The organism is Arthrobacter sp. TmtSoilC48 (assembly GCF_059739425.1).
Genome location: NZ_AP046049.1, coordinates 1,589,021 through 1,646,691, shown reverse-complemented (window position 1 = coordinate 1,646,691; position 57,671 = coordinate 1,589,021). Strand labels below are relative to the sequence as shown.

Annotated in this window: 48 protein-coding genes (2 of these 48 running past the window's edge); 17 read left to right on the top strand and 31 right to left on the bottom strand. The window is 58.9% G+C overall.

Going from position 1 to position 57,671, the window contains the following annotated elements:
* Positions 1 to 85: the start of a hypothetical protein gene (locus AC6I97_RS07825; RefSeq protein ID WP_224167558.1), read on the bottom strand. Its footprint begins 131 nt before the window's first position; the window shows 85 of its 216 coding nt (coding positions 1-85); the start codon lies at positions 83 to 85; its stop codon lies beyond the left edge, outside the window.
* Between the two features lie 245 nt (positions 86 to 330).
* On the opposite strand from AC6I97_RS07825, the gene AC6I97_RS07820 reads away from it, so the two are divergent.
* The 5 genes from AC6I97_RS07820 to AC6I97_RS07800 all read left to right on the top strand — a co-directional run bounded on the left by AC6I97_RS07820 (position 331) and on the right by AC6I97_RS07800 (position 4,199).
* A complete protein-coding gene (locus AC6I97_RS07820) occupies positions 331 to 861 on the top strand; it encodes an alternate-type signal peptide domain-containing protein (RefSeq protein ID WP_497944612.1) in 531 nt (176 codons plus the stop codon).
* 33 nt (positions 862 to 894) lie between these two features.
* Complete coding sequence (locus AC6I97_RS07815; protein ID WP_497944611.1) at positions 895 to 1,515, top strand: hypothetical protein; 621 nt, start codon at positions 895 to 897, stop codon at positions 1,513 to 1,515.
* A gap of 34 nt (positions 1,516 to 1,549) precedes the next feature.
* Positions 1,550 to 2,200, top strand: a complete 651-nt coding sequence (locus AC6I97_RS07810) for a signal peptidase I (RefSeq protein ID WP_497944610.1) — start codon at positions 1,550 to 1,552, stop codon at positions 2,198 to 2,200.
* Positions 2,197 to 2,712, top strand: a complete 516-nt coding sequence (locus tag AC6I97_RS07805) for a hypothetical protein (RefSeq protein WP_497944609.1) — start codon at positions 2,197 to 2,199, stop codon at positions 2,710 to 2,712. The genes AC6I97_RS07810 and AC6I97_RS07805 overlap by 4 nt, the downstream gene beginning before the upstream one ends.
* 119 nt (positions 2,713 to 2,831) lie before the next feature.
* Positions 2,832 to 4,199: an acyltransferase family protein gene (locus tag AC6I97_RS07800; RefSeq protein WP_497944608.1), complete on the top strand. Its 1,368-nt coding sequence runs from the start codon at positions 2,832 to 2,834 to the stop codon at positions 4,197 to 4,199.
* Between the two features lie 39 nt (positions 4,200 to 4,238).
* On the opposite strand, the gene AC6I97_RS07795 is transcribed toward AC6I97_RS07800, so the two are convergent.
* Positions 4,239 to 5,456, bottom strand: a complete 1,218-nt coding sequence (locus AC6I97_RS07795; RefSeq protein ID WP_497944607.1) for an MFS transporter — start codon at positions 5,454 to 5,456, stop codon at positions 4,239 to 4,241.
* 103 nt (positions 5,457 to 5,559) lie between these two features.
* Positions 5,560 to 5,961, bottom strand: coding sequence for a hypothetical protein (locus AC6I97_RS07790; protein WP_497944606.1), 402 nt, complete (start codon positions 5,959 to 5,961; stop codon positions 5,560 to 5,562).
* 181 nt (positions 5,962 to 6,142) lie between these two features.
* Here AC6I97_RS07790 and AC6I97_RS07785 point away from each other — a divergent pair, with 181 nt between their 5' ends.
* Together AC6I97_RS07785 and AC6I97_RS07780 are read left to right on the top strand one after the other, a co-directional pair.
* Entirely contained in the window at positions 6,143 to 6,610 is a 468-nt protein-coding gene (locus AC6I97_RS07785; RefSeq protein WP_497944605.1) for a hypothetical protein, read from the top strand.
* Between the two features lie 12 nt (positions 6,611 to 6,622).
* On the top strand, positions 6,623 to 7,249 hold the full coding sequence (locus tag AC6I97_RS07780; protein WP_497944604.1) for a hypothetical protein: 627 nt from the start codon (positions 6,623 to 6,625) through the stop codon (positions 7,247 to 7,249).
* An 82-nt stretch (positions 7,250 to 7,331) separates the two neighbouring features.
* On the opposite strand, the gene AC6I97_RS07775 is transcribed toward AC6I97_RS07780, so the two are convergent.
* The 4 genes from AC6I97_RS07775 to AC6I97_RS07760 all read right to left on the bottom strand — a co-directional run bounded on the left by AC6I97_RS07775 (position 7,332) and on the right by AC6I97_RS07760 (position 13,062).
* The gene (locus AC6I97_RS07775; protein ID WP_497944603.1) at positions 7,332 to 8,498 is read right to left on the bottom strand and encodes a hypothetical protein; all 1,167 of its coding nucleotides are present in this window, start codon (positions 8,496 to 8,498) and stop codon (positions 7,332 to 7,334) included.
* A gap of 116 nt (positions 8,499 to 8,614) precedes the next feature.
* Complete coding sequence (locus tag AC6I97_RS07770) at positions 8,615 to 9,502, bottom strand: MBL fold metallo-hydrolase (RefSeq protein ID WP_223946688.1); 888 nt, start codon at positions 9,500 to 9,502, stop codon at positions 8,615 to 8,617.
* Between the two features lie 107 nt (positions 9,503 to 9,609).
* Complete coding sequence (locus AC6I97_RS07765; protein WP_497944602.1) at positions 9,610 to 12,021, bottom strand: S8 family serine peptidase; 2,412 nt, start codon at positions 12,019 to 12,021, stop codon at positions 9,610 to 9,612.
* A 204-nt stretch (positions 12,022 to 12,225) separates the two neighbouring features.
* Positions 12,226 to 13,062, bottom strand: coding sequence for a hypothetical protein (locus tag AC6I97_RS07760; RefSeq protein ID WP_497944601.1), 837 nt, complete (start codon positions 13,060 to 13,062; stop codon positions 12,226 to 12,228).
* Positions 13,063 to 13,371: 309 nt separating this feature from the next.
* Between AC6I97_RS07760 and AC6I97_RS07755 the strand changes: the two genes are divergently transcribed.
* Positions 13,372 to 14,088 (top strand): DUF6270 domain-containing protein, encoded by a 717-nt coding sequence (locus AC6I97_RS07755; protein ID WP_497944600.1) that lies wholly within the window; start codon positions 13,372 to 13,374, stop codon positions 14,086 to 14,088.
* A gap of 47 nt (positions 14,089 to 14,135) precedes the next feature.
* Here the strand turns inward: AC6I97_RS07755 and AC6I97_RS07750 are convergent, their stop codons facing one another.
* From AC6I97_RS07750 to pdhA, 3 genes are read right to left on the bottom strand one after another with little or no spacing between them, the layout of a single operon-like run.
* Entirely contained in the window at positions 14,136 to 15,596 is a 1,461-nt protein-coding gene (locus AC6I97_RS07750) for a dihydrolipoamide acetyltransferase family protein (protein ID WP_497944599.1), read from the bottom strand.
* Positions 15,584 to 16,684: an alpha-ketoacid dehydrogenase subunit beta gene (locus AC6I97_RS07745; protein ID WP_497944598.1), complete on the bottom strand. Its 1,101-nt coding sequence runs from the start codon at positions 16,682 to 16,684 to the stop codon at positions 15,584 to 15,586. The genes AC6I97_RS07750 and AC6I97_RS07745 overlap by 13 nt, the downstream gene beginning before the upstream one ends.
* Entirely contained in the window at positions 16,681 to 17,895 is a 1,215-nt protein-coding gene (gene pdhA / locus AC6I97_RS07740) for a pyruvate dehydrogenase (acetyl-transferring) E1 component subunit alpha (RefSeq protein ID WP_309925505.1), read from the bottom strand. Before pdhA ends, AC6I97_RS07745 begins: the two co-directional genes overlap by 4 nt.
* Positions 17,896 to 18,066: 171 nt before the next feature.
* On the opposite strand from pdhA, the gene AC6I97_RS07735 reads away from it, so the two are divergent.
* The 4 genes from AC6I97_RS07735 to AC6I97_RS07720 all read left to right on the top strand — a co-directional run bounded on the left by AC6I97_RS07735 (position 18,067) and on the right by AC6I97_RS07720 (position 22,557).
* The gene (locus AC6I97_RS07735; protein ID WP_224165120.1) at positions 18,067 to 18,531 is read left to right on the top strand and encodes an Lrp/AsnC family transcriptional regulator; all 465 of its coding nucleotides are present in this window, start codon (positions 18,067 to 18,069) and stop codon (positions 18,529 to 18,531) included.
* A 59-nt stretch (positions 18,532 to 18,590) separates the two neighbouring features.
* Positions 18,591 to 19,160: a YdcF family protein gene (locus tag AC6I97_RS07730; protein ID WP_497944597.1), complete on the top strand. Its 570-nt coding sequence runs from the start codon at positions 18,591 to 18,593 to the stop codon at positions 19,158 to 19,160.
* Positions 19,161 to 19,588: 428 nt separating this feature from the next.
* Complete coding sequence (wecB, locus tag AC6I97_RS07725; protein WP_224165123.1) at positions 19,589 to 20,743, top strand: non-hydrolyzing UDP-N-acetylglucosamine 2-epimerase; 1,155 nt, start codon at positions 19,589 to 19,591, stop codon at positions 20,741 to 20,743.
* Between the two features lie 161 nt (positions 20,744 to 20,904).
* Positions 20,905 to 22,557 carry a hypothetical protein gene (locus tag AC6I97_RS07720; protein ID WP_497944596.1) on the top strand — a complete coding sequence of 551 codons (1,653 nt, stop codon included), beginning with the start codon at positions 20,905 to 20,907 and terminating at the stop codon, positions 22,555 to 22,557.
* Between the two features lie 76 nt (positions 22,558 to 22,633).
* Here the strand turns inward: AC6I97_RS07720 and AC6I97_RS07715 are convergent, their stop codons facing one another.
* The 11 genes from AC6I97_RS07715 to AC6I97_RS07665 are packed head-to-tail and all read right to left on the bottom strand — an operon-like array spanning position 22,634 to position 37,496.
* Positions 22,634 to 25,183, bottom strand: coding sequence for a CgeB family protein (locus tag AC6I97_RS07715; protein ID WP_497944595.1), 2,550 nt, complete (start codon positions 25,181 to 25,183; stop codon positions 22,634 to 22,636).
* Positions 25,184 to 25,192: 9 nt separating this feature from the next.
* Positions 25,193 to 26,845 carry a CgeB family protein gene (locus AC6I97_RS07710; protein ID WP_497944594.1) on the bottom strand — a complete coding sequence of 551 codons (1,653 nt, stop codon included), beginning with the start codon at positions 26,843 to 26,845 and terminating at the stop codon, positions 25,193 to 25,195.
* 5 nt (positions 26,846 to 26,850) lie between these two features.
* Positions 26,851 to 27,936 carry a hypothetical protein gene (locus tag AC6I97_RS07705; protein ID WP_224165126.1) on the bottom strand — a complete coding sequence of 362 codons (1,086 nt, stop codon included), beginning with the start codon at positions 27,934 to 27,936 and terminating at the stop codon, positions 26,851 to 26,853.
* Positions 27,937 to 27,964: 28 nt separating this feature from the next.
* Positions 27,965 to 28,873 carry a hypothetical protein gene (locus tag AC6I97_RS07700; RefSeq protein ID WP_497944593.1) on the bottom strand — a complete coding sequence of 303 codons (909 nt, stop codon included), beginning with the start codon at positions 28,871 to 28,873 and terminating at the stop codon, positions 27,965 to 27,967.
* Positions 28,874 to 28,932: 59 nt separating this feature from the next.
* Positions 28,933 to 30,213 (bottom strand): UDP-N-acetyl-D-mannosamine dehydrogenase, encoded by a 1,281-nt coding sequence (gene wecC, locus AC6I97_RS07695; RefSeq protein WP_497944592.1) that lies wholly within the window; start codon positions 30,211 to 30,213, stop codon positions 28,933 to 28,935.
* A 36-nt stretch (positions 30,214 to 30,249) separates the two neighbouring features.
* Positions 30,250 to 32,145 carry a glycosyltransferase family protein gene (locus AC6I97_RS07690; protein ID WP_497944591.1) on the bottom strand — a complete coding sequence of 632 codons (1,896 nt, stop codon included), beginning with the start codon at positions 32,143 to 32,145 and terminating at the stop codon, positions 30,250 to 30,252.
* On the bottom strand, positions 32,145 to 33,035 hold the full coding sequence (locus AC6I97_RS07685; RefSeq protein ID WP_224165130.1) for an ABC transporter ATP-binding protein: 891 nt from the start codon (positions 33,033 to 33,035) through the stop codon (positions 32,145 to 32,147). Before AC6I97_RS07685 ends, AC6I97_RS07690 begins: the two co-directional genes overlap by 1 nt.
* Positions 33,022 to 33,909, bottom strand: a complete 888-nt coding sequence (locus AC6I97_RS07680; RefSeq protein WP_223934247.1) for an ABC transporter permease — start codon at positions 33,907 to 33,909, stop codon at positions 33,022 to 33,024. The genes AC6I97_RS07685 and AC6I97_RS07680 overlap by 14 nt, the downstream gene beginning before the upstream one ends.
* Positions 33,910 to 33,930: 21 nt before the next feature.
* Positions 33,931 to 35,661, bottom strand: a complete 1,731-nt coding sequence (locus AC6I97_RS07675; RefSeq protein ID WP_497944590.1) for a glycosyltransferase family 4 protein — start codon at positions 35,659 to 35,661, stop codon at positions 33,931 to 33,933.
* Positions 35,658 to 36,929 carry a glycosyltransferase family 4 protein gene (locus AC6I97_RS07670; protein WP_497944589.1) on the bottom strand — a complete coding sequence of 424 codons (1,272 nt, stop codon included), beginning with the start codon at positions 36,927 to 36,929 and terminating at the stop codon, positions 35,658 to 35,660. Before AC6I97_RS07670 ends, AC6I97_RS07675 begins: the two co-directional genes overlap by 4 nt.
* Positions 36,930 to 36,932: 3 nt before the next feature.
* Positions 36,933 to 37,496, bottom strand: a complete 564-nt coding sequence (locus tag AC6I97_RS07665; protein WP_224165133.1) for a hypothetical protein — start codon at positions 37,494 to 37,496, stop codon at positions 36,933 to 36,935.
* A gap of 261 nt (positions 37,497 to 37,757) precedes the next feature.
* Here AC6I97_RS07665 and AC6I97_RS07660 point away from each other — a divergent pair, with 261 nt between their 5' ends.
* On the top strand, positions 37,758 to 39,515 hold the full coding sequence (locus AC6I97_RS07660) for a DUF4434 domain-containing protein (protein ID WP_497944588.1): 1,758 nt from the start codon (positions 37,758 to 37,760) through the stop codon (positions 39,513 to 39,515).
* Positions 39,516 to 39,586: 71 nt separating this feature from the next.
* Here the strand turns inward: AC6I97_RS07660 and AC6I97_RS07655 are convergent, their stop codons facing one another.
* The 3 genes from AC6I97_RS07655 to AC6I97_RS07645 form a co-directional block, all read right to left on the bottom strand.
* Positions 39,587 to 40,339, bottom strand: coding sequence for an acyltransferase (locus AC6I97_RS07655; protein ID WP_497944587.1), 753 nt, complete (start codon positions 40,337 to 40,339; stop codon positions 39,587 to 39,589).
* A 91-nt stretch (positions 40,340 to 40,430) separates the two neighbouring features.
* Positions 40,431 to 42,326: a hypothetical protein gene (locus tag AC6I97_RS07650; RefSeq protein WP_497944586.1), complete on the bottom strand. Its 1,896-nt coding sequence runs from the start codon at positions 42,324 to 42,326 to the stop codon at positions 40,431 to 40,433.
* Positions 42,326 to 44,404 carry a CDP-glycerol glycerophosphotransferase family protein gene (locus AC6I97_RS07645; protein WP_497944585.1) on the bottom strand — a complete coding sequence of 693 codons (2,079 nt, stop codon included), beginning with the start codon at positions 44,402 to 44,404 and terminating at the stop codon, positions 42,326 to 42,328. Before AC6I97_RS07645 ends, AC6I97_RS07650 begins: the two co-directional genes overlap by 1 nt.
* 227 nt (positions 44,405 to 44,631) lie before the next feature.
* Here AC6I97_RS07645 and AC6I97_RS07640 point away from each other — a divergent pair, with 227 nt between their 5' ends.
* From AC6I97_RS07640 to AC6I97_RS07625, 4 genes are all read left to right on the top strand, one after another.
* On the top strand, positions 44,632 to 45,711 hold the full coding sequence (locus AC6I97_RS07640; protein WP_497944584.1) for an LCP family protein: 1,080 nt from the start codon (positions 44,632 to 44,634) through the stop codon (positions 45,709 to 45,711).
* A 124-nt stretch (positions 45,712 to 45,835) separates the two neighbouring features.
* The gene (locus AC6I97_RS07635) at positions 45,836 to 46,471 is read left to right on the top strand and encodes an arsenate reductase/protein-tyrosine-phosphatase family protein (protein WP_497946980.1); all 636 of its coding nucleotides are present in this window, start codon (positions 45,836 to 45,838) and stop codon (positions 46,469 to 46,471) included.
* Between the two features lie 83 nt (positions 46,472 to 46,554).
* Positions 46,555 to 48,549 (top strand): acyltransferase family protein, encoded by a 1,995-nt coding sequence (locus tag AC6I97_RS07630; protein ID WP_497944583.1) that lies wholly within the window; start codon positions 46,555 to 46,557, stop codon positions 48,547 to 48,549.
* Between the two features lie 498 nt (positions 48,550 to 49,047).
* Positions 49,048 to 49,908 carry an NAD-dependent epimerase/dehydratase family protein gene (locus AC6I97_RS07625; protein ID WP_497944582.1) on the top strand — a complete coding sequence of 287 codons (861 nt, stop codon included), beginning with the start codon at positions 49,048 to 49,050 and terminating at the stop codon, positions 49,906 to 49,908.
* Here AC6I97_RS07625 and AC6I97_RS07620 read toward each other — a convergent pair.
* The 7 genes from AC6I97_RS07620 to AC6I97_RS07590 form a co-directional block, all read right to left on the bottom strand.
* Positions 49,905 to 50,870: an NAD-dependent epimerase/dehydratase family protein gene (locus AC6I97_RS07620; protein WP_497944581.1), complete on the bottom strand. Its 966-nt coding sequence runs from the start codon at positions 50,868 to 50,870 to the stop codon at positions 49,905 to 49,907. The genes AC6I97_RS07625 and AC6I97_RS07620 overlap by 4 nt on opposite strands.
* Before the next feature lie 70 nt (positions 50,871 to 50,940).
* Positions 50,941 to 52,206, bottom strand: coding sequence for a nucleotide sugar dehydrogenase (locus AC6I97_RS07615; RefSeq protein ID WP_497944580.1), 1,266 nt, complete (start codon positions 52,204 to 52,206; stop codon positions 50,941 to 50,943).
* 10 nt (positions 52,207 to 52,216) lie between these two features.
* Complete coding sequence (locus tag AC6I97_RS07610) at positions 52,217 to 53,524, bottom strand: lipopolysaccharide biosynthesis protein (protein ID WP_497944579.1); 1,308 nt, start codon at positions 53,522 to 53,524, stop codon at positions 52,217 to 52,219.
* A gap of 65 nt (positions 53,525 to 53,589) precedes the next feature.
* Positions 53,590 to 55,026: an O-antigen polysaccharide polymerase Wzy gene (wzy, locus tag AC6I97_RS07605; protein WP_497944578.1), complete on the bottom strand. Its 1,437-nt coding sequence runs from the start codon at positions 55,024 to 55,026 to the stop codon at positions 53,590 to 53,592.
* The gene (locus AC6I97_RS07600; protein WP_497944577.1) at positions 55,023 to 56,180 is read right to left on the bottom strand and encodes a glycosyltransferase; all 1,158 of its coding nucleotides are present in this window, start codon (positions 56,178 to 56,180) and stop codon (positions 55,023 to 55,025) included. The genes wzy and AC6I97_RS07600 overlap by 4 nt, the downstream gene beginning before the upstream one ends.
* Entirely contained in the window at positions 56,177 to 57,379 is a 1,203-nt protein-coding gene (locus AC6I97_RS07595) for a glycosyltransferase family 4 protein (protein WP_497944576.1), read from the bottom strand. The genes AC6I97_RS07600 and AC6I97_RS07595 overlap by 4 nt, the downstream gene beginning before the upstream one ends.
* A 50-nt stretch (positions 57,380 to 57,429) precedes the next feature.
* Positions 57,430 to 57,671: the 3' end of a glycosyltransferase gene (locus AC6I97_RS07590; protein ID WP_497944575.1), read on the bottom strand. It continues 943 nt past the right edge of the window; only the last 242 of its 1,185 coding nucleotides appear in the window; its start codon lies beyond the right edge, outside the window; its stop codon occupies positions 57,430 to 57,432.

The following is a 57,671-nucleotide window of genomic DNA, read 5'->3' as shown; positions in this document are numbered from 1 at the left end:
GCGGGATGATGATGCTTCCCGGATTATCGATAAGCCATTGCTGCGTTTCCGGTGAAAGTTGATCCCAGAACTCTTTGATGTGCATAGTAATCAGCGCCGCCCCTTCGATGTTTGACTACATTCCCACACTGGCAGATTCCCTCACTGCGTCAAGCATATTTTTACGAGATTACAAACACCTTTACGGAATATTTCCGGGCTGCAACATCTTCGGTTTCAAACCCGGAAAACTTGATCCAACCTTGAGCCACCGCCGTATGGAGCCTTGATCTGGGACCGCGAAAGTAATCGCTAGGCACAAGCCATAACAACGCGAAAGAAGGTCTCACGGTGAAAAACATAACAATGCTTAAAGGCGCGGCGGCACTTGCACTTGGTGGAACACTGCTCCTGGGTGGCGGAGGAACACTGGCTTGGTGGAATGCTTCGGATTCCGCAGCAGCAGGCACCATTGTGGCCGGCGACTTGAATGTTCAGGCGGCAACGGGCGTTTGGACCGACCGCGCAGGAAACCCTGTCAACCTCGCCACATACCTGGTGGTCCCCGGCGATCTCCTGACCTACACGCAGGATCTGGACATCACCCTCAAGGGCGACAAGATGGCAGCCAACCTCGTCGCCACGAACACCGGTGCGGGCGCAGGGTTCGATCCCGCCAACGTCACGGTCACGTCACCCAAGCTGACCGACTCTGATGGGGACGTCATCGCCAACCCCCTCACCACCTCGCAGCACGTCACGGCCAGCATCACCTTCGAGTTCAAGTCCAGCACCTCAACCCGCACGGACGTCAACGCCAGCAGGAACCTGGGCAACGTATCGTTCACCCTGACACAGGTCCAGCAGTCCGGCCTGCAGTAGTCCTTACCCCGCAACAATTCAACAGGAGTGTCAATGGGAATCCCCAGGAGCATCAAGACGGCTGGCCTTATGGTCGCTGCCGTGCTCCTGGGGCTTATGGCCGTTCAGGGTACGTACGCACTCTGGTCTGCTACTGCCATCGCCCAGCCGGGCACGATCAAAGCATCCAGTTTTACGGTCAACCTGACAGGAACCCCTTCCGGTTCCTCGGTGCCCATGACCGTCAATGACCAAGCGACCACCCTGGCACTGACCACGGCACAGGCGCCTCTGGGGGACCTGGCCCGCGGCAGCTCCGTGTACTCGTCCATAGGAATCGGAAACGCCAGCGACGCCGGAGGGGTCTTTGACATTACCGTCACCGCTACGGCACCTACAGTCAGCAACGTATCCGGCGGCACCTTGGCCGGATATCTCAGTGTGAGTGCCACCAGTGCGGCGTCAAGCACCGCATGCTCATCGGCCAGCGGCTATCAGCCTTTGACCGGGGCAGGATTTACGACGCCGGCAATCGCCAAAGGTGCCACCGCCACACTCTGCTTCAAGGTAACCCTGGACGCTGCCGCACCTTCCAGCGTCGACGGGAACTCCGTCTCAATCACTCTTCCGCTGCACGCTCGTCAGAAATGTGGGGTTCCCAATGGTTGCGCCTAGTAGCCTGAAAGATCGCAATAGCCTTGATGAGCTAGTGCTGGAAAGAACGATTGACGCCGCATTTGATGAAGCTGGCGCCGACGCGTCCATCGCCGTCGAAACCCATGGGGAACTGCAGGAAGCCGGGCAGCATCCCTCGGAAAGTTCTTCCGGCGCTCGGCTACTTGCCCGCGTTGGCCGGGGACTCGGCGTCGTGCTTCTTTCGCTTGCACTCCTGGCGGTCGGGGTGCTGGTCATGCTGCCCAAGGTGACGGGCTCGCAAACGTATTCGGTGCTGACCAACTCCATGGCGCCGAAGTACGCACCGGGAACGTTCATGGTTTCGCAGGCAGCGGACTTTGACGAACTGAAGCTTGGCGACGTCATTACGTACCAAATCGAATCCGGCAAGCCTGGTGTCATTACGCACAGGATCGTTGGTTTCGGGTTCCTCCAAACAGGCGAGAAGACGCTCACCACCAAGGGCGACAACAACGACGTCCCGGATCCCCAGCCCGTTCGCGAGATCCAGGTGCGCGGTAAGTTGCTCTACGCCGTGCCGTTCGTGGGATTCGTCGCGAACGCGTTGGGCAACAGCGACCGCTCACTGTGGCTGGCCGTGGGTGCCGTGGGTTTGATCGGCTACGGTGGGTTCACCATGTTCCGGGAAGTACGGAGCTCGCGAAAGGAAAGGCAGTCTGCGTGAAGCAGGGAACTGGCCCCTCAGCCAAAGCCTGGGCAGTCGGCCTTTTCTGCCTGACTGTATTGGTGGGCATCGGCGGAACGTCCGCATTCGGATTGTGGGAGCAGAGCTCCACCGCAACCATGACTGTTCGAGCCGCAGTTTCAACGCCAACCCCCACGCCTACTCCGACGCCAACGCCCACCACGCCTGTCGGATTAACGTTGACGTGCACGCAGATCTCCACGAGCACTGTCCGGATAAGCGTCGCAGGTTTGAGCTCCCCCACGGCGATGACCGTCGGCGGCAAGATGAGCACCAGCAGCGCCTACGTTTCCATCCCGGTGCTGCCTCCGTCAGCAACTTTGGATTTGACGCCCAGCAGTCCCATCTTCCTCACCGGCGTCCTCGACGGCCACAACCCTGAAGTTGACGTTCAAGTGACGGCGCTGCAAAACACCGGGACCACGGCCACGGGCGAACTGCGTCGTTTGAAGCTCTCCGGCAACGGAAAATTCCTGACCTGTCCGGTGTAGTCCAGGTGGACCCCGGACCAGCGAGAACCATCTGGTAGAAGTACCCATGGCCTTCACGGGACGCTTGACCTACGATTAATCTAATCGATGGAATAAGACCCAAGCTTCCCAGGAGTCCCATGTCTTCCACCCTCAGGTCCGGCCAGCGCCGCGGCACTCCCCCTTCCCTCGCTGGGGTTCCGGCTTCCCGCGACCTCGTGGTCGATCTGATCCGGGTGTCCTGCATGTTTGCTGTGGTGGCCGTCCATTTGCTCATGATGGGCATCAGCGTTGATGGCTCCGGCATCGGCGTCGGCAATCCGCTGACATCACTGGGCTGGTTCGCCCAAGGCACGTGGTTCGGCCAGGTCATGCCACTGTTCTTCATCGTGGGTGGATTCGCTTCGCTGACCTCGTGGCGCAGCCTCCGGCGTAAGGGCGGGGATGCGGGCGACTACCTGCGCAACCGCGTCCTGCGACTGGTCCGCCCCACAGTTGCGCTGTATGCGTTCCTCACTATCGCTTTGTGGACCGCGACGGCGGCAGGTGTCCCCAGCGGCCTGCTCACAGTAATCGCTGCGGGCGCGGGAGTGCAGTTGTGGTTCCTTGCCGCTTACCTGATCTGTCAGGCAATGGTGCCCACGATGGCGAAATTTCACGAAGCAGCTCCCTACAAGACCGTCGCAACGCTGGCCGTGGGCACCGTCGTCGTTGATTTCCTGCGACTCGGGCTGGAACGCAACCCGTGGGGTTTCGATTCGAACCCCGTTGGCCTGGTGAACATGGTGTTCGTCTGGGGTTTGCTGCAGCAGCTCGGGTTCTTCTACGCGGATGGCTTCTTTGACCGGTTTGCCCGCTCGAAGCTCGTCGCGGCGGCAGTCGGCTGCTACGCCATCATGGTGCCGCTCACCCATGGTGGCCCCTACCCGGTTGATATGCTGACCAGCCAGAACCCGCCGATGTTCCCGCTGATCCTTGTAGGTCTGGCGCACATCCTGCTCGTCAAGGCCTCCTATCCCATGCTGCAGCGGGCCGTTCAGTTGGCGTGGATTCAGAAAGTGATGTTCGTGGTGGGTAGCCGGGCAATGATCATCTACCTTTGGCACCTGCCGCTGATCATCGCCATGTTCGGGATCGCCTTGGTGCTTCGGCTTCCCTTCCCCGAGCCTGCCAGTACGGAGTGGTGGCTGAGCCGGCCACTGTTTTACGCGGCAGCCTGGGTGCTCGTTCTGCTGGTGTCCACGCCCTTGCTCCGCCTGGAACTCGCGAGCACTGCGCTGGCGCCCGGTGCTGCGAGGCCGGCAATGTGGCGCATCGCAGTTGCCACGGCGCTGGCAATCGTTCCGCCGTTCGTCGTGATGCGGACAGCGTTGGATACCGCCAACGCAACATGGGGATTGGTGCTGCTGGTGGTTGCAGTGGCACTCGTGACGCGGCGTCGCCCGGACAGGAAGTGGAAGACCCCAGTTGCCCTTGAGCACGCGGCTCAGGAACGCGCGGCTTCCTGACCTACGTTCGCTTTCCGCCGGCCAGCCAGGAATTGGAGCCTAGTAGTTCCGCCGATGCTTCAGCCTGGGGATTGCGACGGCGAACACGGCTGCCGCTGCGAAGCCCAGGACTCCCGTGGCCCAGACGCCAGCGGCGAGCGAAATGGCGGCCGTCAGGGCAGACAAGAGCACCGGCCCACCCGTTGCACCCGAATCGGCAATGAACCGCCAAATGCCAAGGAAGTGGCTCCTTCCGTTGTCGGGCGAGAAGTCGGCACCCAGTGTCATGATGAGCCCGGAACTGATGCCGTTGCCAAAGCCAATCAGCAGGGCAACCAGCAACAGTGGAACGAACCCGCCAGTAAACGGAATGAGGATCAAGGCCACACCCATGATGAGTGTGGAAGGAACCGCCACCCATTGCCGTCCCTTGCGATCCATCAGCTTCCCGGCCGGATAGAACACCAACATGTCGATCGCGCCGGAGAGTCCGTAGATCAGGGATGCTTGCGTGGCATCCATGCCCAAATGGTCGGCCCACAGCGGGATGACAACCTGGCGCGAAGCACGCAGCGCGCTGAGGAGAAGAATTCCGAAGCCCACGGACAGGAACACACCGGCATGCGAAGCCGCTACGTTTCGGAGGGTGGAGGCGCGAGGAATCGGACCGCCGTCGGACGTAGCGGGAGCCACCAAGTCCGGAATGGTGAGCGACAAAGCAGCGGCTGCCATCATCCCCACAAAGCCAACCCAGTACGCCCCGCTGATTCCGGCGAACTGCATCACCCCCGCGCCGATGAACGGACCTATAAAGATACCGATCCTCGTGACGCCGCCCAAGGTGGACAGCGCCCGGGCGCGGAACATCACGGGAACAGCCTCGGTGAGGTACTTCTGGCGGGCCAGGTTGAAAACGCTCGCAGACATACCCACCAACGTCATAGCCGCGGCCAGCAACCAGATCCCGTGCTCCATTTGTGGAGCGAACGCTGCCGCCCCGAGGGCGAGGGCGCCTGCAGCACCTGCCCCAACAATTGCCCAGCGTTCGCCGAACCTCATGGTGATCAGCGAAGCCGGAATATTGAAGAGCCAGGACCCCAAGCCGATCAGCGTCACGATCAACGCCGAAACTGCCACCGATGCTCCAAGATCACGCGCGGAAAGCGCGATCACCGGAAGAACCGCCCCCTCGCCAATACAGAACAACAACGCAGGCCCGAAGGCCGGTAGCGCGATGCTGCGGAGAGTGAAGTTTTGGTCTTCCTGGGTGGTTGTCATCCCTTTCATCCTAGGACTCCAGCCCAGCCGCCTGGCAGTTGTCGCAGTTCCGGCAATCCGGAACCGCAACAACTGCTCGCGAGACCAGGCCTAGCCCAGGCGATTAGCTGCGGTTAGCGGCTGCCTTCCGATGCCCACCTGCCGAGAGTGCCATGCCCGTGAGGAGAAGGCCGACTGCCCAGAGAGTGAAGCTGCCGTCCAATCCCGTAGTGGCCAGGGAGTTGGAACTCCCGACGCCGGTCGCAACGCCCGCGGTCAGCACACCCAGGGTGCCACCCAGTTGGGCGCCACTGGTTCCTGCAGTGTTGATCCCGGAAGTGTTGATGCCCGCGACGCCATACGCGGCGCCCCCAATCTCGGTACCCGGGTTGTTAGTGCCAACGTCAGCGCCCAACCCAAGTCCACCACTACCAGCAGGCTCGTTTACTTCCGGCGGATTGACCACTGGAGGGTTCACCACCGGCGGATTCCCTACCGGTGGGGTGACCACCGGAGGATTCACCACTGGAGGATTCTCAGCCGGAGGATTCTCTGCCGGAGGGGTGACCAGGGGAGGATTCACAGCTGGCGGGGTGATGGCGCCAACTGAAGCGCCACCGATGCCAAGCGATGTGGACCCTACCGTGACGGGGGCGGTGAGTGGGGCAACCAACTGAGTGCCGGAGAGGATCCCGTCACTTCCAGTCGTGGTGCCACTTGGTGCGGTTCCCGCAGGAGCACTCCCACCGGAGGTACCAGCTGTGCTGGCCGAAGAATCACCCAGCACACCAACCGAGGTCGAACCAACGGTCACCGGAGCGGCAACCGGAGCAACCACCTGGGTCCCGGAAGCAACGCCATCGGAACCGCTCGTGCTGGACCCTGACGTCGAACCCGGGCCGGAAGTACCGGACGAGGTGCCAGCGCCAGTGGCCGACGAATCACCCAGCACACCAACCGACGTCGAACCAACCGTCACCGGAGCAGTAACCGGAGCAACCACCTGGGTCCCGGAAGCAACGCCGTCGGAACCGCTCGTCGTAGCAGCGGGAGTAGCGGCAGCAGGTGCGCTGCCTGTATTCGAGGGTGCGCCGGACGTGGCTGATGAATCTCCACCCACACCCGCGGCAGTGGCTCCGATGTTAACAGGGACCAATATCGGAGCCACTACCTGAGCGCCGGATGCGATGCTATCTCCCCCCGACGTTGTTGCCTGCGCTGGCGCTTGGACCGGTGCAGAACCTGTTGTTGCTGCTGGTGTTGTCGTGGCCGATGAGTCCCCCAGGACACCCGTCGACGTCGATCCCACCGTTACGGGGACCGTCACCGGTGCAACTACTTGGGTACCGGAGGCTGTGCCGCCAGTACCGTTGGTGCCAGCCGCCGGCGTCGAACTGCTTGGTGCAGTTGCCGCGGCAGGTTGGGCTGGGCCCGTCGCAGTGGAGCCCCCCAGCAGACCCACTGAAGACGAGCCCAGGTTTATGGGCGCTGTTACAGGCGCGACTACTTGTGTCCCGGAAGCAGCGCCGTTGGAACCGGTGGTGCTGGCAGCTGGCGCCGTCCCTGTGGTCGAAGCGGCAGCTGGCGCCTTTGTGGTTGCGGAAGAATCTCCCACGAGGGCCAATGACGTTGCGCCTGTGCTGACTGGCGCCGTCACCGGTGCCACCACCTGTGTACCGGAAAGGGTTCCGTCCTTTCCGCTGGTCGTATCTTCCGCGTTGGCCGCGGTCCCGCCGAGGGCAATCAAGCCTCCGGCAAAGCATGTGCCGATCAGGCACCTGCGAATTGTCGAGTTCATTGTGATCTTCTCCTGAAGGTCGTGTTCCCAAGGACGTCCGATGACGGATCGTCCTGCTAACCATCGGCCGCTTGTAGAGGCGCGGCTGGGTTGGGGAACTAGTCAGGAGATGAGCCGGGATCGAAAGAAACCGGCTTTGGATGGTGTTCATTGCTGGCCGTTGCTTGACCAGAAAGTGTGTCTGCAGGAACGATCAGCGCACCATGCAGGAAGGCTGCGGCAGGGCTTGGCGGCCCGTTTTGTGAGGTACCCGAGCCCGCGCCGATGACACCAAGGGGTGCCACATCCGGGTCTGCAGGCAGTTCGGCTGGAGCCTCGGGTTCGACCATGACAGAGGCGCCGGCTACGGCACTGGATGAAGCAGGAGCAAAACCTCGCGCCAAAACAAGAGCCACTGAAACGTCGGCAGTGAGCGTGGGCGGGGTCCCGAGCGGCAGGTCAGTGGATTCCGTGGCCAAACCTTCGTCCGACGGAGTCGCTGATGAGGTCCCGACGGCGGGAGGCGGCACAGCTCCAGCGCCCGGCGTCGCGGGGAGCATAGCCCCGTCGCCGCCCAGGAGCGGGGGAAGCAGGCTTCCGGGTCCGGAAATCGGAGGCAAGACGTTGCCGACAACCGGCAGGATCGTGTCGATGACCTCAACGATGGGGACTGCAACCGGGTTGGTCACGTCCGTCACGGGGTCCAGGCCAACTGGTTCCAGGACATTGTTTACCGGCGGAACAACCGCCGCGACGGCGTCGTCAATGGCTCCGGTAGCTGGTTTGAGTGCCGTATCTACAACGTTGCCGACCGCGCCCTTGGGTACTACCCGGTTGACCACTGGAACTGTGGCGATGACCTTGTCCGTGGAGTCCGCCACCCGGTTAACCACGGGAGTTACAGCAGGAACGTGCACGGTTATCGGGTGCGCCGGGACAACGGCTTTGGCGGGGGCCGGCGCGGGTACGTTCGGCACGGGGATGGTGACGGCTGGTGCGGACGGCTTGGGCCCAACGGAAGTAGCAGCGGACGCGGCCGCCTTCTTGACCGCACCCGCTGCAGCATCGAGAGTCTTGTTGGTTTGCTTGCTGACGATGTCGGCTGACGAAACAGTTGAGGACACCGAAGACGTCACTCCGCCTACCAGCGAATGGTTATCGGTGATGCCGGAATCGGCGTTGGCGGCCGTCGCGGACAATGCCATCCAAACTGCGGTGCCGACGCCAGCGATCATGACGGAGCGGAGAATCTGAGTAGCGCGCGGAATAGCGCGAATGGCCTTCATCTCGACACCCCCCAGGTAGCCGCAAACCGATGGTCGACTTCATCCTAGGACTGGTCTTACCCAATAGTCCATGGGGAGACGGTAATCAAGATGACAAATTTATAAGGAACCTTCATTTATGAAGAAGGATAGAAGCCAGTCTTCCCGGGGCCAACGTCGGGCGTGGCCAGGGACCCGCCAGCAGCCCTACCGTGCTGGGCATTGGTCTCTTGGAGCCGCTTGATGAACCAGCGCGACTGCTCCGGTCCATACGGAAGCACCGGGATGGCCTTGGTGGCATCGTTGGGCATATCGCGGATGGACTGGGTTGCCTGCCGCACTGCAGTGCTCATGGTGTCGGCCATGGTCTTGACGAATTCGTCGCTCGCAGGCTTGCCATGGCCCGGGACCAGGAATTCGTAGCGGTGACGCAAAGCCGAGATGTGCCGGAGGACGTCCGCCCATTCCTCGGGATACGAGTCCTCAAAGGAAGGATGTGCGCCCTGCTCAACGAGGTCGCCGACGAACAGTGTCGAGTTGGTCCCCACCAGGAGGTCACCGTCCGTGTGGGCGCGGCCCAGGTAGAACAGTGTTGCGGTAATTCCGCCAAGGTCCACCAGAACAGGCTGGTCGCCAACGATCGCGTTCGGAACAACGATGTCGACGGCGTCGCCCTCCCCCGCGGCCATCTCGGGTTCGTTTGTGGCGACGAAGCGACGCTGGTTGTCGGCGTCCCTCTCGATGGTTGCCGCACAGTTGGCGTGCGCCCAGAACTCTGTCACGCCGTCGTCGGCAAAAACAGCGTTACCGAAGAAGTGGTCGTAGTGGGCGTGGGTGTTGACTACCACCAGCGGAAGCTGGGTCTTTTCGCGGACAGCAGCGAGGATCTCCCGGCCTTGGCGTGGGCCACATCCGGTGTCGATGACCATGGCGAGCTCACTGCCCACCACGAGCCCGGTGTTGAGTAAGGATCCCTCGGTTTCCAAGACGTAGTTGTCCGTGCCAAGTTCGTGCCAAGCTGACAATGAGTTCTCCGTATCCAGTGCAATCCGGCGATGTTCAGGCCTCGATTCTACCCATGCGCAGCTGGGAGAAGCCGGAATGACCCGGTGGCAGGTGAACTCGGACTGGACTAGACGATGGCTGTCATGACATTCCAGCCGGAACCAATCTGGCGGGCAGCAAGCCAACCACCGGAACCGTCACCGGGGTACAGCCACAAAACACCGGACCCGTCGCGGGCAACGACGTCAATCTTGCCGTCCCCATTGAAATCACCAGGGCCCTCAATGGCGGACATGACATTCCAGCCGGAACCAACCTGGCGGGCAGCAAGCCAACCACCGGAACCGTCACCGGGGTAGAGCCACAAAACACCCGACCCGTTGCGGGCAAGAACATCAGCTTTGCCGTCCCCGTTGAAATCGCCGGGGCCCTCAATGGCGGTCATGACATTCCAGCCGGAACCAATCTGGCGGGCAGCAAGCCACGCACCTGAACCGTTGCCCGGATAAAGCCACAAAACACCATTGGCATCACGGGCGATCACGTCGGCTTTGCCGTCCCCATTGAAGTCACCAGGCGCCTCGATCGCGGCCATCCCATTCCAGCCGGAGCCAATCTGACGGGCAGCAAGCCAACCACCTGAACCATTGCCCGGGTACAACCACAAAACACCACTCGTATCCCGCGCAATCACGTCCATCTTGCCGTCCCCGTTAAAATCACCGGGTGACTCAATGGACGTCATGCCATTCCAGCCCGCACCAACCTTGCGGGCGGCAAGCCAGCCACCGGAACCGTTGCCCGGGTACAACCACAAAACACCGCCGCTGTCCCTGGCAAGGACATCGCTCTTGCCGTCGCCGTCGAAATCAGTGATTTTCTGAGAGGACGTCTTGAAGGTGAACTTCCACTCAGCCACTGATAATGGGACCAACGAATAATCTGCAAGAGCACGGGCACTAACGGTCACTGCCCCGCTGCCCGAGTAGGTGCCAGGGGCCAGAACCTTTCCGCCCACCACGTATTCAACGCCAGCCGTGGCGGGAATCGTGTACGTATCGTTCGAGGTGCCGTCCCGGTCTGTGAATACGACTGGCGCAGGCGTTACCGGAAGATGCCCACCAAACGTTCTGAGGGCGGCTGTGGCATCAACCAAACCGGCCCCGCATCCGGCCGGGCAACCAGCAGGAAGTGGTCGGGACGAGTCCTTCAGCTGCTGTTCCAAAAGCGCTGGAGTGAGCGCACTGCCCTCTGTCGAGTAAAGGAGAGCCGCAAGGCCTGCCACGTGCGGCGCGGCCATGGACGTTCCCTGCATGAACGCGTAGCCCGGCGTGCCCTGCGTAGTTGTCCCTGAGTTGTAGGTGGACAGGATGCCGTTCAACCCCGAGGAACTCATGTTGCCCCCGGGAGCAGTCACATCCACAACGTCCCCGTAGTTGGAGTACGGCGCCTTTGCTCCTGCCCTGTCGCTGGCGGCAACGGTGATGACATTCTGGCAGTTTGCAGGGCTGGAATCGGCCGCCTGAACATTGGAGTTTCCAGCAGCGACAATGACCGCCGCGCCAGCGTTATGCGCGAAATTGATGGCGTTTTGGTAGGTGGCAGAGCAGGGCCTGATGCCGCCAAGGCTGAGGTTGATAACGCGCGCAGGGTTGGGATTGATTGGTGCCCCGGTAACAACGCCGCCTGCCGCCCAAATGATGCCATCTGCAATATCCGATGAATACCCACCGCAGGCACCCAACGCCCGCACCGGCAGGATTTTTGCCTTCGGGGCCACGCCCGTTACGCCGATGGTGTTGTTTCCGATAGCTGCAATCGTGCCCGCCACATGGGTTCCGTGCCACGAAGAATTAATCTGCGCGCTGCCCACCTCGCATTGATTTGCCGTGGACCAATCGCCAGGGTCTGTAGGGTCCGCATCCCTGCCGTTCCCGTCCCGGGCATCGGCGGCATCGGACATCATGTCGTAGCCGGGCAACACATTGGCGTTGAGATCCGGATGGCTCGTGATGCCGGAGTCGACCACTGCGACGACTACGCCTTCACCATGGTTGTATTGCCACGCCCCGGAAGGCCGAATGCCGGCCAAATCCTCCGAGAGATCCCACTGCGTCGAATAGTAGGCATCGTTCGGATCAGCCGCGACCTGCATGATGTCGTCAGCTTCGGCGTAGGCAACGTTGGGATCCGCACGAAGGGTCTTCAGGAATTGGTCAGCAGCTGTCCCCGAAATTGCCTTGGCAAGTTTGATGACCTGCCCGCCCGCTGCGTTTTGGTGCGCGCTTTCGGCAGCCACTCCGAGCTTGGTGGCCGCGCGATCTGCAGCCTGCTCCGCAGTAGCCGCAGCTGCGGCTGCTTTGACGTTGTCCCGCAGCCCGACAATGAACTGATCCGTGGCCACTTCAGGTGCCGGACGAAGTGATTGCGGTGGGCTCGGCAGGACGTCATTGTCATCCGCTACAGCTGGCTGAACGGCCAGTCCCGCCGTGATGATGAGCGTGGCCAGTGCGAAGCCTACGGTCCTCAGAGAGCGCATGCGGGGATTTTTTACCATGTTTTGGGCATTCTACGACGGCGACAGCGCACGATGTACGGCTGCTCGCGGGCAACTGGAGACCACCAGCTGACCCCCACAGAAAATTGTACGCAGGGTCGGCAGCACTTTTGGCCAAGTCTTTGCGAGGATTTGTCCAAGATTTGCCCCACAAAAGGCAGGACCCCGCGGCAGGCTTGCGGCTACTTAATCCTTGGTCGCTGGCTGGGCACGCTCGAACCCCATGGCTGCGAGTCCGGATTGCCAGTCGGGGCTTGCTGCGACCGTAAGCGCCTCGACGTGGATGGGCTTGGGCGGTGCGACATGTCCGTTTCCCCACTCCCCCAAAAGGACATGGATTTCATTGTCCGGGTGCGATGCCGACAGAAAAGGATTCATGTGATCCTCAACGTGAGAGAAATCCGTGCTGTTCTGCATGTAGGCAACAACGTTGCCTCGTGGCTCCCGATAGAGCTCAACAAGGTTGGTGGTGACGTCGTCGGGGAGCCGGGACATAGGGTCCTCACCCTTGACGCCGTAGCAAACTTCCGCAAAGCGCTCAACGGCGGGCAACTCGTATTTGGCAACGTTTGTTTGAGGGTTCGAAACTATGGCCAGCGAGCCGGGGAAATGTGCAGAGAAGAACAGTGATGCAAACCCACCGCCTGATGCGCCGTAAAAGACGAGTCGCTGTTGTCCCCACGTGCCCACGATGTGATTGATGATTTGGAGGAGGTTCTTCTGGATGTTCATACGTGAATTGCCAACAAACCATCCAAGGTTCAACCGGTTGGTCAGGACCAGGCTTGGGTCAGAGATGAAGATTCGATTCACGTGGGCATCGGACGAGACGCCCATGCCGCCGAAAGCGGGAAGCGTCCAGGATGGGTCGATGGCGCCTTGAAAGAAAACCACGGTGGTATCAAAACCCCGGTTTTGGCAATTGACATCGATGGGAAGACCGTTTTCAACAATGATCTGATACCCGGGTGGGATCTTGGACGCGTTGAGGAACGCCTGTACACCCTTGTAGTTTGTGACCATGTGCTTTGAGGGGTCAATGACACGGGGCCTGGAAGGACAGGGGTGATCGGGCCCGTCATTTTGACCGTTCAGAAAGAACGCTTCGGCACATAGCTCGCAGAACCCAAAGCCCATATCGAACGCATAAGTACGGCGTTCAGCGAAGCCTTCTATTTTCCCCACTAAGACAAGATACCCGAACGGATCCGCCCCGGACGAACCGGCCGGGACGCTTCCGGACCCTGCGTCAAACAGCTGTGGGCGTGTCAGAAGCCCCCACCTGTCTTGCTAGGCTGGGGGAATTCTCTTCCGACAATGTGGGAGTTCATCTTGCCTGGCTTGTTCATTTACGGCAGCTGTGTGTCCCGTGACACGTATCCTTTCCTCGACAAAGACTGGTCCATAGTCGAATACGTCGCCCGCCAAGGGATGATAAGTGCAGCCTCCCCTCGCGGCGTTCTTCGTGGTGAGAGTTCACTCACCTCCAAGTTCCAGAAGCAATGCGCGCGAAACGACATCCGCTCATCTCTGTTCGACACCATAGATCGGTCGGCAGGCGCCACTGACCTATTCCTGCTGGATCTGGTGGACGAGCGGCTGGGAACTTATGAGCTAGGGCAGGGTTCATACGTCACCAATAGCTGGGAGCTGGGCGAAAGCAAGCTTCTGCAGCAGCAGGCGAGCGAACCCCGGCTCATTGCATTCGGCTCGGAAGAACACTTCGCGCTCTGGTCAAAGTCTGCAACTACCGTTGTGCGGAAGATCAAACAAACAGGACGCCCTATGCTCGTCCTGGCTCCAGAATGGGCTGAAGCATCCGATAGCGGGCTTTCCGGCCTCGTCTACAGAGGCCTCTATGCTGCAACGTACAACAAGGTGTACCAGCGCTACTTCGACCACCTCCGCGAAGAAGGTTGCAACGTGCTGTCGATTGGCCAGGATGTCGTAAAGGCGGCTGCGGGGCATCAGTGGGGCCTCGCCCCGTATCACTATGTGGACGCGGTCTACCACCAGATGCGGGACGCAATCACGGCAGCCGCGAACTAACTTCGCACACAGTGGGGTCGGCGCCAATCGGCACCGACCCCGTCTGCCTACATATCCGCGAGCGCCCCACCAGGGTTCTCGATGGCGTCAGCTACATATCGGAGGAAGCCGGCTGCGGTCTCGCCGTCGCACACACGGTGATCGAAGGCGAGGGTCAACTCGGTAACCTTGCGGACGGCAAGTTCACCGTTGACCACCCACGGCCTGTCGATGATGCGGCCCACGCCGAGCATCGCAACCTCTGGGTAGTTGATGATCGCGGCCGAGCCGTCTACTCCGAACACGCCGTAGTTGTTCAGCGTGAAGGTGCCAGAGCCAAGCTCAGTTGGTGTGGCCTTGCCTTCCCTCGCCACCGTGGTGAGGCGCCGGATCTCGGCGTCCAACTCGCGGGCGCTCAACTGGTGTGCGTTCCGGACAGACGGGACCACAAGACCGCGATCCGTCTGTGCTGCGAAACCGAGGTTGATCCCGTCGAAACCGACAATCTCTTGGGAGCCGTCCTCGCGGACTTCAAAGCGCGTGTTCAGGGCCGGGTACTTTTTTAACCCAGCTGTGACAAATCGAGCGATGAAAGCCAGCAGGCCTGGTGTGTCATGCGGAGCGCGCTTCTTCAGTTCAGCCCGCATCTCAAGCAAAGCGGTTGCATCCACGTCCACCCAGACCGTCGCCTCCGGGATCTCCGTGCGGCTCTTGGCCATGTTCGCGGCAACTGCCTTGCGGACTCCACGGACCGGGGTCCTGGCCGACACAGCCAGGCCGGTACGGGAGTCCAGATCACCTTCAGCAACCGGCACTGATACAGGACCAGCAGGAGCCTCAGGAGCTTCCGGTGTAGAAATCGCAGCTTCCACATCCCGACGCATGATCAGCCCACTGGCACCCGAGCCCTGGATAGTTTCAAGGGAAACACCGTGGTCCCGGGCCATCTTCCTGACAAGCGGCGAAATGACGGCACTGAGCTTGCCCGGGATGCGTGTTCCGGCGACAGCCGGCTCGGAAGCAATCGCCGCTTCGGCCCGGGCCTCCGTTTCGCGATCGACGACGGCGAGGCTCGTCTTCCGCGGACGGGTCCGGCCTCCAGTCACGCCACCAGGAGTGCCGTATCCGATAAGTACGTTGCCGGAACCGGCTTTCTCCTCGGTGCGATACGTCTCGGCGGCCGTATCAACCTCGGGCGAGGCCACGATCCCGGTGGAGACCGCATCTTCGGCAGAGGATGGAGTCTCCGGCGCAGCAGGAGCAGCGCCGGAACGAGCGATGGAGATCAACGGCTTGCCGACGTCGAGCGTTTGGCCGGCCTCACCGTGAAGCTCCGCCACGGTGCCCGCATAAGGCGAGGGCACTTCCACCATGGACTTGGCCGTCTCGACTTCGGCGATCGGCTGATCCACCTTGATTTCGTCCCCGACTGCGACCAGCCAGTTCACGAGTTCGGCCTCGGTGAGGCCCTCCCCCAGGTCCGGCAGGCGAAATACCTGCATATCTGAGCTCACGGTCAGTCCTCCCATTGAAGGTCGTCGACGGCGTCGAGGATGCGGTCGACGCTTGGCAGGTAGTAGTGCTCCAACTTGGGAGACGGGAACGGAACATCGAATCCCGTCACACGGCGGATCGGTGCAGCGAGGTAGTGGAACGCCCGTTCCTGGACGCGGGCCACGATCTCGGAGGACACGGAGGCGAAGCCGTGCGCCTCGGCGATCACGACGGCGCGTCCCGTCTTACGCACGGACGCACAGACGGTTTCGTCGTCGAAGGGAACGAGAGTCCGGACGTCAATGACCTCGAGCGAACGGCCCTCTTCGGCGGCAGCAGCCGCCGCTGCGAGCGCCGTGGGAACGGAGGGACCGTAAGCAATCAAGGTCGCGTCAGTGCCCGGACGAGCGACAGCCGCGCGGCCCTCGGTGGAGGTGCCGGCGTCGTGCTCTGCGCGCAAGGCGTCCAGGTCCACCTGGTCCTTGGACCAGTAGAGCTTCTTGGGCTCCATGAACATCACGGGATCATCCGAGTCGATGGCTTCACGGAGCATGCGGTAACCGTCCGCAACGGTGGCTGGTGTGTAGACCTTCAGGCCAGCGGTGTGGGCGTAGTAGGACTCGGAGGAGTCGCAGTGGTGTTCCACTCCCCCAATGCCGCCGGCATACGGAACGCGGATGACCAGGGGCATCTTGAGCTTGCCCTTGGTGCGATTGTGCATCTTGGCGACGTGGCTGACGATCTGTTCGAACGCCGGGTAGGCGAACGCATCAAACTGCATCTCGATGACGGGCCGCATGCCGTTGATGGCCATTCCAACAGCCATGCCGACGATGCCGGATTCTGCCAGCGGGGTGTCGAAGCAGCGCTGCTCGCCGAACTCGGCCATGAGGCCGTCGGTGATGCGGAAGACACCGCCCAGCATGCCGACATCCTCGCCGAAGACCAGCACGGAGGAGTCGGCACGCATGGCATCGGCCATCGCTGTGTTGAGCGCCTTGGCCATGGTGATGGACTGAGGGCCGCTCGCTTCAGCGGTAGCTGCAGCGGACGCGGCGGCGCTTGCGGTGGCGGCGCTGACGTTGGCGTTGGTTGTGCCGGTGGCATTGGTGGTGATGGTCATTTTGCGCTCTCCGTTCCGTGTTCGGCGCTTTCAGCGCGGGCGAGTTCGTCAGCCAGCAATTCAGACTGTTCTTTCAGCTGTGGGGTGGGCTTGGAGAACACGTACTTAAAGAGGTCCAGCGGCTGTACGGGGACGTCTTCACCGAGGCCCTCGCGCAACTGGGTTGCCACGGCTTCTGCATGTTCGGCAATGCGCTCATTGGCGGCGTCGTCCAGAAGTCCCTTGTGGGTGAGATAGGACTTCATTCGGCTCAGCGGATCCTTCGCCTGCCATTCAGCCACCTCGCTGTCGGGGCGGTAGCGCGTGGCATCGTCGGCGTTGGTGTGCGCCTGCATGCGGTATGTGTGCGCCTCGATCAGGAGAGGTCCGGAGCCTTCGCGGGCCAGCTTCACTGCCCGGTCCATTACGGCGAGGAGCGCGACGAGGTCGTTGCCGTCCACCCGCTCACCGGCCATTCCGTAGCCGACGGCCTTGTGGGCCAGCGACGGTGCCACCGACTGGTGGCTGAGCGGAACGGAAATCGCGTATTTATTGTTCTGCACGAAGAAGATGACCGGCAGGTGGAAGACTGCCGCAAAGTTCAGGGCCTCGTGGAAGTCGCCCTCACTCGTGGCACCATCGCCGCACATGGCCATCACCACGGTGTCCTCACCGCGGAGTTTGGCGGCATGCGCGACGCCGACGGCATGCAGCAGCTGTGTGGTCAGCGGTGTGCACTGGATCCCGACGTGGTGCTTCTTGGGGTCGTAACCACCATGCCAGTCACCGCGGAAGATCGTCATCGCTTCGACAGGATCCACGCCACGGGTCATCACTGCGACGGCGTCGCGATACGTCGGGAAGAGCCAGTCACCTTCGCTGAGGCACATGGCAGCCGCCACCTGGCAGGCTTCCTGTCCGTGGCTCGACGGATAGACGGCCATGCGGCCCTGCCGGACGAGCGCAGAGTTCTGATCGTTGACGCGACGTCCGACGACGAGCTGCTCGTAGGCAGCCATGAGTTCAGCATCGCTTGGCGTGGGGTACTCGTGGCCGGGTTCGGTGCCCTGCTCTTCGTGGGAGCGGAGGGTTCCATCCGGATTCACCATTTGGATCTGGTGCCGGGCGGGCAGCATGTAGTCCTCTACGCTGATGCCGAATTTTCTCTGGACGTCAGCAGCTGTGTCCTCTACTGCCGTTTCCGGCGCAGTGTGGTCTGCGTGGATCGTCATTGGTCCGTCCTTCTCTAGCCACTATGTGCTTCCAGTATGTTCCGGACGGAGGTTTCGTATCCAGCTTTCATTCAAATCATGGAAGAGCATGCCGGAAGTGGCTATTCTGAAAGACGAATTGCAAATGTGAGCTGGGTAACGAGCCAGTCCTGTAGACGAATTGGAGACCACGTGAGCGAGACCGAGGCGGAGCAGACTGCCGTGCCCCTGGACGATGTTGACCGGGACATCATCCGTGAGCTCACAACAGACGGCCGGATGTCCATTACGCAAGTGGCCGAGAACGTGCACATCAGCCGGGCGCATGCGTACTCACGCATTGCCCGGCTTACCGGCGAGGGCGTCTTGACCAAGTTCACGGCATTGGTGGACCCGATCAAAGCGGGCCTGCGATCTTCGGCCTACGTCACCCTCAAGGTCCAGCAGCATTCCTGGCGTGAACTCAAGGAGCTCTTGCGGGCGATCCCCGAGGTTCACCACATTGCGCTGGTGGGCGGCGACTTTGACGTCATCCTGCTTGTCCGCGCCACAGACAACATCCACCTCCGCCGTGTGATCTTCGACCAATTGCAGTCCATGGAGGGAGTGCTGGATACCCAGACTTTCCTGGTGTTCGAGGACGTTGATACGCGGTAACTGCCCGGGTGGTAGGTGCCACGTACGGAACGCACATTTGAGGACCATAGACTGTCCCCGTGCCCCTCAAAACCGCCTCCGTCACGCGCGTCGCCCTGCGGGCTGCAGTGTCGGTCGTGGCAATCGCGCTGCTATGGCTGATTACCGCTTTTCAGTTCTTTTACAGCCCTCCGAGAGCAGTGCCTCATCGGACCGACGCCATCGTCGTTTTGGGCGGATTAAGTAAGGAACGACTTCCCGTGGCCCAGGAACTCCAGGAAAGCCTGGACATCCCCATTTTGGTGGTCTCCACGACCGGCCTGTCCGGCAACGTGGAGGGCGACGCTTTGTGCCATGAAGACGACGCACCTGACCTGATTTGTTTCCGGCCCTCACCGCTGAATACGCGAGGCGAAGCCAAGGGCCTTGCGGAGCTGATCGCCCAGAACGGATGGAAGTCCGTCACCGTGGTTACGTCCGACTACCACCTCATGCGGGCAGGTACTTTAATGCGGCAATGCACGTCTGCTGAGATCCAAATGGTCGGCTCCCAACCCGACCTTTCAGCCGGCGCATGGCTGGACCGATTCGTCGTCGAAACAGGTGGGCTCATCGACGTGTGGATGCAGCCGGAGTGTTCTCCTCACTAAGGTAGAGGGAAGAACTGTCAGAAAACACGTCGCCGAGCGACCGTCCATGGAAGGTGCACAAGGTGAATCCAACACCCGTCGGCCCGCTTCCAGCGGGCCGTCACTACAGGCGCCGCCGCTTGCGCCACAGTCTCCCCTCAGTCCCCGCACGGACGTCACCTGCGCCCATAACCGACCACCCGCGGCCTTCGTCAGCCCCAATTCCCATAGTCCCTACCAAGAGCTCCGAGCAGCAGCAGTTCAAGCGTCGCGTGGCGCTGGTTCTTGTCGTTCTGGTTGTTGTGGCCGTGCCGACTCTTCTGGCAGTCCTGCTGTTGGCGGGCTAGCCCATCACGGGGCCGCGCAAGCCCCGATTCTGGCTCAGCGGTCAGCTCCGATAGGATGTTGAGGTCTCTGTCTGTCGCAAGATCGCTCTCTTGGGGGAAAACGTGCCCAGCATTATGCCCATTTTCGGTACTCGTCCGGAAGCCATAAAAATGGCGCCCATTGTTCACGCTTTGCACGAATCCGAAGAGTTCGACTGCATCGTAACCGTCACGGGTCAGCACCGGGAAATGCTCGACCAGGTCAACGACCTTTTCGGTATTACTCCTGACCACGATCTCGATATCCTCCAGCCCGGCCAGTCGCTCACCGACATCATGACGCGCACGATGACCGGGCTCGACAAGCTTTTCTCGACAAACAAGCCAGACGCCGTCATCGTTCAAGGCGACACCACCACGTCGACGGCCGGAGCGATCGCCGCTTTTTACCACGGCATCCCCGTAGTGCATGTTGAGGCAGGCCTCCGTAGCGGCAATCTCCTGTCGCCGTTCCCCGAAGAAGCCAACCGCAAGATCACCAGCCAAATCACGACGCTGCATCTTGCGCCCACTACAACCAGCCGGGCCAACCTCCTTGCCGAAGGCGTATCTGCCGAGGACATCGTCGTCACCGGCAATTCCGTGATCGACGCACTCTTCACCACAGTAGACAAGCAGATTCCCTTCACGGATCCGCAGCTCGAGGAACTCGCAGCAAGTGGTCGCAAGATTCTCCTTGTCACCACACACCGCCGCGAAAACCAGGGTGACGCTATGCGCGGCGTGGGCCGCGCGCTGGCCCGCATCGCGGACGCCGAGCCGGACCTCGTCATCGTCCTGCCCGCCCACAAGAACCCGGTTGTCAGGGAAGCGGTGCTGCCCGCTCTCGAGGGAAAGCCGAACGTGGTAGTCACGGAGCCGTTGGCCTACGGGGAGTTCACCCGAATGCTATCCCTGGCACACATCGTCCTTACCGACTCCGGTGGAGTCCAAGAGGAAGCCCCCAGCCTCGGCAAGCCCGTTCTGGTGATGCGGGAAAACACGGAACGTCCTGAAGCCGTTGAAGCCGGCACAGTAACTCTCATCGGGACCGATGAGGAACGGATCGTCTCCCAGGTTGATCGCCTCTTGAACGACGCCGATCATTTCGATGCCATGGCCAACGCCGTCAACCCGTACGGTGACGGTCGCGCCTCGGAACGTACAGTGGCCGCCATTGCCGAGCTCCTCGGCGTCGGCCAGCGGATCGACGAATTCGGTGTGACTGTTTCTGTTTAGTAAAGACGGTACTTGCAACAGGTCTGTCATGAACCGTTAGCACAAATTACAGTGCTTTTGGCTGCTTGAAAGTTGATGTCAAGTCATTGAGTTTGGCGTGCCCGCACGCCATTCTTTTGGCATAGGTCCAAGGTCTCACCCTACGAGCCCAAGGATCCACCGTGGCAAAGTTCAGGTCCGAGACGTCCCTCCCACCTACTGTCAACGCCAGACATATTGTGGCCAGCCTCCTGGCCGTATTTGTCCTGGTAGTAGGTTTCCTGCACACATCGCCGGCCCAAGCGGCTGCATCACCCGTCTATCCCATAAGTGGCTACTTCATTTTTGGGAGTAGCAGCGACACCGTGAACTTGGAGAAACTCTCCGCCATCAAAGCAGTCGGTGGGGACACCGTCGTAACCTTTGGGTCGCGGATAAAGCCCGCCACCCTGACGGATATCCCTGCCGACTGCAAAGTCAACGGGACAAACTGTGCCCAGGCAGCAGCAGCCGGTGTAAACGTCAACCGATACTTCACATACTCAGATAACGCCCTGTGGGGTACGCCTTCGCATGTCTGCCCCCGCGATATTTCCCTTACCGGAAATGGTAAACCTTTCACAGTTTTCGTACTGCCCAACCAAGGCAGCAGTTGCACTTCATCGAATGGCCTGTATGACGTCGTAGTCGTTAGCGGCGCAACAGCCTCGGGGACGGCAGGTGTTAACGTCTCAGTTGCCAAGACGGCTACTTCATTGGGAATGAAGTACTATGCCGGGCTCCCAATACCGGTTGCCCGCACAGACTACGGGTATCTCCCGGATGTCACGTATCTTCCTGCCTTTACGCAGTTCACCGATCGATTCCTTCGCTACCAAAGGAATGTCATAAACGTAGCCGGTCTCGGTGGTTTCTACCTTTCTTATGAGATGCCTGTAACCAGCGGCACGACGTTCGACCCCATCTTGAACCTATACCGCATTCAGAATCAGGCTATAGCCCGCATACATCCGGAGCGCGGCGGACTCGTGAGTCCCTATTTGGACGGCAGGAAGACTGGTGGCCTCACGACTACACAAGTCCGCGACGGTGCCGAGAAGATCGGCATGACGGCAGGCAACAACAGCCTTGTGATAGCCATTCAGGATGGTATGGGAACGGGCAAGTCCGGCGCATTCTTTGGTAACGAAGCCTCAAGCCCCGTCGATCCATACAATGCCTCCATCGTGGGAAGCGGCACCTGGGGTAGTAAATACCAGGCACCGGTACGTGACTATTTCGCGGCCGCAGCTGAAGGAATCGATGGCACCGGAGCGCAGCTGTGGGCCAACCTCGAAGGCATGGCGCCGGCGACAAGCCAGAACCCATGTGACAGCAATTTGCGGGGCCAAACCACTAAATCACGGGTTGACAGGCAGCTCCAGCAGTTGGGTAACGCCCCCATGAAGGTCATCTCCTTCATGTGGGACGGCTACTACACGTGCACCGGCACCTGGTCTCCACTCGCTGAGCGGATAAAAGCCGGCAATATGACGCCCGTAATTACGGATTCCATCTTCTACGGCAACGGAGATGTTCTGGTTACAGGACATAACTTGAGTGGCGGAACCGTGACTATAAAGTGGACGGACGTCTATGGCCGGACCTATGAAAAGACAGTGACAGCTGCAAACTACAACCCGGATTATGGCGAGCAGCGTGGCATCAATCCACGGCTTGAGTCAGTCACGGCCAAACTGGGCAGCACCTCGCTCGGGATTGGCAAGTACTACATGATCGACGTCGTGAATGGTGCGGGCGCAAAGAACGACGCATTTTACTCAGACCGCGGCTAAGAGTTCCACAGATAACAAACGAGGAGGCCTTCTGCCCGGGTTGGGCAGAAGGCCTCCTTCTGTCGTCAAGTGACCACTAGTGGGCGGAGCTACCGCTCCCAGCGCCCCAGGGGGACGTTGAAACGGCCGCCAAGGAATTGACGTTTTCCAGGGAACCAACCCACTCCAGGTGGCTGATCTCGGCAGAGGGGAACGAAGCGGGGCGGACCTTCAGAGACTTGGAAGCCGGAAGGATAGCGAACGACACCTCCGGGGTTTTCTGGTTCTTGGGAACGTGGACCCGCAGGTTGCGTGTAACCGGCGAGGTCCTCAAGACCTCTGTGTAGGCGACAGATCCGCCTACACTGACCGTCAGCTTGTACAACCCGGCCGACTCTTCACTAACGCTGTGGGCCACCGTTGCTATCAGATCCGTGCCCTTGCCCTTGATCCGTTCGTGGGTTACCAACACGGACCTCCGGTCATGATCCAGCATCCAACTGACCGCAGGCTCGACAATATCGATGTCGCTAACAATTTGCTGAACGGTGGAATTTTTCGCTTCGCTGGCAAAGACTCGCTCCAGCATTCCTTCAAATCGCATTTCAGCATTGAGCGGCCCCAGAACCGCTGTACGGGCCGCAGCCAGAATTCTCGTTGTACTTGCATTCGAGGATGCCAGCCTGGCGAGTTTCATAGCCAGTTCGCCCTTCTCCCGGACGGACACTGAGGCGATCCCGGCAGGACAGATGTTCATCGTGCCGACTCCGCGGGGCACTACCACCAGAGAACCTGAAGCCATGGCAAACGGCAAGGCTTCAGACGGCAGCGGACCTGGAATGCTGGCATCAAACGGTGCTACAACAACTGTGGACTTCAAGGCAGCCGCAAGGAGCCCAAGGTCGTTGAATTCCGCCGGTGATTCCTCAATGAACAGCTCCAGCGAAGGCCAGTCGGCCACGTCCCGGAAGGCTGCGGCTTGTTTGTTGAAATGAAGTCTCCGCTTTCCGGCAACCACAACGCGCTGCTCACGTTCGCGAACCCGTTCCGTAGCCATCCGGAACGAATGATCTACCAGATGCGGCAGGTGCTCCACGGATTCAAAGCCGTCGCTGACAAGTCCAGCGGCCACAGTTTCGTTCAAGACGCCAAAATAGTCCACCCTGGAAGCCAAGCGCTTAACCTTCTCGCCACCCTTGGCATGTTCAGCACCAATTACCGCAAGTCGCACGCCGGCCGCGAGCAACTCATCCCTACCAGCCTGGGTGATGCCGCAATCAAGCCCCGAAATAACAAGCAGTTCAGGAAGGTCCTCGACGGACTGAATGAACTTCGCGGCGTTCACAGCAAACTTAAACTCATTGTTGGGATCGGGTACAAGGACACTCTTATATTGGGCAAGGTCAAGGGCTACTACGTTATGTCCCAACGTTTGCAGCGCTCTCATGGCCACCGATGACGTGGAAGTGACTCTTCGGAATCCCACGCCGAGTACGGCAATTGAGCGGGGGTTCGTCGTGGCCTTCACTTCAATGCGCTCCTGCGGAACGTCAACTTCGGCGGAACGAATTGGTTCGGCGTGCTCGCGGCCGGCATCCACAGCATCAAATTGAGTGAACCAGAGACTGCGTTCAGTGGCATCCAGATCCTGCCAGGAATCATCGGAAAGTACCGATTCCAAAGCCATGACGCGAGCCGCAGCGGAGTAGTTCCTGAGGAAGCGATCGTGCGTTGAACGGCTCATTTCTTCCAGCGAAGAGGAAGCAAGCAAAGACTGAATGGTGCTGTCCAGTTGCGTGATCGAATCGACGCAGACGATCTCAGGGAAGGAGGCCAGGTCGTCCGCGTCCGGGACAACGGAGACGATCGGAATTCCCATTGCGGCGTACTGGATTACGCGACTCGGATACTGGAAGAAACCCAATTTGTCCAAACCGTCAAACCAGGTTTCGAGACCTTGATGGTCGCGGAAGTACTGCGGAATGTTGATCGCGAGTCCAGTTCTGGCACCGGCTTCGACCACTTCCTCGTCACTGTCCAGGAACCCACCGCCGATTCGGTAGTAGTCGCGTCCGACGCTGCCATGAATCCGGATACTCGAGGTAAGCGAACCTAGGTCGAAGTACCTGGTCCGGCGAACTTCATCGTGGACGTTGCCCAGGAACATTGCATCTGATTCCCGTGGCTGCGAGCCAAACACATATGGGAAGGCAGTTTGGTCTGTCCAGAACGGGAAGTTTATCCCAGTGGGACGCCCAAACATGGACTCGTAGAAATCCAGGACCCTGGCAGTACCACAGTGGAGCACCACATCGTAGCTTTCCACAACTGGCCCATAGGAGAGATCCCAAAGCACCGGGTCATCAGAAAGCCAAGCCACCAGACGTGCCCCCGTACGCTTGGCCCGCTCAAGCAGTGGCGCCGGAAGGCTGGCCGGCCTGAACACGAAAATCACGTCAGGACGAAAATCGATGACCTTATCCAACGTTGAGTTGAGGACGTGCAATTGGGCAGGACCGGTCGCAAACTTGTACCCGTGGCCGACCTTCCCTGTGTTAAGAACCGTATGGCCCGCGGCTACAAGGGCGCGCTCGAGGGAGCTGGCTACGTGCGTTTCGACTATGCCATCAAACAAAGCAATTTTCATGGTGTTCCCCTAAACCGTCCAGGACGGATCTGAACTGGCGGATGCCTCGCGTACATTGAACCGATCAGAAATCGTCACCAGCTCTGGAGATTCAAAGACAGAACCAGGAGTCAAAGATTCGTGCACGAGGAGGGGCTTCCAATCAGCTGAGATCGGGGAAATCCATGCGCCCGAGAGAATGCGGAAGCCTTCGGTATCTTCCGGCCAGCTATCACCGATATAGGCACTGTCCGGCTTCTTGGCACTGGCCGTGACTGCCTTGCCCGTAACACGGGCTTCAGCGTCGTGAAGTGTATAGAGCCGTAGATCGCTTACATAGTTCGGCGCGTAATCAAAGGCCTCGGAGAACACGGCCACAAATGGAGATTCCAGCTGGAAACTCTCGATGTCCTGAAGCGTTCGGAGGATGGTGGTGGTTTCGGACATGCCTCTGCGCTTCAATGCCGCTCGAATTTCACTGTCGTCAGGTCCTACACGGCAAACAACCACAACGTTTTCCAACTCGATCGTCTGTTCATTGGCCTGGGCGATGAGCCGGTCCAGGGACGACAACGAGGACGCGACGAGCACGGCAGTAACGCCGTCGCGAGGAACCTTCCACTCAAGCCCGGCCATGGAATAGATCTGCTGCATCCGCTGGGCATAGGTGTGCCGCTGCAGGGTCCGGCGCCAGGCCTTATGCGTGGCGCGTTCCCGGAAGTCATGATCGCCCACCAGGCGCCCAAGAATTTCCTTTGCCTCGGACTGCGTCCGGACCGTGAAAACTTCATCAGCCGCGTATGCACCTGCAATAGCCTCTGATTCAACGCTGACAACAGCCGTCTTGCTGCTGCTCAGCTCAAAAATCCGCCTCGCACACATGCTCTTCGACTGCGGCACAGAATTTACGTTGAGGAAGACCTTGTGGTGGCCATATGCCCTCACCATTGCCGCGTACGGCAGGGATCCGACGACGAACTGTGCGTAAGGTTCAGGAAACGCGTAGTTTGCGTCCCCGCCGAGCGCTCGTGAGTAGATCGACAAGCCAAGCTCTGCCGACGGTGGGAACAACAGATTCATTTGGTCACGGCGTTCCGGGAACTTGTGCGCAAAATACTGCCCCGCGAAGGCCACGTTACCGACATCGGACTGTGAGTCACGTAGCGGCTTGTGGATTCGAGGTTGTGCGGCAAAGGGAAGGGTTGCCACATTCTCATGTCCAGCCGCTGCCGCATAGTCCTTAATCAAGGACTCTTCCGACGTAAGGATCACATCGAATTCCTTGGCTGCAGGGAGGAATTCTTCGAAGTGGGGCGGATCTTCCTTGTTCCAGAAGACTGTAGGTATTCCTTGTTGTCTACAGGCTTGGATCAGTGAATAGAATGCGGCCTTGGGGCCGCCGGGGCCCGTAATCTGATAGGCCCAATCTCCATCATTTCCACTCCAGGCAGACTCAACAAAGAGGACATCCGGACGAAGTCGCTCCAGCGCCTCTGCATAGTCCCTTGTGGAGATCGGCCACAGCCGCGCTTCAGGGGCGAAGCATTGGGTGGAGAATTCGTCCAGGACCACTCCAACGGAAGGAAGGTCCCGGGTGGCTTCAGGCAGGGCATAGGAAATCTCCAGCCCAAATGAATTATTCACCAGGTTGAACAAGCCAAGGTGGACATCGCTCGAGTTCATCACTTTCACGTTCCAATCAATTCTGCGCGGTTGTACGACTTCGACATGTTCTTTACGTAGAGTCCAGGATGAGCCTCCAGGAACGCCTGGACCGCGGGCCGAACATCGATAGCGGACGAGTCGACGATAACCACAGGTGTTTTAGGCCTGAGCCAGCTGAAATACAGCGCCGGGATGTTGTCCGTTAACACCGTGCCTGAGGCAAGTGCCCCGAAGTCGATAACCACCATGTCAGCCGAGTGCGCCGTCACTCCGGAGAGGGAAGCAGCCGGAACGGGGCTTGCGGGCAAAAGATTACAACTTGCGCTCACGTCTTCCTGGGCTGTACCCAAAACGGTGCGGAAGGCGTCGATCTCCTGTTCTGACCCAACTAATCCTGCTGTCAGGGAAGGCCGTGGTTGGAGGTGCGCGAGGCAGTTCGCGACCCATGCCGTCGAGATGCCGGAACCGATATGTACCACCGTTGCCGGCAAGTGATGACTGATTGACTCAAATATTCCACTTGCCGCTGCAACCGAAATGTTCCGGCTCTGTACGTGACGGGTCATTCCCACCCAGTCCCGAATCTTCTCCAAATGGGGGAACAACTCGGCGTTGGCAACGTGTTTAGTGTGGTTTCCAACAGATACGAGCTTGGCCACATCCGTTTCATTTAAGCGAACACTCTTGTCGATCGAATCAGCCGATTTGGCAATATTCGGAATAGCACGGGTTTGCTCTGTGGTCTTTTGCGTATTCTGTCGCACGGTCGCCAGCGAACGGCGAAGGGTGTAAGTGCCCTCGAAGAGAACCGGGACGGCCGCTGCCAATCCGATGACAACGAGGAATATTCCCAAGTTCCGGGATTCCAAATAGGAGATGAAGCCCCCAGCGAAGATTAGGGCGCCGATGGCCAATCCAAGAATACCTCTGGGTGTTCGAAGGAATCTGGACAGCGGTGAGTCATTTTTGAGTCTTAACATTCTGCAATGCTCCGTGAAGTCGTTTCGTGCATCGAAGTTCTCTGGGAAGTATTTAGTTTTCTTTGCATCGTGCTCCGTCCGGCTGGGGCTGTCCCGTTCGAATACCGCAGAGGTATTCGAACGGGACACCGGACGTCATAGGCATAGTTCGGAGGGGCTACTCGCGAACCCGACGTCCTCGCCGCATTGCTGCATCCATGCCATCGAAACTCGGCGGGGCAAAGCCAAGTCCCTTCAGCCCTGCCGCCCAGTCATCACTCGCGGCCACGTTCAGAACTTCTGTTATGAGTGCCTTAGGCGGAGCAGCGTGTCCTTCGCCCCAGTCATCACCCATGAGTTCAAAAACAGCATTGCTGTAGTGCAAATTCTCTACAAACGGGTTCCTGTGCCGTTCGATATGGAATTTATCGGTGCTGTTCTGCATGTAGGCAACGGTGTTCTCCAGGGGTTTGCTGTAAACCTTCACGAGATCCGTCGTGACGCTGTGCGGAAGTCTTTCCATTGCGTCACTACCGCTGACCTCAAAACAGGTCTCGGCGTAGTTGGCAACCGGGATAGGCTCATATTTGGCAATGTCAGTTTGCGGATTTGCGACGATCGCGAGTGAGCCCGGGAATTGCGCCGAATAGTAAAGAGAAGCAAACCCTCCGCCCGATGTACCGAAAAAGACCAGTTTTTCGCTACCAAAGGACCAAACGATCTTGGCAATGATGTCTTCGAGAATCTGCTGAAGTCGTTGCTTTGAGTTACCCGCATACCAGCCAAGGTTCATAGTAGGGCTGATGATCAAGCTGGGATCAGAAATAAAAATCCGGTTGACATCCACTTCCCGGGAAACGCCAAGACCGGCAATCATGGGTAGCCGGTACTCGGGACGTACGGCGCCATGCAGAAAAACGGCCGTCGTCTTGTGCCCGCGATTTTGGACCAGGACGTCAATAGGAAGCCCCCCATGATCAATCACATGGTAACCCCCCTTGATTTCGCGGGCACTCAGGAATGCGCCAATCGAGGGATAGCCTGTGATCGCATGAACCTTGGGATCAATATTTCTTGCGCGGGTCATTCTCAACTCTCATGTCTTTGCTCGCTCAGCTGTACGAGCACTCGAACCGGTCTGGAAACCTAGACAGCGATCGCCGCTGGCTGGGTTTCAAGGTTCAGCGCGCCGCGCGTGTCAATGACAATCTTGCCGGACAGCAGCTCGGGGGCGACGGCCTTGACGTCGTCGTGATCAACCAGAACGACGACTACATCCGAGCGCTGGATGGAATCTTCGATCGAAACGAGCTCAACGTTGCTGCGGTTAACCAGTTGCTTCGGGAGTTCTTCCACGTGCGGTTCAGCAACGTTGATACGGCGGTCCTGCAGTGCCTCGGCAAGGTGTGCTGCGATCTCAATGGCGGGTGATTCGCGGAGGTCGTCGATGTTGGCCTTGAATGCGAGTCCGAGGACTGAGACCTCTGCCGTGGTGGGCAGGTTCTCCAAAGCGGAGACGACCTTCTGGAAAACCCACTCCGGCTTTGCATCGTTGACTTCACGTGCAGTACGGATCAGGCGGGATTCCTCAGGGGCTGCTGCCACGATGAACCACGGGTCCACAGCGATGCAGTGGCCACCCACGCCGGGGCCCGGCTGCAGGATGTTAACGCGGGGGTGGTGGTTGGCCAGGCGGATCAGTTCCCAGACGTCAATTCCCAGCTTGTCACTGATGACGGAAAGCTCGTTGGCGAAAGCAATGTTGACGTCGCGGTAGGAGTTCTCCACCAGCTTGGCCATCTCCGCCGTAACGGCGTCTGTAGTCAGGATTTCACCCTGGCAGAACACTGCGTAGAGGTCCTTCGCCTTCTCGGCGGCCTCGGCAGTCATACCGCCAACAATCCGGTCGTTGGTGACAAGTTCGATCATGACGCGTCCCGGGAGGACACGCTCAGGGCAGTGGGCCACGAGGATGGCGGGCTTCGAGTCGGAACCATCAAGGCTCAGGTCCGGCCGGAGGTTCAGGATGTACTGGGCCATGTGCTCGGTGGCGCCGGGAGGGGACGTGGACTCAAGGATCAGGAGTTCGCCGCCCTGCAGCTGCGGTGCGATGGCCCGGGCCGCAGCTTCGATGTAGCTCAAGTCGGCGGAGCGGTCTTCCCTGAACGGCGTGGGGACGGCAACGATGTAGGCGTCAGCCTGCGGAGTGGCAGTACTCGCGCTCAGGTGGCCCTGGCTCACGGCACCGGAGACGTGGACTCCGAGGTCTGGTTCGACGAACGGTACCTGGCCTGCGTTCACGGCATCCACCGTGCGCTGGTTGACGTCCACGCCGATAACCTCGATGCCATTCGTTGCAAGGATGGCTGCGGTTGGGAGGCCTATGTATCCAAGGCCGATGACTGCTACTCGTTTAATGGTGTTCAAAATGTTCCCCTTTTATTTTCAAATCTTGAGTCTGGGCTAAAGCGTGACGTGCTCGGTGGGATTGCCCCAGAACCGGACTTCTCCTGAGGCGAGGAGCTCGTCGTCGGAGGCGTTCCAGGTGTGTCCCGATCCGCTTCTGAGTTGGTAGTAGTTGTATCGGTCAGAGGAATAGATCTTTCCACCGGCTTGGGTCACTGCGTTCAGGAAGGCAGTGTCTTCGCCGCGGCTTCTGTCCTCGAATGGATGCTCTTCAAAGACGGAGCGTTTCGCCATGATGGTTGGTCCCATGACCAGGTGGCTGAACCCGTGCTCCATGTGTCCAAATCGGTACAGGGCAGCATTCCTGCTTGAAATGAACATAAAGTGAGCGAGCTTGCCCACGACGTCCGCCCCCGAGTACTGAAGTGCGTTGACCTGGTCCCGTAAGTAGTCAGGACCGTAATAGTCGTCGTCATCCATCTTGGTGAGCACCGCACCACTGGACTCGGCAACACACCTGTTCAGGCAGGCTCCCAGGCTCAGCGATTCAGGTTCTTCAAGCAACGTCAATCGAGTCACGTTGTACTGCTTGCTAAGCCTGCTGATGGTGGCAGCACTTGGTTTGAATCCGTGCGTCAGCAACACGAGTTCAACGTCCACTCCCCTCTGGGAGCCAATTGTCTTGAAGATGTGCTCCAGTTGGTGTGGGCGAATGGTGGAAACGAGGGCACTGATGGTTTCCGGCTGAACGGGCGTTTGACGGGTGGGCAGCACCAGCCGAACAACTTCCTCAGCCCTGTGCGCATATGTGTGCTCAGCCCAGATACGTCGCTGGGCCAAATGCACGGCGCGATCATTGAGTTCGGGGCTGCGTATCAGTGCTTTGATGACGTCCGCAGCCTGTTCCGCACTGGCAACACTGTGGATTTCATTGTCAGGGAAAAAACGTGGCAGTGCAGGGCTGGGCGTCGTTACTACGGGTGTTCCGGAGGCTGTGATCTCAAAGATCCGGCGCGCACACATGCTCGGCGAATCCACCACGGAGTTGACGTTCAGAAAGACTTTGTACGCCTTGTACGCAGTGAGCATCTGGTCATAGCTGAGCGAACCTACTACATGCGCGTCATAGGGTGCCGGGAACTGATATTCGGGATCTCCACCCAACTGGCGGGAGAAGATCTCAAGACCATTCTTGGACGTGGCGGAACCAGTGATTGCGCCGTCCAAAAGAACCTGAAGTTGTTCCCTGCGTTCTGGATACTTGTGCGCAAAGTACATCCCCGCAAAGGCAACATCCCGGGAATGCCTGCCGTTCGCGGGCCTTACCGGATTATGGATTGCAGGCTGGGCTGCAAACGGAAGGACCCCGATCCGATCGTGGCCGAGGGCCGCACGATAATCCGGAAGCTTGTTCTCATCCGACGTGAAGACGGCGTCGAATTCGCGAGCCGCAGGAAGAAAATCCTCAAAATGCGGAGGGTCTTCCTTGTTCCAGAAGACGGTAGGGACACCGTGCTCGCGGCACCACCGCACCAGATCCAAAAACTCTTGTCGCGGCCCGTTGCTGCCGGTGAGCTGGTACTGCCAGGAGCCGGAGTTGCCGTTCCAGGCGGACTCGACAAACAAGAAGTCAACGCTCTGCTCTTGCAGCTGTTGAAGCCAATTGTCCTTCTCGAGGAAAAGCACGTTCCACTCATAAGAAAACGAACGAGCAGAAAAATCATCGAGGATGACAGCGACAGTCAGATCGCTGCGGCGAGGAGGGACAGCCGGATATTCAAACGCTCCGAAGGCTAAAGAGCGTCCGTCCTTGGTTCGGAGCATGGTGCCCTGGGCGCTGCGAACAGGGCTCGCTCCAGCGGTCCTGTGCCGCCGATACCACTTTTTCAGCTGGGAAAGCCCGCCTTGGCGAAAATGCCAGGCTGCCGTCCGCACATCGGATACGTAGCGCATTAGACCCGGCTCCTGCGCATCTTGCTGCGTGCAAGGACTTCAGTCATCTGCAGATTGGCACGGGCTTCGTCCCGGATTCGTGCAGCGCTGAGGTTGTTTCCCTTGGCCAAATTGCCGGTGAAGTCCTGGTAGGCACGAACAGTTTCTTCGGGGTCGCCATCCATGATCAGGTGTCCCTTGTCCAGCCACAAGACCCGGCTGCACATCTTGGTGATGGTATCCAGGGAGTGGCTGACCAGGAAGACACAGCCAGCCTGTTCGCGGAGTTGGTCCATGCGGCGCTTGCTTCGATCACCGAACTGGGCGTCACCAGTGTTCAGTGCTTCGTCCACCAGGAGAATCTCGGGGTCGATGCTTGCGGCGATGGCGAAACGGAGCCTGGAGGCCATGCCTGACGAATAAGACTTCATGGGCAGGTAAATGGAATCCTCCAGCCCACAGAGTTCAACGATGCTGTGGAACTTGGCCTCGACTTCCTGCCGGCTCATGCCCATGGCAAGGCAACCCAGGACGACGTTCTGATGGCCGGACAAGTCAGGCATCAGGGCAGCATTTACACCGAGCATGATCGGGGTACTGGAAGCGAAAATCGCTCCGGAGGTGGGGCGCATCTGGCCGCTGATGAGTTTCATCAGCGTGCTCTTGCCGGAGCCGTTGCGGCCGATGATTCCCACCGACTCGCCACGTTCCACCACCAGGGACAGTTCGTAAAGTGCACGTACCGTCACGGTGTTCGGCCGGCGGCCCAGGCGGCTCAGGAAACTCGTATCCCGGCGTTCTTGCGCGACGGCTTCAGAGTCGGTTGTGACCACACGGTATTCCATCGCTGCACGATCGACCACCACGCAAGGGTGGCCTTCAACATCCAGGACCTGCTCAGCCGCGACCATAGGACTCCTCCCCTTGCCAGAAGAAGACCATGCCCACAAGAAGGGCACCCAAGGCCCAAACGGCCAGGGTGGCCCAGGACTGCCAGGTGGGTGATTCTGCGTAAAGGATGCAATCGCGAAGGATGTCGATGACGTTGAACAGCGGGTTCATCTTCAGAACGGCAAGCAGGTCCGGGTGTGTCACAAACTTCTCGTAGGAGTAGAAGATTGCGGAGCCATACATCCAGGCGCGCATGAAGAACGGCAGCAGGTGGGTGGCATCGTGGACGCGCGAAATGATGCGGGCCAGAATCAGTCCAACGCCAAGATTGAAGACTGACTGAAGCAAAAGTGCCGGGATGATGAGCAGCCACAGCCAGGTGATCTTCTCGACCGGTGGGATCAGGGTGATGATCAAGAGCATCGCGAGGATCAGCGGCACGTTGGACATCATTTCCCGGATGTTCATGCCGATCGGCAAGGTCGCCCGCGGGAAGTTGAACGCCTGGACCACTGACTTATTGCTGTGGATGGACCTGGCGCCGCTCGTAATGGCGCCGGATGTGCCCTGGAAGATGAAGATTCCAATCACCAGGTAACCAACGTAATTCTCAATTCCACCGCTGGTCTGAAGCAGAATGCCGAAAATAACGTAGTACGTCAGGCCATTGAAGATCGGGTTGAGCAGCAACCATGCACTACCCAGGCGGTCCCGTCGGGTGCCACTCTGCACCCTGGCGCGGGCGTCATAAAAAATGAACTCACGGAAGTCCCAGAGCTGAACCAGATAGTCCAGAAAGCCCGGGCGCGCACCAACGCGCGTCAGGCGGCGCATGTCCACAGCCAGTGGTTGTACCAGTGCTGGCTCGGGCAGTAGTGCTTTCTTCGCCGACATCAGCTGACCCTCCTTACGTTGTTAGACGCCCAAATTTTCATAAGCCCGGATGTATGCCTGGGCATTTGCCTGCCACGTCCTCGTAGCCAATACTTCCTGCCTGCCAGCGGCGCCGAGCCGCTTCCGTAAACCTTCATCATCAAGCAATTCGTACAACACCTCAGCCAGTCCCCCGGGATCTTCAGCGTTCGCCACCCTGCCGTTTACGCCGTCGTGCACTATCTCCCGTAAGGCGTCCAGGTTGCTGGCCACCACAGGCCGGCCGGAGGCCAGGGCCTCCACAGGTTTGAGCGGCGTCACGGCCCGGGTAACAGCCAGGTCCTTGCGTGGAACCACAAAGATGTCCAACGCCAAGTGGTAGAGGCGAGCCTGCTCCGCAGGGACGCGCCCAGTGAAGATGGTCCGTTCCGAAAGTCCCAGGCGCCGGACTTGGTCCTGAAGAGCGGGTGCGGCAGTGCCGTCTCCGACCAAAACCAGCTTCAACTGTGGCAGTCGTGGCGCAAGCAGCGCAAATGCTGTGACCAGATCGTCAAGGCCTTCATAGTCGACAAGGCTGCTTACTGTCCCGATATAAAGCCGCTTCGGGTCCAGTCCCAAAGCCAACTGCGCCTCGCCCTGGTCGAGCGGTTCAGACAAGTACGCGCCGCCCACGGCGTTGGGGCAGATCAGGATTTTGCTTTCGGGGACGCCCATGGCCACGATGTTGTCTTTCATGGACTCGCCGAGCGTCACCACAAGGTCCGCGCTCTGCATGACGTCGGCTTCCCGTTCGGCAAAGAGCTTGTACCGTTCGCTCCGGCGGGCTTCCTCGCCACGCGTTGATGCCCACGTGTCAGCCAGTTGTCCTCGAACTTCATATGCCCACGGGACGTCCAAGGCGTTTGCGACTTCCCGGGCTACCAGGCCGTTGACGAAGTGGGTGGTGGTATGGAGCACCGACGGCCGGAAGTCACGGGCGAGGGACAAAATGCCTTCGGCCTGCTGCTGTAAGCGACCATCCATGGACGGCTTCATGCGCGCCGGCAGGAGACGTTCGTAGCGAACGCCGTCAACAACGTCATGCTGCCGCGCCGTCAACGCGCCGATCTGCACGGGGTAGCCCAGGCGCGTTACGGCCAGCGCTTCCCAACCAGCGTCCTGCTGGGCGGTCAGGATCGAGTGGCTGCGCCGGGCGTAGCCGCTGCCGGTATGCGGCGCGGAGTTCGTCAGCAGGTGCAGGACCCTGCGCGGTTGTGGTTGCACTGCAGATGGCGTCAGCGTTGGACGCCACCCTTGGAAGACGCGGACTTCGGACTCAAGCCGCTGCCGCTGTTTCGCCATGCCGCCCCGCTCGCCAGCGAGGACGACGACGGCGCCGCTCATGTCGCCGTCGTACCACTTGCGTCTGGCGAGGGTCGCCGGAGTCCGGGTCGCCCCTGCGGCGAGGGGCAGGAACACGTCCGCCCATGCTGGCTGTCCGGCAGCAAGGGCAACTTCCGCGGCCTTGCGGGCGCGGTCGCCATCAAGACCGGCACGGACGGCATGTTCAAAGCGACGGGTGAGCCCGGCGGTGTCCCCCGCCGCGTGGCTGGCCAGCAGGAAGACGGGACGGGCTGAATTGGGCGCAAGCCTGGCCGCGAAACGAGCAAGCGGCCTGACGATCCTGGACGGCAGCCGGCGAAGGACCTGGAGGAACAAGACAAAGGGCGACTCAGTGAGGTGCTCCGATACGGTTCCTGCAGTCAGGGCAACGTTCTTGAAGAGTTGGATCACGCAGTCCCCCGAGCGTCCGCGGGCCCCGGATTCACCAACGAGGATATTGAGTCCATGTATCGCAGGGCCAACCGCGCATAGTCGGCGTTGTCCCTGACCCAGTCGCGGCCGCTGGTGCCTGAGGCAAGCCGGCTTCGGTCCTCGGAAAGCTCCCGCCACAGCTGCGCCACTGCTTCTGCGTTGGCCGCGACGACGTCGCCTCCCCCGGCTTCAATGATGATGCGTTCGGCTTCACCCCGCACCACTGCCGTGACGTGCCTGCCAATGGCCAGAACCTCGTAGGTCTTGGACGGAACAGTGGTCTCGAACGATTTCCAGTCATCCCGGAGGGAGACAATGCACGTATCCGCCTCACGGTATTTGTCCATGACGGCCTGACCCTGCAATGACGGGAAGAAGGTCACCGGCGCATTGAGCTCGCGGGCCAATCTCACCAGTTGCGGGCGGCTGGTGCCGTGACCCACCAATGTCAGGTGGAATCCTTCGCCCAGCAGCGCACTTGCCCTGATGAGGATGTCCAGGCGCTGGCTTTTGCCATGATTTCCGAGGTACACGGCGTGGAAGACGTCCCGTTCCAGGGCAGGTGGATCAAGGAAAGGCATGGAGTCCAAATCAAGGCCGTTGCTGACGGTAATGACGTTCTTGATGCCGCGGTCCCGCAGCGTCTCGGCAAAACCGTCGGTAACGGTGACCACCAGGTCCGCTCGTTGCTGGACGAACTCGACCACACGCTCCACAAGGCTTTTAACGCTGCCCTGTACGATTCGTGCGTCGCGGGCCAGGTCCGGCCAGGCGTCCCGCATCTCGACGATGAAAGGCACCCTGCGAAGCCGGGAAAGTACGTATCCGGTAGCCAGCGTTGGGAGGCTCGGAGCAGTGGCGAGAATCGCGTGGGGTTTCTTGCCGCCCAAACCTATCGGTACGGACATCACAGCGGAGAAGAGTTGGTCAACGAAACGTGCCAGTGGCGAGGTGCCAAGATGCCGAAGGTACGGCACGCGCCTGATGGTTTCTCCGTGCGGGCCTTCCTGGTGGGCGAAAGCGAATCCGGCCTTTCGCCGGGGCAGGTCCCGCTTGCCGTTGGGATAGTGCGCAACGGGAGCGACGACGTCGACGTCCCAGCCCGCCTTCCGGAATTCCCGGGTCAGGGACAGCCAACGGCGCTGCGGCGGGCTGTGCTCCGGCCAATATGAGTGGGTGAGCAGCATTAGACGCAACGGGAATGCAGGATTTTCGGCAGCCGCGTCCCTGGGCAGGGAGGTATCCATGGACTACTTGCCGTTGAGGCGGGGTCCGCGGATCCCCTTTGAGCGCAAGGCACGGAAGTACGCAAGGCCCAGCAGCAGCAACACCAGGACCGTCAGGCCTTGGACAAGGGGGTTGTTCTCCGCGACGGGAGCCAGGGCCACCTTCAGGGGGCCGGTGATGTCTGCGCTGACAACTGGCGGGGCGGCGGTTTTGGTAGGAGTCGGTGTGGGCGTGGGCGTTGCTTCAGCCGTGGCCGTTTCGGTCTCTGCCGGGACTTCAGGCTCCACAAAGAAGTTCTCAACTGCCACTTCGGTGGGGACAGCAGGAGCGGGCGACGTAGCAGGAGGAGTCACAGTGGGCACTTCCGCGGGCGGAGCGACGGGCACGACGACGGGGGGCACCACGGGCGCGGGAGCTGGCTCTTCGGATGGCTGGGCAGGGGCCGTAGGAACTGGTTCCAGTGTGGCCGGAGGCGAGGTCGGCTCAATCACCGGCGGGATGATGACAGGAAAAGTGGGTTCGGGTGTCGGCGATGGGTCCGCCGGCTGTTCCGCGTCCGTGCCGGGGTTGGTTACCGTGGTGGCCATGGCCGGCTGGGTACCAAAAAACCCGAGAATAGCCAGCAAGATGACCACTAGTGCGGCTTGAACACGTCTGATTCCGGTGCCCAACTTTCCCCCCGTTGATATGTCGTACAGAACGCCAGCAGCGTCCGTTCCAGCGCGTCCACCTGAATGAGGGTAGGCGCGGCCACCAACAGCAGGAGGGCAGCCCGGTTTAGTCTAGCGTATGGATAACAGTCATTTGATTCCGTAGGATCGTCTGCTGATGCCGACCCCAAGGAATTCATGACGCTCATTCGCGGAAGCCGTCCACGCATCAAAGTCCTCCTCGCGGCACTTGTGCTCACTGCCGGAGTTGGAGGAACCGCGTTGGTTGCGCCCAGCCCCAGCACGGTGGCGGAGCGGCCGGTCCAGGATCAACAGCCGACCCAGGATCAACAGCCCTCAGCAGCCCCGAAGCAATCTCCGGCTGCCCGAGCGCCGAAAGCGGCAAGCTACCCAATTGGTGGTTACTTCGTTTTCGCGTCCCCCAGCAGTTCCAGGAACACCCAGAAGCTCAGTGAAATCAAAACAGCAGGCGCTGACACTGTCATCACGTTTGGAACGACCCTCGCGCCAGCTACCTTGGCAACGCTTCCCAAGGAGTGCGTCATCGATGGAGTGAATTGCGCCAAGGCTGCTGCAGGAACTCTGGAGGTCAACCGCTATTTCACCTACTCCGACGGAAGCGTATGGAGCAGCCAAGCCGTGAAGTGCCCCCAGGACCGCAGGATCACCAGCCAAGGCAAGGCATTCCTTGTCCTGGTCCTTCCTGCCCAAGGCACCGGCTGCACGTCCACGAACGGGAAGTACGACGTCGTGGTTGCAGGGGGTGGCGCCGCCGGCGGCATGGATCCAGCAGCTTCCCTGGCCCTGGCGGCCACGAAACTTGGCATGAAGTTCTATGCCGGCTTGCCCCTGCCGGTGAAGAGAACGGATACGGCGTACCTCCCCGACGTTTCCTATCAGGGAACTTTGACGCTCTTCACGGAGCGCTTCCTTCAATATCAAGCTGCGACGAATAACGTAAAGGGCCTGGCTGGCTTCTATCACAGCACAGAAATGCCCGTCACCGATGGCCACACCTTCGATCCCATCCTGGATCTGTACCGGATGCAGAATCAGGCCATCCATCGGATCCTTCCCACTCGTGGGGCAATCGTAAGTCCCTACCTTGACGCGCGGGTCAGCGCTTTCAGCATCAGCCTTACCGAGGCTCGCAAGGGGATCCGAAGAATTGCCCAGACGGCCAGTGGACTGGTTCTGAACATCGCCATCCAAGATGGCATGGGCACCGGCAAGGGTGGAGCGTTTCAGTCGAACGAGGCGAACTCGGCGGTGGACCGCTATGCGGAGAGCATCGTGGGCAAGGGCTCGTGGAGCAGCAAGTACGTGGCACCCATTCGGGACTATTTCCTGGCAGCTGCTGCGGGCATTTCAGGAACGGGCGCGGTCCTCTGGGCGAATTTGGAGGGCATGGCTCCGGCCACAGCTTCGAATCCTTGCGGTGACAGTCTCCGCGGCCAGAGTTCCAAAGCGAGGATAGACCGCCAGCTGCAGCAGCTTTCCAACGCGCAGAAGATCATTTCCTTCATGTGGGATTCGTATTACACCTGCGTTGGTACGGGCGTCCCCCTCAAGGCCCAGGTGGAGTCTGGAATTGCAACGCCGATTATCACCGACGCGACTTTTGACGCATCCACCGGGCAAGTGCGGATAACAGGCTTCAATCTTTCAGGTGGCAACGCCCAAGTGAAGTGGACCACAAAAGCGGGGCAACGCCTCGAGAAAACCGTGAAGCCGACGAGCACAAATACTGCGTACGGGGTCCAGAGCGGCATGAACCCGGAACTGGAAATGATCCTCGTAAATGTGGGCAAAACAACCCTTGCTGCGGGCCGCTACTACACCGTCAATGTCACCAACCAATGGGGTGCGGAAAACGACGCTTTCTATTCGCAACGGGTCTACACAGCACAGTCTTCCCGGGACGCCAAACGCTAGCCCCGGACCTTGGGTGTTTGTCCATTTGTTAGTGTGAACAAGCACTTTGATGTGGTCGCGTTGTTGTGCGGTCAGATGAAGAACCTGTTTTTCGACGTTATTTGATCCAACCTCTGGCACCACGCGGCCCGGTCGTGACCAGAGGACGCTAAGTCCAATTGAACCTCCAGTTCTCCGATATCCAAAACATTCTGGTCACTCACGTATATGAAATCGTCCTGTGTAGAAACCGAGCTTCGCTCGGTCTGGGCAAGCGTGTAAGCATGCACCGAAGGACGCGTCCAGAAGATCCCTTTGCCGACGATGCGGGCCGGGACACCGGCCGCCGTTGAATTGGACGGGATGCTTTTGGTGACCAACGCCCGGGCAGCAAGGATACTGCCCGAACCTACCGTTGCGCCTTTGAGCAGCAAGGTGTCCTCGCCCAGCCACACGTGATCCCCCACCCAGACGGATGCGCTGGGATTGATTCGCTGTTGAGTATTTGCCGAATAGATCAGATGCGGATCCGCCGTGCGGAATACCACGCGCGAAGAAAACATTGCATCGCTGCCGATGATGACGTGTTTGCGTTCTGTCGGCAGGAAGCGTGCTTCGGAAGTAAACGATGCGCCAGGACCCAGGTAGAACACTGACTCATGGAATGTGGTGGCCACCAATCTCAGGAACCTGGGCGATTTGCGCAAATGGATGACCGAATCATTTCCTATGAATCGAAGCCGTGAATTTCGCAACTTGACGCCGTCCTCCACGAACAGCACGTTTCCCTTACCGGCAAACTCCACTGAGGAACTGACAAATTCCGATTCGGATGTCTGATTCAAGTGAACAACGTTGTCCGTAATGGTGGAGACATCCGCGTAGGAACGAATGATCTGGGTTTGCCCCGGTCTTCCGGAGCCAGCCACGGAGACGCTATCTGACATTTACCGGCACCTCATGCGTAGAGGGCGCCTCATCCACTATGGCAATAACACTTGAGGCCTTCCAGTCCACTGCTCCAAAGGTATCCACCGCCTCGTCAGCCGAATCCGCAGCGTGAACCACGATCAACAGACGTTCGGCCTTAGCGGCGATGACGAATCTCAAGGCGAGCAGGTCCGCCATCGCCCAGCCGTCCAGAGGCTCGACCACGGCAACATGTGAAGCCCTATGCTCGCCACGGTCAAGGGAATCGCTGGACACATCGCTTTCGGCATCGCCCACGAAGTGGACCTCCATCGTGTCGCCCCCGATGTCTGCGCCGTAGCTGCGGAACCGAAAACGGGCGAACTGGTCACCGTCCAAGACCACATACGTCTCTGGATGCTTTGCATGGAGGCTTAGAGCAGATGCACTCATGGAGTGCTGCACTTCTTGGTTCGAATCCTGCACCAATGAACCGGGCAGAGTGCCAGTCCACTGGGTTGCGCTGGCTTCGATCGCGACAACCGCTGAAAGATGCTGGATCGGATCGTAAGCCGGATGGAGCTGTTGCTTTTCCGAAGTGAACTTCAGGAAGTCGTAGGAATGTTCGGACATCGACTGCAGGAATCTGGTCTGACCTAGCCAACCTTCAATGAACCAGTTGGCGCGGGCAATCTTGGCGCCGACAGAATCGAGCCGAACCTGCACTTGAATGCCGTTCTCTTGGGGGAAAGAACGTACTTCCTCGACACCCATCTCCCGGTGCTGCGGACCGCTCAGAAACCCACGGATAATGCCTAACATGGCTGGCAACGCGGCCCGTGCCACGTCGGAGTGGACACCATCGACGCGGTATTTCGTGAGGTTCGGAACGTCTCCAACAAGCTCGATGAGTGAATGGTTGCTGAGTTCATCGGAGTTCGTGTAAAAGTAGTCGATTCTTCGACCCTCAGCGAAGTATTCGCGCAGGCTGTCCTCGGGCTGTTCCACGTCGTGGAGTGCACGGTTCCGGAAGAGGTTGTCTCGAAAGAACGGTTTGTTGAAGTAATAGGGCAAATTCATTTGCGGCACAGCTAGCAGGAGCTGGGCGGCCGGGAAGTCCTTTGCATAGTGGATGGCTATGCTGCCGCCTTTGGAAGCTCCGAAGAACAGCATCTGCGCAGGGTCGATACCAAAGCGGGTCCGCAGATCCTCGATGGCCTGCCACACCCGGCCGTACAGAGGCCTGCCGGCGTTGTCCACCATCATGTAGGAGCCTGCGGCAAGGTAGCGGTCCTGAAAGCACACCATGAGGGTGTCCTTCAGGTCTGCATTGGTAATGGCTTTGAGGTAACTGACGGCATAGGAGATACGCGAAGTTGATGGCCCGAACCCCGGAAAAGTGATGAAGAGCTTCTTGGGATTGGTGGTGTTGCCCCGGAGCGAATAGTAGGTGTCCCCGTGCTGCTCCACGCCATACTGGTGATCGTATTTCAACTGCTGCGGAGTAGTGAAAGCACCGCGGCCGATCTTCAGCTCATAAGGTGCGTCGATGTCCAGGGTAAACCGCTTGGGATCCCTCGACGTGACGATGATGTTGCGATATTCAAGCGGGAAGCCGCGAGCTGGGGGTTCTATCTTGTTCCCATAGACCACCTCGCCGTCCTGGAGCAGCTTGAAGCCCCGGCCCTTATGCCCTTGCCACTTTGCAATAGTCAGTTTGGCAAAGTACGTTCCTTGTGGCAGGTTTTCGGACGCCAACCTGCGAATGCTGCCCTCCAAGCCGTTTGCCTTGATAAATCGCCGTGCTGGTGCGTTGACTGGGGATGCCATCAGTTTGCGGGCGAAACCCGTGCCGGCCTGGGAGTAGGCAGCATCTACGGCCATGCCAGTGATGGTGCGTTTTATGGCTCGGATCTTTCTCATTAGAGACTCAGCATCCTCTCAACGATTTTGGCGTTGATTCTTTGGGGGTCCACTCCCTGAAAAAAGCGTTCGCGACGGGCGCTGAATAGTTCGTGGGGGCGGAGGTAGTGCTCATGGACGATGTGGTTGATCAGCTCTGCATGCTCCTCAAAGACCGGGCCCAAGCCATCATCGCGGTAGTCCACTCGGCCTTCGTAGGGTTGCTCATGGAAGAAGTCCGCTGCGTCCCAGTGGTAATAGGCGATAGGCGTACCAATAAAGGCAGCGTCAAGCACGGCCGAGCTGTAGTCCGTGAAGACCATCTCAGCCGAGGCGATAGCTTCTCGATAGCTCAAATCAGTCCTGACAACGTACTTGGAGAACCTGAATTGGCTGGCTCTCTTTTCCACGTTGGGATGGAGTTTTACGTGGAGAGTCCGACCAGTTTCTTCGAGGAATGCCAGTAGCTTCGGATCCGCCAGGACGGCGTCGATTGCGCGGAAGTACTCCGATTGGGCGAATTGTTCGGTGGACACTTGGTGCAGGTTGAAACGCCACGTTGGCATGAAGAGCAGGTGCTGTGGCTCATGTGGCGTTCTGGTCAGGGCCTCGAAACGGGGCAGACCTGAGTTCAAGGTTTCGACGGGAGCAAGCTTGCGCAGATAGTCGGCTTCGAGTTGGCCGGTGGCAACGAACACGTCGAAGTATTTGGAAAGGATCCAATCGGTCATATCGTTCAACTGGATGCCGTGTTGCAGATAGACAAAGCGGGAGTTCGCGAAGGACTTGCCCCGGTATCTGATGTTGTAGATCTGGGACGAAACCACCAGGTCCGAGATGAGGAACTTCTCGTAGAACTCGGTAGTGAAGATCGGGATCAGTTTGAAGCCCTTTGCTTGCAGCCTTTCCCAGTCCGGCGATTTTGGGTTCAACGCAAAGTACGCCTCTGTGTAGTCCCCATGGTTCGCCGTGAAATATTCGTACAGGTGCTCAGCATTGTCGTCTGCCTGTAGGGGCCTATCAAAGAAGATCAAGGTTGAGCCGGGAGTGATGGGCCGGCTGTAGAAGTCGTAACTGGCAGCCCGTGAATAGCCAGGCCGTAATTCTCGCGGGCGATACGATTTCTCGATGACTACAGTGTCCCCGCCGAACTGCAATTCGTAGAGGGGCGGCTGCGTCCCTTCCGTGGGCTGGCCTTCCCTGAAAGACAAATATGAGTCACTGGCGCTCAGCTGCTTGTAGAGGTGGGTGTCGGATTCCGGGTCAGATAGCCAACGAATCCAGGACGCCTCCACCGGCTGCAGCGGTTCAACGAATCGGAGCAGCTCCACGAGATGATACGAACGAACAACGTCACGGAGATTGGCCATGGCCACCTGTGTCACCTTCCCAGCACGCATGCCGCGAAGGAACAGCGCAACATATCGCAGCAGGTGGAGACGGATCTCCTTCGAAGCCGTTGGAATCAGTGGGACCAACCGCGTGACATCCTCACGTACTTGCAGGCCAATGGCGGATTTGGTGTCAGATGCGACTGAGAAGCCCGTAGCGAGAGGCTTTACCGTTCCGATGGACCAGTACAGACGGTAACTGAGATACAGTGCCGAGCGGTCGACGTCGCCAACTGCTTCCAACGCTTCCCTTAGCCGACGGGTGTTGAAAACAACACCGAACACGTCAGTGTCCCGGGCGTAGAGATACGTGTCGTCGATCTTGGCGGCGACCACGTTGTTTGGAATTCCGCCTGTGTACGTGACGGGCTCAGCAAGATATACGGTTCGTGTTCGCAAGTAGTCCAGCATTGTAGTCATGTACGACGCCGAAAGCTGATGGGACGTCCTTATGAACACCACGTATTTGGTTTCGATGGACCCGCTGAGCCTGGTGATCCTGTCCGTTGTTAACATTTCGTCAACCTGGAGGATGGAGAACTGGGTTTCGTACCTGAGCCTCGCAGCGATGAGTCTCCTATACATCACCGACTCGCGGTCAAGCAGACCCGGAGCCTCTAGGACGATCGTAAGCAAGGGTGATGAGTCGAGCATCCTGGTCCTCAGTGAGTCGATGGTGCAGAGACCCCAGTCACGTGGTCCCTGCATGCCAAGTTTCAGTTCAAGGACATAGTGAGCCCTTTGACCTAAACGTGACGCAGGAATGCCCATGAAGAGTTGATCGACACCTCAATGAGCAGTCACCAAAGAAGTACAGCCCCTTTCGAATCACATATCTTGAAATCGCCGAGGGCAAGCTCCTGAGTGTCGGCAACGGTCACTACTCATTGCTGCTTGATAGAATCATCACTGCTGACGCCGACACCAAGGAACACATGACGCTCCCGACTGATACTGAAAATGCCGAGCCCAAGTCTCGCCCTCGACGTCAAAAGAGCCCAAAAAAGACTGCCCGAAATGTGCTAATTGGGTTTGCAGCCGTCGTGCTAATCGCAGGCATGGTTGGAGGCGCCTACCTCTACAACTTGGCGCAAACCTTCAACTCGGGGTCTACGAAGATCGAATCCGCCTTCCCTGACGAGACAACACGACCCCAAAAGACCGAGCCCGCTAATGGCGCCCCCGCGCCAATGAACATCCTCGTCATGGGCAGTGACACCCGCGGATCCGACGAACTGGACGTCGACACGGCTGCAGCCACCGATCAGCGGGCTGACACGCTGATGCTCGTCCATATTCCAGCCGACCGCAAAAACGTCTACGCCGTTTCCCTTATGCGTGACTTGTGGGTGAATATCCCAGGAAAAGGCGAGTCTAAGATCAACGCGGCGCTCGCTTTGGGTGGCGTACCCCTGATGGTCCAGACGGTGGAGTCTCTCTTTCAGCAGCGGATCGATCACGTGGCAATGGTGGACTTCGAAGGTTTCAAGGGCCTCACCGATGCACTGGGCGGCGTGGAGGTAGACGTAAAGATCCCCTTCGCACCTGCATCTGGTCCGATGAAGGGGCACTACTACGCAGCAGGCAAGCATACGCTGAACGGCGATGAAGCACTCGCCTTTGTCCGCGAACGTAAGTCATTCAGCGATGGCGACTATCAGCGCGTGCGAAACCAGCAGGCGTATATGAAGGCCATCATCAGCAAGACGATTGCACGAGAAACCCTGACGAACCCTGTGACCGTCAGCAGCATGGTGGGCGCCGTTTCACCTTTCGTTAGCGTCGATAAGAGCTTCGACGCCGCTGCTATCGGCAGCCTCGCATTGGGTCTGAAGGACATTAAGGTGAATGACACCGTGATGTTTACCCTGCCCACTCTCGGCACCGGCACCTCTTTGGACGGCCAATCGATTGTCGTCGCAGACACCACTGCCATCTCCGAGATCGCCGGCGCGCTCTCCAAGGATCAGTTAGGTACGTACGTCACCGCACATGCACTCGAGAGGGGAAACTAGTGCGCAGGTCTCGGCAGACATTTACGGAGATTCACTCAGCGTCATAACTACGGCGTCATGGCCAGATCGCACTGAAGTGTCCCAGCGTTTCTTGGACCGCCCGCTAAAAGGAGATGATGTCGAAGTGGAATCCCCAAACCCATTCCGTATTCTGACCGTCTGCACGGGAAATATTTGTCGTTCACCGGTGGCCGAGCGGTTGTTGCAGGCCGGGCTGGATCAAATTTCAGGCGAGAGTTTCGAGGTGAGAAGCGCTGGGACCCGTGCCATGGTTGGTGAGCCCATCCAGCCACTGTCTACCGATATGATCCGGATGTTCGGTGGCAATGCCTCAGACTTCAAGGCAAGGCAGCTTACGCCGGCTATGCTCCGCCAGAGCGACCTCGTCCTAACCATGAGTTCCCGACACCGACCAGAGGTCCTGCAACTCGATGCATCGCTGCTGAAACGAACCTTTACGATCAGGGAATTCGCAAGGATGCTCAACGTTCTGATGGAGGATCCATCAGAAGAGTCCTCGGGGACGAGTACAGATTGGCGTCAACTCCCGGACCGTGCTGGTACGGTTCGTCACTTGGCAATACCGGGAGATGCAAGTGACAACGACGTCGTGGACCCGTACCGGCGGGGTTCCGACGTTTATAAACAAATGGAGGATGAGCTCGCACCTGCCATCCTCTCTATCCTGCGTTTTGCCCGGCTAAATTCAGGATCTGGTCCCAAGGACGCCCCAGCGCCAGGTAGCGACCAAGCGCGGTAAGCATCCGGACAAGACATTGGGCCATTTCTGCGTAATGGTAGAACGTAAATCGATCCTGAATACGGCAAAAGTTATAGTCGAGTATGCCTTCTGCCCTTAACTCCGCTCATCGCTCAACTTTTCGCAACGATATAGCTGGATTAAGGACAATCGCGATTCTGTCCGTAGTCCTAGTCCATGCTGGGGTTAGCTGGATCCCTGGAGGATTTGTCGGCGTAGACGTTTTCTTTGTTATCTCCGGGTTTCTCATCACTGGCCAACTTCTACGTGACTATGAAGCCACGGGCAGGATCAACCTTGCAGACTTTTGGGCAAGACGCGCCAGGCGCCTCTTTCCCGCGTTGGCCTTTGTAGCGTTGACCGTCTTGGCGGTCAGCCCATTCATATTCTCACCCCTGGAGCTCAAAGAACTCGCAAGTCAGGCCGGCGCAGCTGTCCTGTCCGTATCCAATGTGCTCTTCGCATTCCAAGCTGCGGACTACTTCGGTCATGAAGTACAAGAGAGCCCTTTCCTGCACACATGGTCCTTGGGAGTCGAAGAACAATTCTATTTGGCTCTGCCTTTGCTTCTGGTGATCGTTTCCTGGGCTGCACGACAATTGGGCTGGGACAGGCGCCGGGCTACGCTGTTGACTTTGCTATCTTGCCTCGCTGTTTCGTTTGCTGCCTCAGCTGCCTTGACCTCAGAACATCCGTTCTGGGCCTTCTATACAATCCCGACAAGGGCGTGGGAGTTTGCGGCAGGCGGGATTCTCGCAATTGTTATTGGAACCATAAACTTGTCGAGGACAACGGCTGCAGTTGTAGCTACCACCGGCATGGCGGCAATTCTTGCCAGTTGCTTGTTCATCGGAGACAACCAACCGTTTCCGGGCACAGTGGCGGCCGTTCCTGTGGCGGGTGCGCTGATGGTGATTCTCGGCGGTTCTACGCCGAACCGGATGTCGGGCCTATTTGGTACTAAGCCGATGGTCTGGATTGGTGAGCGGTCTTATTCCTGGTATCTCTGGCATTGGCCTGCCGTAGTACTTGTCAGTGTGGGCCTCGAAGTCCATTCAGTCTGGCTAGGGCTTGCGGCGTCGGTACTCGCGTTAGGCTTGGCGCACCTTACTTTCCTTTGGGTTGAGTCGCCGATCCGTGGGTGGAAGGCCCTTCGGGCGAATAACCGCACCACCTACATCGCCATGTCGGGTGCGCTTGTTGTGTGCGTTCTGGCCTCAGCCGGAATCTACACAAGCGGTTCGTTGGCGTCAACAACGCTAGAGAATCGTACGTGGCTTGCCGTGCGGGAGCAGGGTGCGCCGCAAGCATGCCCGGAGCGCCGGAAGACAGATTCCGGGATCGCCTACTGTGTTTCAGGTTCCACAGATGCACTGACAACCGTCATGGTGATTGGCGATTCCCACGCTGCACAGTGGGTTCCCACGCTCTCGAAGGTCGGCAATGAGGAGGCGTTCCGCCTGGTGATTCGTGCCCTCGATGCCTGCCCGGCAGCCAATCTAACAGTTCTGGCACACGGCGCGATTAATTCCGATTGCGATTCTTTCCATCGCGAAACTCAAGCGCTCATCTACGAGCTTCAACCGGAAGTCGTTCTAACGGCAAACTCGAACAGCTATGTGGGACAAATCCCGGACAGCTCTGGCCAGGTCAGATCCGTGGACACGCAGTCCAGGTTGTGGCGGGCAGGCTTCGCATCCGTTATTGAAGCGGCCCGCGCTGCCGGCGCCGTGCCGGCAGTTATCGAGGACACTCCTCGTCCCGGGGGTGACGCAGGTGTGTGCGTGACACGTCCTGGGGGGACCGAGCAGGGGTGCTCGCCAACCCGGCTCAAGGCTTTCGAGGACATCACGGCTCTACGAGACGCCGAACGGTCAGTCCAACAGGAGTGGACGATTGGTCACGTTCTTAACTTCGATGACCACCTTTGTCCTGCTGATACATGCCTCATATCTGATGGTGGAATCCCAGTTTTCACCGACAGCAGCCACCTTTCCCAAGTTTGGGCCACCGCCCAGGAGCCGAAAATCAAAGACTTCATCTTGGCAGCTGTGAAACCCTTGATCAGTACTCCGTGACCAAGGGACGTCGCGCGGTGCAAGTATCTTCCGCTGCAGTTCTTTCCAAGAGCGCGCGCAGCGACGTCATGAAAGGTCCAATGAAGCTAGTGATCCTTACGCTCACCAAGCGCCCGTCGACGACTGACTCCAGGAGAAATTCCTCCCCCTGACGGGTCGTCAGGACACCGTCGGCAATCCAAACCGAAGTCGTAGTGCCGCCGAACAATACTGATTGGAGTCTGTTTCGACTGTCCACGAGGGCCTCCTTCGGATCCACTTAGGCTTCTTTTTCAACCTAAGGCGATGGCAACAGCCCCGCACGAGTAGTCGGTACTCGACTTTTGCAGTCCTGGAAGTGGGGACTACTTGGATTCGATGCCATAGGGACCACATTCGAGTCTCCATGCACTATTGCGTCGGTGATAGAGTCTGACGGCGACAAGAGTGGGTTGGCAGCGAACTGAACGGCGTGCTTCCGCACTTTCCACATTGTCACTTGCTCACTTAAGGGGAAACGTGAAGATTCTTGTGACGGGCGCAAACGGGCGTCTCGGAATGGTGCTACGACAACAGCTTGAGAGCCGCGAGGACCTTTGCCCTGTTTATCTGATCAGTCCCCGGGCCATCCCACAGAGGGAAACGGATGTTAGGGCAGACATTTCTGATCCCAGTGAATTGAAGAAGGTGGTCCTGCTTGCTGAGCCCGACGCCATTATTCACCTTGCAGGGGTCAGTGGAGCGGCATGTGACGCCAACCTGAAACTCTCACAAGCTGTTAATGTCACAGCGATGCAAGTCCTCTGCGATGCCGCTATGAATGTGGGGACTTCTCGCATCGTTTTTTCCTCTACGGCTGCCATTTACGGTGACCGCCACAGGGAACCTGTGAGCGAAGCGCATCAAGTCGACTTGAGCGGTACGTATGCTCGGATGAAGCACGAGGCGGAGGAAATTCTTCGCAGCGCCTCAGCTGCGGCGGATCTTTCAAGTGTCGCATTGAGGATTTTCAACATCTACGGCGATGGATTTTCGGACTCGCTCGTCCACCGTTTGTTGTCTTCGACGCTTTCCAAGCCCTCACGGCTGCAGGGTCTCGACACCTTCGTTCGCGACTACGTTCACGCACCCGACGTAGCTGAGGCAATCCTGCGGTCAATCAACGTGCCCTTGCACGGCCACCTGACCCTGAACATCGGCAGTGGCGAAGCCACAAGTAACAGACAGCTCGTCCACCTTCTCAACAACCTCGGAACCATCCACTATGAAGTAGACGAGCCACGAGCTAGTTTCAGTTGTGCGGACATTAATTTGGCGGCCACAAAGCTGAACTTCTCTCCTAAAAGACTTGGTGACGTTCTCGTGGCTCCAGGACGTTAAGCCGACCGTTGCGCCCCTTTCACACCAGTTCGGTCGCCCTGCTTGAACCACGTCAAAGTTCGCTCGATTCCGGTCTGAAGATCGACAGGTGTGACGTCCGGGAACAGTTCCTTCATCAGTCGGCCATCGCTTCGTGATGCTCTGACGTCCCCCGCTCGCGACTCGTGGTGGGAGACAGTCAACTTCTGGTCCATGGCGCTTTCCAGGGCGGCGATCACCTCAAGCAAGGTTGAGTTGGACCCAAAAGCGAGGTTGACCGGACTTTCCGAGCTCAGTTGCTGTTGGCAGGCCGCAAGAAGGACTTCGCAAACAGTATCGACATACGTAAAGTCGCGAGACTGCAATCCGTCGCCGTGCACCTCAAGCGGCTCACCACGAAGTGCGGCGTCGAGGAACTTTGGGATAACGGCGGCGTACGCATGCCCGGCACGTTGACCTGGCCCGTAGACGTTAAAAAATCGGAAAGCCAGGGTCTGCATGCCGTAGGTGCGCCCATAGGCGATGGTGTAAGACTCGGCGGCAAGCTTGCTGGCCGCGTAGGGACTCACCGGACGAGTCCAGTCAGTCTCGGACTTGGGCAGGATCGGGTTGCTGCCATAAACGGAGCTGGACGAGGACATGAGAACATGCTTAACGCCGTGCAGCCTGGCTGCTTCCAGGACGTTCAAGGTACCCGTCGCGTTTGCATGGTGGCTCTGCAAGGGGCGGGCCACTGATCTGGGCACGCTGCCCAGGGCACCGAGGTGGATGACCGAGTCCACGCCTTCCATGGCAATGTGAAGTGTCGCCTCATCGAGAATGGACCCTTCGATGACATCCACGAAACATTCAGACAGGTTTTCGGCGTGTCCGGTGCTGAAGTTGTCAATAACAACGAGTTCGGCCCGCGGCTCGTGTTCGTTGATGTATCGAACCAGGTTCGACCCGATGAAACCGGCACCACCAGTGATCAAGATCTTCATACTTCAATTGCTCCTTTATCTTGCCGGTGCCTCGGAAAAGCCCAGCATCTGGTATCGGTCTCGAACAGGCCTACAAATGCTCCACTGAGGCACCTTTGAGTGCATTTTTAGTGTCAAGCACCGGTACATCCGAATTGTCCAGAATATTCAAGTCAAGGTAGTCGTGATCGGTGACCAGAAGGACCGCGTCGGATTTGCTGACCGTTTCGGCATCCAATGTTCCTCGTAGCATTTCCTTAGGCCAGTGGTGGTCTTCGACCAGGTCGTCAACCCCTAAGACAATTGCACCAAACTCTTCAAGGAGCTCCCTGATACGCAAGGAGGGCGCCTCCCTGACATCCCCTGTGTTCTTCTTGTACGCCAGCCCGACCATCAGGATCCGTGAGCCTTTCAGAGGCTTGCCGACATTGTTCAAGCTCATGAGCAGGCGGCGGACGACATAGTCCGGCATGTGGTCATTGATGTCGTTGGCAAGTTCAACGAAGCGGAAGGCATGGCCAAGCTGACGACGAACGTGCCAGGAGAGATAGCTCGGATCCACGGGCAGGCAGTGTCCTCCAACACCGGGACCCGGCACAAACTTCATATAGCCAAAGGGTTTGGTTGAGGCAGCGTCAATGGATTCCCACAGATCGATCCCCAAGGCGTGCGCATAGATCGCAAGCTCGTTAACCAAGGCAATGTTCACATGCCGGAAGGTGTTCTCCAGCAGCTTTGTCATTTCGGCTTCCCTTGGGGTTCCGACAGGAACAGTCCTTTCGACTAAGGAATCGTAGAAATCCTTGACGCGGACGAGCGATTCCGGTCCGAGTCCTGAAACGACCTTTGGCGTCTCGACGAAGCCCCACACCTTGTTGCCAGGGTCGATTCGTTCTGGACTGTAGCCCACGTAGAAATCGACATCCGCCGTTAGTCCGGAGCCGGCTTCCAAAATTGGCACAAGCAGTTCTTCGGTGGTTCCGGGGTGTGTGGTGGATTCGAGAATGACAGTGGAACCGCGTGTAATGAATTGCGCCAATGCCTTTGCCGAATCCGTGATGTAGCTCAAATCCGGAAGGCTCTCCTTAAGAGGGGTTGGCACCGTGATGATGGCGAAATCGAAACCGGCGGCGTCGGTGTAGCTGGTGGTGGGAAGGTAGCGCCCGGAGTCCAGTCTGCACCGGAGTTCGTCATTTGTGATGTCTCCAACAAACGATTCGCCATTGCTCAGGGCGACGATCCTCCGTTCATCAATGTCCAACCCGACCACGTCATAGCCGACTTCGACAGCTCTCATGGCCACGGGAAGGCCTACATAGCCCTGTCCGACTATGACTGCTTTCTTTGATTTATCCATGAGTGGATCCCTATCGGTTGTTTGCTGGAACTTTGCGGGAATTTTCGCTGGCAATCGGGCGCGCGTTGGGCTCTCGACGGCGCCGTGCACGACCTGATACGCGTGGCGGCCCTATCGAGGCTTTCCGGTGACGGGGTACCTTTGATGATCGCTGCTGCCGCCTGATAATCAACGTCCCGCATATGAGAAAAAGGCTCATGGTGGCGTAGCCAGTGACGCATGCCCATGCCGCGCCAAGGCCCCCGCTGCCGGGAATGAACAACAGCAGAAACAAACTCATCGCTGCCATGCCCACAACGCCGGTCCAACTGGAGAGCTTTATGTGCCCAGCGCCGGCCACTGCACGACTCAAAACCAGGTAGGGAGACAAAGCGATCTCGGCCAAGGCAAGCACACGGACGATGTCGACGGCTGGTGCATATTCTTGCCCAAACACCAGCGGAATGAGCCATGGCGCTGCAACGTACATCACAGCCGTATACGCCGCCGTCACTCCCGCAGCTCCGAGGACGAAGGTCAGCAGTTTCTTTCTGCCGAATTGATTCTGTGCAGCATCTCGGAAAGCGACTTGACCAACAGAATTGGATACGACCTGAATCAGGCTCGCCGGCGTTGTCGCAACGGCGTACAAGCCAACAGCGCGGGTGTCGGCTAAGGCAGCAAGAAGATATTGATCCAGACGGTAAGTTATGGACTGGCCCAGATTCATGCCCATCAGGCCGACGCCCTTGCGCAAAAGCTCTTTCGTTCCACCCGATGTCGGTTCGGTTGTTTTGAAGACAACGCCCTTGCCGATGATGCTGATGGCGATGACGCTGCGTGTTGTGAAACCGGCTGTGTAGGCAAGGAGAGCGCCGAGCAGACCGTGCCCAAAAATCCAGAAAACGATGAGGGCAGCAGCGGTGACACCGAACCCGACGCTGTTCGCCATCGATGCCCGGCTTGGGAAGCCGGTGGCGCTCAGGGCGTCCGCAGTCTGATTGGCGAAGAACGCCGCTAGCCCCAAAGGAAGCACGCCGAAAATAACTTCGTTGACGCCTAAATGCACGTCAATTGCGCCAAGCAAGAAATAGGAGACGAGGATAAGGACGACCAATTGCAAAGCGCCCAGCCATAGCGACGTTTCGGCATAGCCCCGCATCGTGACCCGTGGATCCCGGGGAAGAAGGATGCGCAGTGAAATGTTCGTACCAAGCCCACTTACGAGCGAAACGATCGTGACGGTGGTGATCAGGATCGCTAGGACCCCGCGGTCATCCGGCAGGAGCATTCTGGCCGTGATAACGCCGCACAGCAAGGCCCCGAAGAGACCGGCCACGCTCCAGGCGGTAGTCCCGAGGACCTCTTTTGCTGACCCGGAACGGGTGGCGGCAAGCAGACGTCTCAATGTACTTTGCGCCCTTTAAGCCAGCTCAGCCCTATAGCGACGAGAATGAGTGCAACCCCGCCCGTGCCCCATGCGAAGATGGGCGCAAATGAATTCCTGACGTGCATCAGCAGGAGCGAGGCGGCAACGCCGAGGAAAGCCAGGGGCACGGGGCGCGGCGGAACGATGCAGAGACGGGAAGCCAGGAATCCAGCTAGCGCCAAAGCGAGCAGTATGCCGGGGATCCCGAAATTATGGTGTCCTTCAGCAATAATCGAACCGCCGATGGGACCTACACGGTGGGCAATCTCTGCGTTCATCAGACGAAAGTCCGTTTCAGCATCATCCCTGGGCAGGCCGAGTATTCCCGCGAGCCCACGCTCCAGAGGAGCTGCGTAGGTGGCCCCCGCCATGTATGGTTCGTGTGCGGCTTCGTGCCAGCCAATAGTGGTAACAATAACCCGTGCCGAGTAGCCCATCTCCTCAATCGCCTTGATCGGCGAAGCGGACACCTCGTGAAGGGATGTGTCCCCGAGTCCTTGGCTGCGGACCTGCTGTACTGCGGAGATCGCGACCAATCCGACGAGGACGCAAACTACCATTGACGCGAATGAAGGCGTCTTCCTGCAGCGGATGAATACAGCAAGGGCCGCGATCAACGGGAAGAGAGATTCACTGCGCAACCCCATGGGCAGGGCAAGCAGCAAGAATGCGAACAAGAAGACTAAACCCGTCCGCGAGATTAGCCGAGCAGTGTCCTGTGCTATGAGTGCAGATCCAATGGTAATTCCGAAATAGATAATGCCCACGGAATTTCCGGAAGTTGCCTCCAGGTATTCGCTGTAGCTGTTGAGGAAGAACAATGGGCCGAGCTGCGTATAGCAAACGAACAACCAACTTGCAACCGCCAGTGACAGCGTCAGTCCGCCCACGTCAACAATCGCGTCCCGCATGGATCGGTCAGATGAGTGTTCCTGCAGCTCAGAGGGCCGCATCTTGGTACCGGAGTTACCGGAAAGCCATGCGACAAACCCTATCGCCGTGGCATAGCTCAACAGGCCAAGGTCGATGAGGTATGCGGCCCGGATCATGACAGGGTCGCTGTACCAACCTGTCCACGTTCCATCCAGGAATGACGCCATTCGTCCGTTGTCAAGGGCCGGGGAGACGAACAATCCCAGGTGGAAAAGGCAAAGTATCAAGAAGTACAGGAACGGAAAAGACCAAACGCCATCGGAGAGTGACTTGGCGACCAAGTAGCCCAGGCCGCACGCTAGCAGGAGCGAGATGATCGCCACCCTTTGAATCGGGGCCTGCTCGAAGACTGGTGCAAGCACTAGCAGACAGATCAGGATGGCGCTTCCGGCGTGAGCAAGTACGGCTCCGTGGAGTTTCGCTCGGGATAAGACCCCATCCGGCAGAACTGAGTGCGTAGTCTGTGTCTGGACCTTCACGCGCACCACAGCCTGCGGAAGTGGCCGACTGCGACCTCAATATCCAGTTCAGAACCGTACAACTTTCTACGGGCCAGCTCCCGGGTTTCAGGCGTTGGCCTGTCGCTTAGTGCATCGGCGATGGCATCCGCCCAAACGGATATGGCAGCTTGCAATGACAGAAGATGTATCCCTCCGACATGCTGCGCGAGGTGAACGGCGCCTGCAACATCAGATGCAATAACGGGCGTACCAGCCGCACATGCCTCTACCAGCACGCCGGGCAGTCCCTCCAATGTGGAAGTGAACAACAGAAGATCTGCAGAGGCCAGCAGATCCGGGACGTCCATGCGTTCGCCGGCATAATGAACACGGTCCGTAACACCTAATTGCTCGGTTATCGACAGCCAACGGGACCGGTTTGCTGCCGACTGGACCGCGTCAGCTCCATCTCGACCTACAAAAACCAAGGCTCCCCTCGGGTGTGCTTTGGCGTACTCACCGAAGAACCGGATGGCCCCGTCTCTATTCTTAGTGGGGATGTCAGCCCGACCTATGTGGAGAATCAATGGTTCGGCCGGGGCGATTCCGAGCTCATCGCGGATGTCAGTGGTGCCGGTGCTGGAGAACTTTTCCAGGTCGAAACCTGTCATCAAGACACGGCAACGTGGGTCATTCGCCCAATCTTTCTTCCAAGCCACCGTTAGCGTTGAGGGAGCGATTCCGATGATGTCGGTTGCGAACTGGTTAAGGAGCCAGCGCATTACCGCGTACTTTGCCCGCGCCGGCAGCGACTGTTCGGCACGGGGCCGGCCGTCGCTGCTGAAATTAGCGATCCGGATACGGGCGCCACCAAGGGTGGCCAAGGCGAGGATGAATCCAGATGCAAGATGAACGTGAGAGTGGACGACTTTGATGCGGTTGGCCCGGAGAAACCGGACGAACTTCAATGCAAACCAGGGGCTGGAGAGGCGCAAAGGGACAATCGTGGCGCCCGCCGCTCTATAGTCGCCTGCCAGGGACCCTTCTCGCCCGGTGAGTGTGACCATTGTCAGTTTCGGGCCGGTCGCAGGCAGGGCACGGGCTACTTCAAGCATCCGCATCTCGACGCCACCGCGGTCGACGGATCCGAGGATGTGGGCCACAATAGGGCCGCTCTTTTCCAGCACCGTCATGGTCTTTCCAGTGCTTTCGGCGCAGCGTCGAGTTGGCTGAAGAAGTCAATAACCCTTTGCGGGTCAAGTGAAGCGATAATTTGACGAGCATGCTCCAGGTTTGTGGCCCCCTGCTGTGTCATCCACTCATGGTTTTTCAGGGCTGAGCGGAGCAACCCGGTTATTTCTTCAACGGATCCTGACGTAAAGAGGCAATCCGGTGGAAGCAATTCCGGGATACCGCCTATGTCGGAACCAATGCAGGGCAGGCCCCGGGCCATCGCTTCAATGAGGGCTCTCGGGACACCTTCAGTGCGGGATGGCATGGCAAAAAGGTCAGCACGGTCCAGGATGTCGCGTATTTCCTCGGGCGTTTCAATGTGTCCATGGAAGGTGACATGCCTATCGATGCCCAGGTCTTTGGCCAGCTCAACAAGTACCCGATGTTTCGCGCCCCCGCCAACAAGTTCCAGGGTAATGCTGTGACCCTTGCTTAGGAGTTGGGCAGCTGCCTGAAGCAGAAGATCGTGGCCCTTGTACATCTGGTTGTGCGTTCCGACGGCGACCACGACAAGGCCCTCCCGGTCGGGGCGAGCGACTTTCGGTTGCACAGCAAGGGTGCCGTCGGTTATGGCTACTCCACTTCGAACGAGCGATGCCGCACCTGCGCGCACCGGGTATCGGCGCTGCAGTGTCCTCTCGGAGACGTAGATTGCGCCGTCGACGCTGGAAACTTGTCGCGCCACAAGTAGTTTCGCCAACCATGCCAACTTGACTCCCGGCTTACCCGCTACACCTGCCTTGAGGACGTCATAGGGATCGCCCACCACGTGCGCGAAGGTGCGGGCTCCCAAACGGCGACCCGCGCTAACGGTGATTCCGCCGATTACACCGGGGAACCGGCCCCCGTAAACAGCACTGGCGTCGGTGGAAAACCGGCGCACAAGTTTACGTATCTGCATGAACCGGGTGACCATGCCTCTTGCTCCCTGATACGAGGGGACTGCAAGGACCTTGACACCGTCGCCTTCAACCAGGCGGCCGCTGTTCCGAGGAATGTCTTCGACCCTGGCGACAACGATGACTTCGTCAAAGCTGTTCAGCCACAGCAGATGGTTCTCGTACCAGTCCTGCGAAGCATCCGAGTAAACACGGCCATCCAAGCCGCGGTGCAAACGCGCTTCCGTGGCATAGAAGACCGTTCGTTTACTGGATGTCATGGGGTGGGTCCGATCTCAGTCGCAAAAGTGATGAGTGAGGAAGTCATGGCTTATTTTTGCTTTCTTGTCATCAAGCTGCTTGTCCGAGTGTTCTTGTCGCCAGTGTAAAAGCGGTACTGGCGGCTCCAGAGCCGCTCCCTGTCAAAGTCGCGGAACACTACAGCCTGGGCATTGAGAGCAATTGCCTTGGCCTCTTCAGGGTTTACCAAGACCATGCGTAGTGCGCTTTCAAGTGCCGACGAGTCATCGATGGGCACAACCTTCCCGCATCCCGGATGTGGAATCACATCGC

Bases quoted from the DNA above. Each gene is read 5' to 3' on its own strand.
- AC6I97_RS07710 (WP_497944594.1), bottom strand. From the start codon at position 26,845: ATGAACTCGAGCGATGTCCACCTTGGCTTGTTCAACCTGGTGAATAAT.
- AC6I97_RS07670 (WP_497944589.1), bottom strand. From the start codon at position 36,929: ATGGATACCTCCCTGCCCAGGGACGCGGCTGCCGAAAATCCTGCATTC.
- AC6I97_RS07780 (WP_497944604.1), top strand. From the start codon at position 6,623: ATGCTATCTCCCCCCGACGTTGTTGCCTGCGCTGGCGCTTGGACCGGT.
- AC6I97_RS07715 (WP_497944595.1), bottom strand. From the start codon at position 25,183: ATGAAAATTGCTTTGTTTGATGGCATAGTCGAAACGCACGTAGCCAGC.
- AC6I97_RS07665 (WP_224165133.1), bottom strand. From the start codon at position 37,496: ATGGCCACCACGGTAACCAACCCCGGCACGGACGCGGAACAGCCGGCG.
- AC6I97_RS07750 (WP_497944599.1), bottom strand. From the start codon at position 15,596: ATGGGAGGACTGACCGTGAGCTCAGATATGCAGGTATTTCGCCTGCCG.
- AC6I97_RS07660 (WP_497944588.1), top strand. From the start codon at position 37,758: ATGACGCTCATTCGCGGAAGCCGTCCACGCATCAAAGTCCTCCTCGCG.
- AC6I97_RS07630 (WP_497944583.1), top strand. From the start codon at position 46,555: ATGCCTTCTGCCCTTAACTCCGCTCATCGCTCAACTTTTCGCAACGAT.
- AC6I97_RS07760 (WP_497944601.1), bottom strand. From the start codon at position 13,062: ATGGTCACAAACTACAAGGGTGTACAGGCGTTCCTCAACGCGTCCAAG.
- AC6I97_RS07680 (WP_223934247.1), bottom strand. From the start codon at position 33,909: ATGTCGGCGAAGAAAGCACTACTGCCCGAGCCAGCACTGGTACAACCA.
- AC6I97_RS07645 (WP_497944585.1), bottom strand. From the start codon at position 44,404: ATGCAGGGACCACGTGACTGGGGTCTCTGCACCATCGACTCACTGAGG.
- AC6I97_RS07795 (WP_497944607.1), bottom strand. From the start codon at position 5,456: ATGACAACCACCCAGGAAGACCAAAACTTCACTCTCCGCAGCATCGCG.
- pdhA (WP_309925505.1), bottom strand. From the start codon at position 17,895: ATGACGATCCACGCAGACCACACTGCGCCGGAAACGGCAGTAGAGGAC.
- AC6I97_RS07800 (WP_497944608.1), top strand. From the start codon at position 2,832: ATGTCTTCCACCCTCAGGTCCGGCCAGCGCCGCGGCACTCCCCCTTCC.
- AC6I97_RS07600 (WP_497944577.1), bottom strand. From the start codon at position 56,180: ATGACGGTGCTGGAAAAGAGCGGCCCTATTGTGGCCCACATCCTCGGA.
- AC6I97_RS07765 (WP_497944602.1), bottom strand. From the start codon at position 12,021: ATGCGCTCTCTGAGGACCGTAGGCTTCGCACTGGCCACGCTCATCATC.
- AC6I97_RS07690 (WP_497944591.1), bottom strand. From the start codon at position 32,145: ATGCGCTACGTATCCGATGTGCGGACGGCAGCCTGGCATTTTCGCCAA.
- AC6I97_RS07640 (WP_497944584.1), top strand. From the start codon at position 44,632: ATGACGCTCCCGACTGATACTGAAAATGCCGAGCCCAAGTCTCGCCCT.
- AC6I97_RS07620 (WP_497944581.1), bottom strand. From the start codon at position 50,870: ATGAAGATCTTGATCACTGGTGGTGCCGGTTTCATCGGGTCGAACCTG.
- AC6I97_RS07745 (WP_497944598.1), bottom strand. From the start codon at position 16,684: ATGACCATCACCACCAATGCCACCGGCACAACCAACGCCAACGTCAGC.
- AC6I97_RS07775 (WP_497944603.1), bottom strand. From the start codon at position 8,498: ATGAAGGCCATTCGCGCTATTCCGCGCGCTACTCAGATTCTCCGCTCC.
- AC6I97_RS07700 (WP_497944593.1), bottom strand. From the start codon at position 28,873: ATGACCCGCGCAAGAAATATTGATCCCAAGGTTCATGCGATCACAGGC.
- AC6I97_RS07615 (WP_497944580.1), bottom strand. From the start codon at position 52,206: ATGGATAAATCAAAGAAAGCAGTCATAGTCGGACAGGGCTATGTAGGC.
- AC6I97_RS07815 (WP_497944611.1), top strand. From the start codon at position 895: ATGGGAATCCCCAGGAGCATCAAGACGGCTGGCCTTATGGTCGCTGCC.
- AC6I97_RS07595 (WP_497944576.1), bottom strand. From the start codon at position 57,379: ATGACATCCAGTAAACGAACGGTCTTCTATGCCACGGAAGCGCGTTTG.
- AC6I97_RS07685 (WP_224165130.1), bottom strand. From the start codon at position 33,035: ATGGTCGCGGCTGAGCAGGTCCTGGATGTTGAAGGCCACCCTTGCGTG.
- AC6I97_RS07650 (WP_497944586.1), bottom strand. From the start codon at position 42,326: ATGAGAAAGATCCGAGCCATAAAACGCACCATCACTGGCATGGCCGTA.